The sequence below is a fragment of the Stenotrophomonas sp. SMYL8 genome (assembly GCF_036320065.1).
GTDB classification, from domain to species: domain Bacteria; phylum Pseudomonadota; class Gammaproteobacteria; order Xanthomonadales; family Xanthomonadaceae; genus Stenotrophomonas; species Stenotrophomonas maltophilia_A.
Map to the genome: position 1 here is coordinate 56,424 of NZ_JAWIRR010000002.1, position 57,671 is coordinate 114,094.

Consider the following 57,671-nt stretch of genomic DNA (forward strand, 5'->3'; position numbering starts at 1 on the left):
GCTGCCAGAGCATCCCTCGGCCGCACGATGGCTGCAGAGCTGGCGGCTGCTGCGCGCAGCCGGCTACGAGGCGATCGGTGGCGATCATTACCAGCGGGGCGACCTGCCGAACCCGCACGGGCCGGGTGACGGCCAGCGCCATTGCGACCTGGCCGGCGTGCCGCGTCGCGACCGCAGTGATTTCATCGGCCTCGGCCTGTCTGCCTGCAGCCAGATCGGCGAGGTGTTCTACCGGCTGGAGGACGAACTGGGTGAATGGCGTGCGCGTTTGCAAGCGGGTCACATGGGTGTGGCTGCCGGGCTGATTCTGTCCGAGGACGAGCGCTTGGTGGCTGAAGTGGCGCAGAGCATCGCCTGCGACCATGCCCTCGATGCCGCGGCCTTCGAATGGCGCAACGAAGAACCGTTCGAGGAATGCTTCGCCGAGCAGCTGCCCGCGCTGTCGCCGCTGCTGGCGCGCGACTGGGCACACTGGGATGCACGCGTGCTGCGGCTGGCCGAAGAAGGGCGCCTGCTGTGGCGTATGATGGCCGCATGCTTCCGGCCGGCGGCCGCCATCGCTTGAGTCCTGCCTCGATGTCTTCAACTCCGCCTACCCAGGGCCGCCTCGGCCGGGCCACGCCGAATCCCGCTGCCGCCGATGACGGCGACGCGCTGCATTTCTGCAGTACCTGTGCATTTTCCGATGCCTGCATGTCGCAGGGGTACGACAAGACCGCGCTGGGCGACCTGCACGTGCTGGTCGACCACGTCGGTCCGTTCCATGCGGGTGACTACATCTTCCGCGCCGGCGAATCGTTCGATTCGATTGCTGCGGTGCGCGCCGGCATGGTCAAGACCTTCGTCGATGACAGCCAGGGCAACGAGCAGGTGCTGGGCTTCAGCCTGCCGGGCGAAGTGATCGGCCTCAACGCAATTCACGGTTCGCGCTTCCCCTGCAATGCGGTGGCGCTGGACACCGTGCACCTGTGCCGCATCTCGTTCCCCAAGTTGAGCCTGCTGGCCACGCGCATGCCGGGGCTGCAGGCCAAGCTGTTCAGCCTGCTCAGTGCGGAGATCGGCAAGGTCGCCACGCTGGCCGCCAACCACCGTACCGAAGAGCGCATGGCTGCGTTCCTGCTGGACATGTCCGAGCGTTACGCGCGGCGCGGTTTTTCCGCCACGCGTTTCAACCTGACGATGGCACGTACCGAGATCGCCAATTATCTGCGGATGGCGCCGGAAACCGCCAGCCGCGTGCTGCGCCGCCTGAGCGATGATGGGATCATCGCGGTGAAGCAGCGTGAGATCCTGCTGCTGCAGCCCGAGCGCCTGGCGGCGCTGGCGGTGGCCGACGAATCTGATCCGAATTGAACCTGGCCGGGAGCCGATGATGAAGCGCGCTGGACTGTTGTTGCTGGGACTGCTGGCCACGCTGCCGGCCTGGGCGGCCGAGCTGACGGTGTCGGCGGCCTCGAGCCTGACCGAGAGCTTCCGCGAGCTGGGCGCTGCCTATGAGAAGGCGCACCCGGGTACCAAGGTCGATTTCAACTTCGCCGCCTCTGGCGTGCTGCTGCAGCAGATCAGCCGTGGCGCGCCGGTGGACGTGTTCGCGTCGGCCGATGAAACCACGATGGACCAGGCCCAACAGCAGGATCTGCTGGCGGTTGGCACCCGCGAGGTGTTCGCGGTGAACGCGCTGTGGGTGGTGGCGCCGCCGCAGGCCAAGGCCGCGCCGCGTAGCTTGAAGGACCTGGCCGATGCCGGCGTGCAGCGCATCGCACTGGGCAACCCGGACAGCGTGCCGGTCGGCCGCTATGCCAAGGGCGCGCTGCAGGCAGCCGGCCTGTGGCCGTCGGTGCAGGGCAGGATCATCACCACGCAGAACGTGCGCCAATCACTTGATTACGTGGCGCGCGGTGAAGTGGATGCCGGCTTCGTCTACGCCACCGATGCGCAGGCGATGCCCGACCGCGTGCGCCGTGCCTTCGCGGTGCCGGTGGCAGGGCGCATCGCCTATCCCCTGGCGGTGACCAAGGCCAGTGCGCAGCCGGCCGAAGCCAAGCGTTTCACCGCCTTCGTGCGTTCGGCGCAGGGCCAGGCGATCCTGGCCAAGCACGGGTTCGGTAAGCCCTGAGGCATGGATCTCGACTGGAGCGCGCTGAGGTTGTCGCTGAAGGTGGCCGGTTGGGCCACCGCGATCAATCTGGTGCTGGGCGTGGCACTGGGCGCGCTGTTGGCGCGGCGGCGATTTCCCGGCCGTGAGCTGCTGGATTCGCTGCTGACCCTGCCGATGGTGCTGCCGCCGACGGTGCTGGGGTATTACCTGCTGGTGCTGATCGGCCGCAACGGACCGATCGGCGCGTGGCTGCAGTCGTGGTTCGGCATCAACCTGGTGTTCACCTGGCAGGCGGCGGTGATCGCTGCGGCGGTGGCTTCGCTGCCGCTGGTGTTCAAGCCGGCGCGCGCGGCGTTCGAGGAAGTGGACGGACAGCTGGAGCAGGCCGCGCGCACGCTCGGGGTATCCGAAGCGGCGGTGTTCTTCCGCATCACGCTGCCGCTGGCCTGGCGCGGCATCCTCGCCGGCCTGCTGCTGGCCTTCGCGCGCGCGATGGGCGAGTTTGGCGCCACCCTGATGGTGGCCGGCAGCATTCCGGGCCGCACGCAGACGTTGTCGATCGCCATCTACGAAGCGGTGCAGGCCGGTCAGGACGGTAAGGCCAATGCGCTGGTGATCCTGACCTCGGTGGTCTGCATCGTGATCCTGCTGCTGGCCGCACGGCTGGTGGGCGGGCGTCGCCGGGAGCTGCGTGATGTGGCTTGACCTGCAGGTACAGCGCCGACTGCAGGCGGCCGGCCAGAGTTTCGTGCTGGACGTGGCGTTGCAGTGCACGCAGCGGCAGGTGGTGCTGTTCGGACCCTCCGGCGCGGGCAAGAGCCTGACCCTGAAGGCAGTGGCCGGGCTGCTGCGGCCTGGCCAAGGTCATGTGCGGCTGCAGGGGCAGACCCTGTTCGATGCGGCCACCGGTGTGGATCTGCCGCCGCAGCGCCGCCGGCTGGGCTATGTGTTCCAGGACTATGCGTTGTTCCCGCACCTGAGCGTGCGCCAGAACGTGGCGTTTGGGCTGGAGAAGGGCTGGCTCAATCCGCGCGCCGGCCAGCGCTTCGAGGCGGTGGAGCAGTGGTTGCATGCATTCCGTATCGACACCGTGGGCGATCTGCTGCCCTCGCAGGTCTCCGGGGGGCAGCGTCAGCGTACCGCCCTGGCGCGTGCCCTGGTGACGCAGCCGCAGGCGCTGCTGCTGGATGAGCCGTTCTCCGCGCTGGACCATGATCTGCGCCAGCACCTGCGCCAGGAGCTGGAGACCGTGCTGGACACCACCGGCATCCCGCTGCTGTTGATCAGCCACGATCCGCAGGATGTGGCGATGTTCGGCCAGCAGGTGGCGCGCATGGTGGACGGCCGTATCGTCGCCGGTTGACCCGTGATGGTAGTGCCGGCCGCTGGCCGGCAACCGTGGAATCCGGGGCAGCCGGCCAGCGGCCGGCTCTACTGATCCAGCGTTCGCGCAATCCAGTGGAATGGATCAATACAGCTCGCAGTGCGTGCGGCCTTCACCCCGCAGCGCGTCCCAGTGCCCTTCGCCACTGATGGCATCGATGGCCTCGCGCACCGCGCCTTCCAGGTGGCTCTTGTTGCCGCACAGGTAAAGATGCCCGCCGCGGGCCAGCACGTCGCGCACTTCATCGCCGCGCTGCTGCAGCACATGCTGCACATAGACCTTTTCGGCGCCATCGCGCGAGAACGCGGTATGCAGGCCGGCCAGCACACCACGCGTGTGCCAGTCCTGCAGCTGGTCGCGATACAGGTAGTCGTGCTGGCTGTGCTTCTCGCCGAACACCAGGTGCACTTCGCGTTGGCAGGCGGTGGCCTGCAGCTCCTGCATCAGGCCCATCAGCGGCGCGATGCCGGTGCCGGTGCCGACCAGCAGAAGGGGAGCTTCGCCGGTATCTGGCAGATGGAAGCCGGGATTGGAGCGGCAGTACACACGGGCGTGGTCGCCGCCGTGCAGCAGGCTGCCGGTGGCAGTGCCGAAGCGCTCGCGACCGCGCAGGGTGTAGCGTACTTCGCGCACGCACAGGCTGAGCTGGTCGTTGCAGGGGTGCGAGGCGATCGAATAGGCGCGCGGCAGTCGCGGTGACAGTAGTTCGCGAAGGCGGGCCAGCGGCACGCTGTCCGGCGTGGCGTGGTCCTGCAGCACGTCCAGCACGTCCAGCCCGTGCAGGTAGGCTTCCAGCTCGCGCTTCTGGCTGACCTTCAACAGGCCCTTCAGCACCTCGCTGCCGCCGAGCTTGGCCAGTTCGCGCAGCACGCCCTTGCTCAGCAGGCGCAGCTCGCGGTCATGCAGGGCGGCCACGGCGGCGGTGTCGCCGTACCAGGTGGCCAATGCCTGCAGCAGGGCAGGGTCGTTCTCGGGTACCACGTGCAGGGTGTCGCCCGCGCGGTAGGCCATGCCACTGCCGGCAATGTCCAGCTGCAGGTGCCAGGCGGCCGGGTCGCTGCTGTTCAAGCGGCGGCGTTCGAGAATGGGGGCGGCAAACGCATTGTCTTCGCCATAGGCAGTCACCTGCAGGTGCAGGTCCTGGCCAGCGTTCACGTCGCCGTCCAGGACCTGGCCCAGCACCGGCTGCCATTGCTGGAAGAACTGCTCGTAGCCCAGATCGGCATCCACGCGGTGCAGCAGCGGCTGCGCCTGGCGCTCGCTCAGCGCGGCATCCAGCGCCTTGGTGAAGCCGCAGAAGCTGGGGTAGCCGGTGTCGCCGAGGCCGAACACCGCATAGCGAAGGCCGCTCAGCGTCGAAGTCTGGCGCAGGGTTTCAAAGAACTGTTCGCCGTTGGCCGGCGGTTCGCCATCGCCGAACGAGCTGGAGATCGCCAGCAGCACATCGCCGTGGCCGAGGCTGGCCACGTCGATGTCGTTGAACGGAAGCACCTGCGGCCCGTGCGGCTGCAGGTCCGCGCCCAGGCGCTGGGCCAGGGCGCGGGCATTGCCCGACTCGGACGCGAAACCCACCAGCAGGCGGCTGAAGGGCGTACTGGTCGGGAGGGCGTTCACGCGGCCTCGTAGAAGTCGTCGAACTTTTCCTTGCTGAACTCGACCAGGTCGTAGTTCTGCATCAGGTCGTTCACCACGCGGCGGATGCTGATGTACGAGGTGATGTTGCCGTCGGCGTCGAACAGCGGCTGCACGGTGGTGTCGACCACGTAGAGCACGCCGCCCTTGCCGAGGTTGGGCACGATGCCGGTCCAGGTCTTGCCGGCCTTGATGGTGTCCCACATGTCCTTGTAGACCGCCTTGGGCACATCCGGATGGCGCACGATGCTGTGCGGCTGGCCGATCAGTTCCTCGCGGGCGAAGCCGGTAAGCGTGCAGAACAGGTCGTTGGCGTAGGTGATGTTGCCCTGCAGGTCGGTGGTGGAGATCACCATGACGTTCTGCATGGCGTTCAGCAGCTGGGCGTTGTCGGGGGTGTAGCTCATCGCAGGGTCCTTGTGGATGCCGGTAACGCCGGCGTGTTCGGTTCCTGCATAGAAATACGCCCGCACGGCGGCGGGCGGTTTGACATTGATCAAGTAGGTGGCGCGATGGCCTGCGACCGGGTGTCGCAGGGGGCGTTCACTGCTGCTGGGGAAAGCCGATCGTCTCGTGGCAATGCTGCACGAGGTGGCGACCTCCCTCATTGATGTGCAAGATGTCTGCGCCACCGAAGAACCGCAGCAGTGCTGCCCCGGTCGTACTGCCCGCATGCGCGGAGCGCCTGGCTGCGGATGGCAGGAACGGATCAGCTCGCGGATCATGTCCGCCAGGCAGATCCGCACGTGCAAGGGCGCCTTCGATCACTAGCTGGGCACATGCGCCTGCCAGATAGGCGTCTGGTTCTCGCTGCCGGCCGCGCCGCGGCTGCCCTGACAATGCGGTGGCGATATGCTGGAACTCATGGGCGGTGGTGGCGATCACGTGCCTGCGCAGCGAGTCGGTGTCGGGGCCGGAGGGAAACCAGAAACTGACCATCTGGCCCTGCGGCTCTGGTCCTGGCAGCTGTCGCCAGATGCCGCCTCCGTCACTTACGATCGTGAGCTGATAGCGCATTGGTGTCCGTTCCTGCCCATTGGCCTGGAGCGGCAATTCAGCGGATCGTGCGGCGGCCTCGCAGAGCCGCGACGCCTGCATGGCTGAAAGCGCTCGATCTGCCCAGAGGACTCGAGTTGCGACGGATGACCTCCTGCACTCGATGGATCGATTGGGATACTCCGAGCTTTCCGGGCCGGGTAGCACCGATACTGTGCTGATCTTCAGATGCGAGAAAGGGCCTCGCAGCAGGGTGGCATACCCTCCATCGGGACTGACCAGGTTCCGGGGAGGCAGCTGGAGGGATTGGCACGCACTTGTGGCCAGAAGGATTGCCGCCAGCCCAGCATAGTGCCCGAGGGCGGGGTCTGGTTGGGTACGCCTGGACTGGCGGCGCTGCATCAGGGGGTCAGCCCGCATTGATACGGCGATGGATATTTCGTACAGACTTGAAAGTCCGAGACTGAGGCCGCCTTGGTGGCTCCGCCGTATCGAGAGGCCGCCGCGATGGTGTTTGGTCCAGGGGCTGCACCTACATCGAATGTTGCGAGGTCGTACCTCAACTCGGTCGCTGGACCGGACGCAGATGCGGCCCAGGCGTTCGCATCATCCGGATCGACAAGCCGGAGGACGGTTCCTGTTCGATGCCATTGGAACTGCTTGGCGGCGATGGTGGCTCCTTGCCGGGCATCAAACAACAGCAGGGTTACGAATCCATTGGCTGGGAAGGCTATGGATGAACCCGAGACGTCGATTTCGAACTGCGCGGCATCTGGTACTTCTGATGTCGACGCCAGCAGAACTCGCTCGAACCAAGGTAGGCCATCGCGTTCGCCTACGCCGATCTTGCCTCCAATCCTGCCTTCTATCCGGCACTTCTTGGTTTCTTCGCACGATGCGCTCAACTGCCACTCCATCGGCCCGCAGCCAGCAGAGACGAGGGTGATACCGACAGCTGCCACGACAACTCGCAGATTGCTCATTGGTAATCTCCACGTTGGACGTCGATTGACCGATCAGCTCAACCTGCTGATCCGGCAGTCGATCCGTACCGGATCAGGCTCGATCAGGCAATCGGAAGTGTTTCAAGGACCTCTGGTAGCTGGCTCCGGGCCTCATTCGACGCGCCAGACACATGCGCAGGTCGCGCCAATGGCGACACTTGCGCCTGCAGTCACACCACGTGGGGAACTCGCGGGCGCATCAGCCCATCAGATAACGCAACACACCCGCAGAAACCACGCCGATCAGCACCGTCGGCAGCATCGACAACCGCGTGGCGGCCAGCAGGGTGATCGCCAGTGCGGCCAGGTCGGCGGGCTTGTCGGCGACGAAGTCGGGCGCGATCACCGAGATCAGCACGCAGCCCGGTGCGGCCTCCATCACGGTCACCGCGCGCTTGCTCAACGTGCGGTTGCGCAGCGCGAGGAAGCCGACGATGCGGGTCAGATAGGTCGCGGCGGCCATCAACACGATGGTCAGTACCGAGGTCCAGTGGATCAGGCCGTTGAAGATCATGCCGCGTCCTCCGCCAGCAGCCAGGCCGCGGCCAGGCCCGCCAGTGCGCCGCTGGCCACGTACCACGCACCCGGCACCAGCAGGTAGGTGGCAGCGGCCACCACCAGGCTGACCAGCCACGGGCGCGCGGCCTTCATGCCCTGCCACATGCCACGCAGCAGCACCAGGAACACGGCGGGGAAGGCCATGTCGAAGCCGTAGGCGTGGATATCGCCCAGCATCGGCCCAACGATCGCACCCAGCGCGGTGCAGGCCACCCAGACCGTGTACAGGCCTGCCGACACGCCCAGGTAGTAGGCCAGGCTGAAGCCGAGCGCACGGCGGCGCGCATCGGCCACGCCCATCGCCCAGCTCTCGTCGCACATGAAGAACAGGGCCGGCAGCACCCGGCGGCGCGGCAGGTGCTGCAGCAGCGGGGCCAGGCTGGCGCCCATCAGCAGGTGGCGGCTGTTGACCAGCGCGGTGATGGCCACAATCAGTGCAATGTGCGGTGGCGAGGTCCACAGTTCGACGGCGGCGAACTCCGAGCCGCCAGCGAAGTTGAGGCCGGTCATCAGCGGCACTTCCAGTGCGCTCAGGCCTTTCTGGGCCGCCTGGGCGCCGAGCACCAGGGCGAACGGAATGAAGCCGATCATCACCGGCACGGCGGCGCGCAGGCCGCGCAGGAATTCGGCACGCGGCGCGGTATCGCAGGTGTCGGGCAGGGAGAGGGTGGTACGGGCGTCCATGGAACGGCACAACGAGGTGGGGGTGGCCCATGCTAGCGGTCCAATCGCGAAATCGGGTTGCGTTGATGCCATTCGATTCGGGAGTATTGAGATTCCATGCGGCCAAGGTCGCCAAAGGTGAAATTCAATGCAGTACCAGCTCGACAACCTCGATCGCCGCATCCTCGACGCCCTGCAGCGTGACGGACGGCTGCAGAACCTGGAGCTGGCCCGGCAGGTGGGCCTTTCGCCCTCGGCCTGTCTGCGGCGGGTGCGGTTGCTGGAGGAGGGCGGCTACATCGATCGCTATGTTGCCCTGCTGAATGAGGCCAAGGTGGGACGTGGCTTCACGGTGTTCGTGCGGGTGTGGCTGCGCGGGCAGGACGAGGACACGACCAATCACTTCATCAACAGCATCAAGTCTTTCCCGGAAGTACTTGAATGCCATCTGATGGCGGGGGACTGCGATTTCCTGCTGCGGGTGGCGGTGGCGGATCTGGACGCCTACCGGCAGTTCCAGATGCAGCACCTGAACCGGATTGCCGGGGTGCAGAACACCAAGACCGAGATCCCGATGCAGCGGATCAAGCAGACGACCCAGTTGCCGCTTTGAGGGATGGGGGTTCCGGCCGGGTTGCACCCGGCACCCGCGGTAGTGCCGGCCGCTGGCCGGCAACCTCAGGAGCAACAGCAACCGCAACGGCGATGTTCCCAGGGCGGCGGGGCGGTGTGGCCAGGCAGGACACGCCGTAGACCCATCCATGGGGGCTCGATGGCGCCATCCATGGCGCCAACGGTCCTGCCTGCCCACACCGCCCCGCGCCTGACAGTTCCCCGCGACCTGTTGGGGTCGGATCCCGTTGCTGTGCAACGGGCTCTGACCCCGGGAGCAGATGGACATGTCTGTTCGATTCATTGATTCCTGATGCGTGACTGGGTTCACGGAGCCTGGCTCAACGCCGGGCGTAGGCAGTGGTCATCGCAATGACATCTGGCCCCGGTACGGTTTGAGCCTGCTTGCTGGTCGCGCGGGCCGGGTCTCCGGTCGTGGCGCGCGTCCACTGCAGCTGCTGTCGCTGCCGAGGGTCATGTGTTCTACGTCAGGGGGCTGAATGGACACCATGCGGTCAGAACTTGGAAGGTGGCCATCGCCGCATGGCTGCTGCTGTCCTCTGCCGCTGCCGCGCAGGACGGTGTTCATGCCTACGATATCCCTGCGCAGCCGCTGGAACAGGCGGTCGAGCGCTTCAGTGTCATCAGCGGGTGGTCGGTGATGTACCCGGGCGACCTCGCCGCGGGCCGCAGCAGCCATGCGCTGCGCGCCAGCCTGATGCCGCTGCCTGCGTTGCAGATGCTGCTGCAGGACACCGGCATCGAGGCCGAGGTGATCGGCGAGCAGCGCGTGGTGCTGCGCCGGGGAACGTCCTCGGCCGCCGAACCCCGTGTTGGCGTCGATCTTCCCGAGGCCGAACGTCGCCGCCGCTATGGCGGCCTGCAGCAGCGCCTGCGCGCGGCGTTCTGTGACGACCCTGAGATCGCGCCCGGCCGCTATGCCGCAACCCTGCGCTTCCGCGTCGACGCCGAGGGCCAGGTGCAGCAGCCCGAACTGCTGTCCGGTAGTGGCAGTGCCCGCCGCGATGCGCGCCTGCTGCAGGCGCTGCAGGGCCTGGTGCTGGCGCCCGACGCCGCTGCGCTGCCGCAGCCGGTGACGCTGCAGATCCGACCTTCCGGCACCGACCACGACTGTGGCCGGCGCGCGCCCCTTCCATGACTTCAAGGATTCGAACATGAGCAACGGTACGGCTGGGGCAGTTGACCTGATGGACCACCTTCTGGGGGCCTACGACGAGCTGAAGCGCCGCCTGGTGCGCAAGCTGGGCTCGGAGGAGCTGGCCGGCGATGCGCTGCAGGACACCTGGATGCGCCTGAGTGCGCGCCGTGACCGCCTGGATGCCGTGCAGAACCCCGCGGCCTACCTGTTGCGCATGGCGATGAACACGGTGATCGACCGCCAGCGTGCCGACCACCGCCTGCTGAGCCTGGAAGAGGTGGATACGCTGATGGAGATGGCCGACCCTGCACCGGGCCCGGCGCAGGCGGCCGAACTGGATTTCGCGCTGGAGGACATGGTCGGCCTGCTGCAGCGCATGCCCGAGCGCCGACGCCGCATCCTGCTGGCGATCCGCGTCGATGGCCTGCAGCAGCGCGACGTCGCCGACCAGCTGGGCGTGTCGCTGCGGCTTGTGCAGCGCGAGCTGAAAGCGGCCCAGGACTACTTGGCCGAGCGCAGTGGACAGGGGCGTCAGGTGCGGTTCTGAGCGACGGCATCCGTCTACACTTTGACGCCGAGCAGAACCCCGCAGCGTGCGGGTCCGGCATGAGCCCCCATGGATCCTGACGATCGCCTGCAACGCCCGCTGGATGCCGTCGAGCGTCAGGCCCACGCGTGGGTGGTGCGGCTGACTTCGGGCGAGGCGACCGCCGCCGATGGGCGCAGGTTCCGCGAGTGGTGCGAGGCTGACCCGCGTCATCGCGAAGCATTCGGCCGTGCGCGCCGGCAATGGGAGCGGGTACGCCTGGCCGGCGAACAGCTGCCCGCCGCTGCGCGCCAGCCGGTCGCGCCGACGCCGGCCCAGCGCTGGAGCCGGCGCGCCTTCCTGGGCGCCGCGATTGCTGCGCCAGCCAGCCTGGTGGTGGTGGCGGCGATCCGCCCACCGCTGGGGCTGTGGCCGTCGGTGACGGCCATGGCGGCCGATTTCCACACCGGCACCGGCGAACGGCTGCGGATCGCGCCCCTGCCGCAGTTGAAGATCGAACTGGATACGCAGAGCAGCCTGCGCCGCCGTGCGGACGCGCAGGGCGAAGGCTTCGAGCTGGTGCAGGGCCAGGCCGCGATCGAAACCGAGGCTGGCCTGCGCCTGGCCTTGTTCGCGGGGCCAGGCTGCGTGATTGCCGAGGAAGGTGCGGTGCGCCTGGACGTGCGCAATACCCATGGACAGGTACGGGTGACCTGCCTGCAGGGCAGTGCCCGCATCGAGCACCCACAGGGCCGCCTGCAGCTGCAGGCGGGCCAGCAGACCCAGTACGACGAGCGCCTCAGTGGTGTGGTGGCCGAGGCCGTGGCTTCGGAGGTGGGCGCCTGGACCGAGGGCATGCTGGTATTCCGCCGCGCACCGCTGCGCGAGGTGGTGGATGAGATCAACCGATACCGCCGCGGCAAGGTACTGCTGGGCGAATCGGCGTTGGCGCGTGCCCCGGTCAGTGGCCGCTTCCGCATCGATGATCCGGACGCCGCGCTGGAGCAGCTGCGACTGACGATGTCGCTGGATCTGCGTCGCTTTCCGGGTGGCATTGCCGTCCTTGGTTAGGTGAAGACGCTGGCCGTGTGCGCCGCGCAGGGCTGTTGCAAGCAAGGAGACGCCAAGGATGCGCAACGAGACCATCGGTGTGCTGGATCTGCGCCGCAATCTGTCGGCGTTGCTGGAAACCACGCAGCGACGGCCCTTGATGGTGCATCGCTATGGATCGCCGTGGGTGTGCGTGGTATCCGATGCGCAATGGCAGCAACAGGCCGTTCTGCTGGAGTTCGATCCGCAGTCGCACCCGTTGGCGATGCTGTTGCGGCTGCAGCAGCAGGTGCTGCCCCTCGCTGAGGCCGGCACGCTACCGCCTGCGGCGATGGCGCGCGTGCTGCTGCTGATGGGCATGCACGGCATCGACGATCTCGTGCAACTGCACGAGCAGGTACAGCATCATCGTCTTTGGCACTGGTTCGTGGCCGGCACCCATGGCGTGATGGATGGCTGGCAGCTGCCGGCGCTGCGTGTTGCTATGGCGTCATGGTGCGATGACATGGATATGTCCAATGCGCTGGCAACGTTCGCCGCGCGCAGCGATGTGGCGATACTGGCGCGCCGTTGCGGGGGCGAAGCACCGCGACTGGAGCGCGAAGCCTGCAGGCAGATGACGCTGCGATGACGTTGCTGATGAAGCGCCACGCAGCGCACAGAGACGCATTCGCGTTGTCGCTTCTCCTGCCTTGCTGACGTCTTCTCCAGAGTACGACGCACCACGCGTCGCGGAGCACGGGCGGCGCCGATGGCAGACAGTCGCAGGATCAGCATGCTGGAGCTGGATCGTCACCTGAGCCAGTCGCTGGAACAGGCACGGCATACGCCCGTGAACGTGCAGCGCTATGGGCACTCGTGGGTCTGGGTACTGTCCAGTGACGCCTGGGCAGATGCGGCGCGCTGGGCGGCACTGGACAGCAGCGCGCATCCGCTGGCGGCGTTGCGGCGCGCCCTCGATCTGCAGCTGCGGCCCTGGCCCGAAGCGGCCATGAACGCGCTGCCGCTTGATGCAGGCGATGTGCGGCTGCTGCAACGTGCGGCGCTGCTGGTGGTCGTGCGTGATCTCAACAGTGCGCAGCGCGTGTACGACGATCTGCGCTACCACCAGGCCTACCGGATGTTCATCGGCCTCGACCATGGCACCGCGTGGTCGCCGATGCAGTGCGTGCGCCTGCTGCAGGCCTGCGCGCACCCGTTGCTGCGCGGCTGCATCGACGATGCGCTGGCCAGCGTGCCGCAGCACCTGTTCGAGTCTGCATGTGCCCCGGCTACACGTGTTGCGCCTGCACAGGCACGCGCGCAGCGAATAGCAGGCGGATGTTTATCGTACTGACACATGCACCGCTGACCATGGCGCAGCGGTCTCTTCCAGGATGACGAGGGCGGAACAATGGCAAGGCAGGTGGGTAGTCGCAGGGCTCGGCAGCAGGGCTTCAGCCTGATCGAGATCATGGTGGTGGTGGTGATCATCGGCATTCTCGCGGCATTGATCGTGCCGCGGTTGATGGACCGTCCCGACCAGGCGCGCGTGGTGGCGGCGCGCCAGGACATCGCGGCGCTGATGCAGGCATTGAAGTTGTTCAAGCTGGACAACGGTCGCTATCCCAGCGCCGAACAGGGCCTGCAGGCGCTGGTGAAGCCGCCGCAGGGCAGCGGTGCGATGCCGGTGACACCGTATCTGGATCGCCTGCCGAATGACCCATGGGGCCATCCGTACCAGTACCAGATTCCCGGAACCCATGGCGACATCGATGTGTTCTCGCTGGGTGCGGACAGCAAACCCGGTGGCGACGCCGGGAACGCGGACATCGGCTCCTGGCAGCTGTGAGGCGTGCAGATGACAGCCCGGACGCGTTCGGTCCCGTGCACCCGCCAGCGCGGCATGGCGGTGATCGTCGCCCTGCTGGTGGTGGCATTGGTGGCGGTGATTGCCACTGCACTGCTGACCCGGCAGTCGGCACAGCTGCGTGCGCTGCGTGGCGACCAGCTGCGTGCGCAGGTGCGCATGGCGGTCGATGCCACCCTGGAGCGCGCGGCGCAGCAGCTGCGTGACGATGTAAAGGAGCAGTTGACCACGGTGCGCAGCGGCCGTTGGGCGCGTCCACTGACGCTGCAGGCGCCGCTGCCGGTGCAGTTGCAGCTGGTCGATGCACAGTCCATGTTCAACCTGCGCAACCTGCTGGCCTATGGCAAGCCGGACCCGGAGGCACGGCGCGCGTTGATCGCGCTGTGTGCCGGGCAGGGCCTGGGGCAGGGTGCCTGTGCATCTGCTGCCGATCACATCCAGGCGAGGCTGCGTGATGGCGACCTGCAGGCGCAGGCGCCGTTGCCGCGTGAATCGCTGATCGAGCAGGCCTTGGCGGGCGCCGACCCAGTGGCGGTGCAGGCACTGGCACGGCGCACCGTGGTGCTGCCGGCCCAGACCCTGGTCAATGCCAACACCAGTGACATCAGCGTGTTGCAGGCGGTCACTCCCGGCGTGGAGCCGGGGCGCCTGCAGGCGCTGCTCGGTGAGCGCGACGGTGGCCATTGGCTGCTCAACCGCGGCGATATCGCCAATCGACTGCAACTGAGCAGCGCGCAGATGGCCGTGGTGCCGCTTGGCATTCATAGCGAGTGGTTCCTTGCCGTCGGCCAGGTACAGGCCGATGGCAATGCGGTCGACTTCCGGGCCCTGATCTGGCGCGAGTACCGCGATGACAGTGTGCGCGTGCAGCGTGTGTGGACGAGGATTGGAGCATGAGCGTGCAGCTGAGGGTGCGCCTGCCGGCGCTGGAACACCTGCGCGCCGACAGTACGGTCGAGTGGGCGCAGATGCACAAGGGTGGGGTGCTGGCCCATGGCCGCGAGGGCTTGGCCGTGCTCGGGCAACGTCATCCGCAGGCCGAGGTGCTGGCCTGTCTCGATCCGCAGGACCTGATCCTGCTGGAACTGCAGCTGCCGCCGCTGTCGGGCCGCAGGCTGCAGGCCGCATTGCAGGGCGAAGTAGAGGCGATGCTGCTGGATGACCTGCAGGAGGTGGCGCTGGCGCACGGTGCACAGGCGGCTGACGGTACCGTTCCGGTGGCCTGGCTCGGCCAGCAGGCGGTCCTGCAGGCGCAGCAGCTGCTGGCCTCGTGCGCACTGCAGCTGCAGGCGCTGTATCCGACGCCGCTGCTGCTGCCGTGGCAGGACGGACAGGCCACGCTGCAGGTCAGCGGCGAGCACCTGCTGGTGCGCAGCGGGCGCGATCGTGGGTTCGTCCAATGGTATGGCGGACGTGACGCGTGTGCCGTGATGCAAGCCCTGGCCGTGCGCCTGCAGCAGGCCGGCGTGCAGGCCGTGCAATGGATCGACAGCGTGCCGTCGGCGTGGCCGGAGAACCTGCCGGCCACCGTGGTCGCGCATGAACGGCAGGCCAGCGGACCCGTGCCAGCGTGGTCGTTGCCACTGCCTGGTCGCAGCAGGCAGGCACCACGCGTGGCGATCGGCCTCGCATTGGCGGCGGTGTTGCTGGCTGCGCTTGGGCTGCAGCTGCAGGTCTCGCGCTGGCGCAGCGAGGGCGAGGCGTTGCAGCAGGACATGGCGCGGCAGTTCAGCTCGCACTTTCCGGAGATCACCGATGTGGTGGACCCGGTGCTGCAGGCGCGGCGCGCGCTGGCCGTGCCGTTGCCGGCGCCGCCGTTGCCACCGGTGCAGCGGCAGGTCGCAACGACGCTGCAGGCGATTCCGGAGTTGGGCGGCCAGGTGCGCGGCCTGCGCTATCAACCCGGCCAGCTGGAACTGGAGCTGGACGCCGATGCGCAGGCGGTAGCCGATGACGCACAGCGGCTGGAGCAGTGGCAGCAGGCGGCGCAGGCGCAGGGCCTGCAGCTGGCGCGCGAGGCCGGTGGACGCCTGCGCGTGAGTGGGGGCGGACAGTGACCGCCAGAGCCGTGCGCCTGGGCGAGGGTGTGGCCGGTCTGCAGCGACGCTGGCAGCACCTGCCGCCGCGCGACCGCTGGATGCTGTGGGTGATGGTGCTGGCGCTGCTGGTAGCGGGGCTGTGGTCATTCTGGCTGGAGCCGCTGCTGAAACAGCGTGCGCACTGGCAGGCTGAGCTGCCGCGGCTGCAGGCGCAGGCGCGCGCACTGGCGCCGCTGCTGCGTGCACGCGAACGCCAGCAGCAGGTGCAGGGGCAGCGCCCGACGCTGGCCGCGCTGCGTAATGGAATCAAGTCCGCCGGCCTCGCCGATGGACTGCATGTCGAAGCACGCGACGGGCGTTGGCACCTGCAGGTGCAGGCCGTACCTGCTGACGCACTGTGGAACTGGCTGCTGCCCGTGCTGGCCGATCCGGCCATCGAACTGCAGCAGCTGCAACTGACACGCACAGGGGATGCGAACATGCCGGCGGCACGGATATCCGGAAACATCGTGATGGCACTCACTGCGGGTGGCCATTCATGAGGGCGATGCGCAGCCTTGCCTGCAGCACTGTACTGGCCCTGATCGTGGGTGGCGCTCAGGTTGTTGCACCGGCACAGGCGCAGGACGCCCCCGATGAACCGGTGCAGCTGAACCTGGTGGATACCGATATCCGCGGCGTGCTGCGCATGGCGGCACGGTTCACCGGCCGCCAGTTCCTGGTCGACCCGCGGGTGACCGGCAAGATGACGGTGGTTTCCGATGGCCCGGTCAGCCGTACCCAGGCCTACCAGTTGCTGCTGGGCGCGCTGCGCATGCGTGGCTTCGCGGTGGTCGAGAATGGCGGCGTCAGCCGGGTGGTGCCGCAGGTCGAGGCCAAGCTGTTGGGAGGGCGCGTCGGCACCGGTGGTGCAGGGGGCGAGGTCGCCACGCGTACCTTCGCGCTGCGCTACGAGAACGCGGCTGCGCTGGTGGCGGTGCTGCGGCCGATGATCAGCCCGGACAATCCGATCACCGCCAACCCGGGCAACAACACCCTGGTGATCACTGACTATGCCGACAACCTGGAGCGCATCGCGCGGGTGATCGCCAGCGTCGATACACCGGCCGGCATGGACACGGATGTGGTGAAGCTGCAGCAGGGCATTGCCGTTGACGTAGCGGCGATGGTCGCGCCGTTGCTGGATGCGCAGGGCGCCGAGCCCAGCCAGAAGGTGGTGGTGATGGCCGACCCCCGCAGCAACAGCGTGCTGCTGCGCTCCAGCAGCCCGGGCCGAACGCGCCTGGCGCGGCAGCTGGTGGAGAAGCTGGACCGTGCCCAGGACGAGTCCGGCAACCTGCATGTGGTCTACCTGCGCAATGCCCAGGCCAACCAGCTCGCCGGTGTGCTGCGCGGCGTGGTGGCCGGGCAGAGCGATGCACCGGCAATGGGCAGCAACGAAGGCATCACGCCACTGCCCGGCGATGCAAACCGTTCCACACCCGCGCAGCCGTCGCAGCCACAGCAGGCCAAGACCGGTGGCAATGCGCTGGAATCGCAGCGGCTGGACCCGAACCGCCGCGACCCGATCGACGCCGGAAGCACGGGCTTCAGCCAGAACGGCATTTCGGTGCAGGCCGACGTGGCCACCAACACGCTGCTGATCTCGGCGCCGGAGCCGGTCTACCGCAACCTTCGGCGGGTGATCGACCAGCTCGACCAGCGCCGTGCACAGGTGCTGGTGGAAAGCCTCATCGTGGAGGTCAACCAGACCGACGCGGCCGAACTGGGCGTGCAGTGGATGCTGGGCAATGGCCGCACCTTCGGCGGCACCCATTTCGGTGGTGTCACCGGCGGCAGCGGCCTGAACACCGCCGCGCGCACCACCCTGGACGTCCTGCCCAAGGACGGTCTGAAGATCGGTGTCATCGACGGCACCATCAACCTGCCCGGTGTCGGCCAGATCCTCAACATGAAGGCGTTGGCCAATGCGTTGCAGAGCAAGGGTGGTGCCAACATCCTGTCCACGCCGAACCTGATGACGCTGGACAACGAGGCGGCCAGCATCATGGTCGGCCAGACCGTGCCGTTCGTCAGCGGTCGCTACGTGACTGACGGTGGCGGCGGCAGCAACAACCCGTTCCAGACCATCGTGCGCGAGGATGTGGGCCTGAAGCTGCGGGTCCGCCCGCAGATTTCCGAGGGCGGCACGGTGAAGCTGGACATCTACCAGGAAGTCAGCAGCATCGACGCGCAGAGCGCGAACAGCACGGCCGGCATCATCACCAACAAGCGAGCGCTGGATACCAGCGTACTGCTGGACGATGGCCAGATCATGGTGCTGGGTGGCCTGCTGGAGGACAACGTCAGCCACGGTCGTGACGCGGTGCCGGGGCTGGGAAAGATCCCGGTGCTGGGGGCGCTGTTCCGCAGTGATACGCGCAAGCGCTCCAAGACCAACCTGATGGTGTTTCTGCGGCCGCACGTGGTGCGCGACCCCGCCGCTGGCCAGCGCCTGACCCGCGACCGCTACGACTACATGCGCAACGCGCAGGCGGGTGCGCAGCCGGCGCAGAGCTGGGCATTGCCGGCGCTGTCCGCACCGCAGCTGCCGCCGCAGGACCTGTCTGTACTCGGCCAGGGCAATGCGCGCGATGGCCAGGGCCAGCCGCTGCAGAACAGCAGCCTGGCGGCGCTTTACCCGTCCGGTGACGGCGATGCGCAGCTGGTGCAGTTCGCGCAGGGGTTGGACCCCGCGCGTGCCAGCCAGGGCGTGGCGCAGGTGCGGGCACTGGGCCTGCAGGCCTATGCCGAAGCGACGCCGGGTGAGAGCGGGCAACGCCTGCGGGTGCGATTGCCGCGCGACCCGGCGACGCTGGATCCGGCGCTGCAGCAGCTGCGCGGGCTGGGCTACACGCCGGAACTGGTGATCGGGCCGTGAGCACCGCCGCGCCACTGCCGTACGCCTGGGTGCGCAGCCACGGCGTGATGCTGTCCGAAGTTGGCGGCGAGTCGGTGCTGCTGGGTACCGCCGAAACCGCGGCGTGGGCCGTGGCCGAACTGCGCCGACGGCATGGTCCGCTGCCGTTCCAGGCACTGGATGCCGCGACCTGGCAGCAGCGGCTGGGTGAGCAGTACCGTGACGGCGGCGATGCCGCTGCCGTGGTCGGTGCCGCTGAAAGCGAAGTCGATCTGGACCGGCTGATGCAGGACATGCCGGAAGTCACCGACCTGCTGGACGCGCAGGACGATGCGCCGGTGATCCGCATGATCAACGCGCTGCTGGCACAGGCCGCACGCGATGGCGCCAGCGACCTGCACATCGAGCCATTCGAGACCCACTCGGTGGTGCGCTACCGGGTGGACGGCACCCTGCGCGACATGGTGCAGCCGCGGCGCGCACTGCACGCGGCGCTGGTGTCGCGCATCAAGATCATGGCGCACCTAGACATCGCCGAGAAGCGCCTGCCGCAGGACGGGCGCATCGCGATCCGCGTGGGTGGGCGTCCGCTGGATATCCGTGTCTCCACGGTGCCGACCGGGCATGGCGAGCGCGCCGTGCTGCGACTGCTGGAAAAGGATGCCGGCCGCCTGCAGCTGCAGCGCCTGGGCATGGCCGATGACACACTGGCCACGTTCACCGGATTGATCCGGCAGCCGCATGGCATCGTGCTGGTCACCGGGCCGACCGGCAGCGGCAAGACCACTTCGCTGTACGCCGCGCTGGGCCAGCTCGACAGCAGCACCAGCAACATCCTCACCGTGGAAGACCCGGTGGAGTACGACTTCGCCGGCATCGGCCAGATCCAGGTCAACGCGCGTATCGGCATGAGCTTCGGCACGGCGCTGCGCGCGATTCTGCGCCAGGACCCGGACACCATCATGATCGGTGAGATCCGCGACCTGGAAACCGCACAGATTGCGGTGCAGTCGTCGCTGACCGGCCATGGCGTGCTGGCGTCCCTGCACACCAACGACGCGATCTCGGCGGTGACCCGCCTGGCCGACATGGGCGTGGAACCGTTCCTGCTGGCCTCGTCGCTGCGCGGTGTGCTGGCGCAGCGGTTGGTGCGGCGGCTCTGCACGCAATGCAGGCGTGCCGAGGTGGACGGCGAGGGCCGTACCGTGTGGCGAGCGGTGGGCTGCGCGGCCTGTGCCAACAGCGGCTACCGGGGACGCACCGGCATCCATGAGCTGTTCGTGGTCGACGACCGCGTGCGTGCGTTGATCCATGAAGGGCAGGGTGAACCTGCGCTGCGCGAGGCTGCGCGGCGTGCCGGCATGCGGACCTTGCGCCAGGACGGCCAGCGTTGGGTCGACAGCGGGGTGACCACGCTGGAAGAGATCCTGCGCGTCACCGGCGACGACTGAGGCCTGCATGGCACTGTTCGACTACCAGGCTGCCAACGCGCAGGGCCGCATCGAGAAGGGTCAGCTGGACGCCGACAGCCCGCGCGGCGCACGCCAGCTGCTGCGCGGTCGCGGGCTGACACCCGTGCAGGTCAGCGCGGCGCGCGGTGCGGGCAGTGGCTGGGGCGCCCGCCGGCTGTCTGCCAGCGAGCTGGCCTGGGCCACGCGCCAGCTGGCCAGCCTGCTGGCCGCGAGCCTGCCGTTGGAAGCCGCATTGACTGCGGTGATCGAACAGGCCGAGCGCCCGCATGTGGCCCAGGCACTCACCGCCGTACGCGCCGACGTGCGTGCCGGCCAGCGCCTGACCGTTGCGCTGGCCGCGCGGCCGCGCGATTTCCCGCCGATCTATCGGGCGCTGGTGGGCGCAGGTGAAGACTCCGGTGACCTGGCGCGGGTGATGGAGCGCCTTGCCGACTACATCGAAGAACGCAACGCGCTGCAGGCCAAAGTACTGACCGCCTTCATCTACCCAGCGGCAATCAGCCTGGTGTCGGTGGCGATCGTGATCTTCCTGCTCAGCTACGTAGTGCCGCAGGTGGTGACCGCGTTCGTGCAGGCGCGGCAGACGCTGCCGATGCTGACCCAGGTGATGCTGGCGGCCAGCGCGTTCGTGCGCGGCTGGGGAGTGTGGGCGGGGCTCGGCATCGCTGCGTTGGTGGTGGCATGGCGGTTGGCTCTGCGCAAGCCCGAGCTGCGCCTGCGCTGGGACGCGATGCTGCTGCGGGTGCCGATGGTCGGTCGTTTCGTACTGGGTGTGAACAGTGCGCGCTTTGCCTCGACCCTGGCGATCCTGCTGGATGCCGGCGTGCCGCTGCTGCGTGCACTGGAAGCGGCGCGGCAGACGCTTGGCAATGCGCTGCTGGCGCGTTGCGCTGATGACGTGTCCGCGCGCGTACGCGAAGGTGCCGCGCTTGGCTCTGCGCTGAAGGTGCAGAAGGTGTATCCGCCGATCCTGGTGCACCTGGTGGCCAGCGGCGAGAAGACCGGCGCATTGGCACCACTGCTGGATCGCGCGGCACAGACGATCTCGCGCGAGATCGAGCGCCGCGCGATGGCACTGACCGCGTTGCTGGAGCCGACCATGATCCTGGTGATGGGCGGCGTGGTGCTGACCATCGTGCTGGCCGTGCTGATGCCGATCATGGAAATGAACCAGCTGGTGCAGTGATGCGCAACGGACATCACGGGTAGCGCCGCGCCATGCCCGGCGAGCGCGCAGCGCGGCACGCTTCCGATTCTCCACACAATCCTCCACACCTTTTTTCGATCTTCCACAGGTTTCTTAAGCGGCCTGTCATCGGCGCGGACCAGCATGGACACGTCGCCGCAGAGTGGGCTGGGAGGCCCTCGGCGGCAGCAGGCGTGTAGTGACCGTTCCTCCCTTGGTGTTTCCCTTCGCAGTAAACCCTTCAGGAGAAGATCATGAACAAGTACAAGACCCTGGCCGCGCTGGTTGCCACCGCGCTGCTCGCTACCGTTGGCGCCGCCTCGGCGCAGACCGTTACCGGCGGCGGCGCTTCGCTGCCGGCCGACCTCTACAAGGGTTCGTCCGACAGCATCCTGCCGGCGAACTTCACCTACGCCGTGACCGGTTCGGGCACCGGCAAGAAGGCCTTCCTGGAAAACAACTCGCTGCTGTTCTCGACCACCGGCACCGTGCACTTCGCCGGCAGTGATTCGGTGCTGAGCAGCACCGAGCTGAGCACCTACACCACCAACTTCAACCAGCCGACCAACGCCAACCGCTACGGCGCGCTGATCCAGGTGCCGTCGGTGGCCACGTCGGTCACCATCCCGTTCAACAAGGCCGGTTCGGCGGTGGACCTGAGCGTGGCGCAGATCTGCGGCGTGTTCTCGGGTGCGATCAGCGACTGGTCGACCATCGATTCCAACCGCAGCGGTCCGATCCAGGTGGTGTACCGCCCGGAAAGCAGCGGTACCAGCGAAATGTTCAGCCGCTTCCTGACCGCCGCCTGTGCCGCTGAGAACGCTGAAACCTCGAAGCTGGTGGGTGGCAAGTTCGCCATCAAGTCGACTTTCGCCGACCTGTACAAGCGCGATGACAACGGCGCCCTGCCGGCGTTCCTGGTGGCCGCCCCGGCCACCGGTGGCACCTCGCTGTACAACGCTGTCTACGCTGCTGAAGGCCGTATCGGCTACGTCGGCCCGGACGTGATCCCGAGCCTGACCGATGCGACCAAGGTCGCCAAGGTCAAGGGCTTCTCGCCGGACCAGGTGAGCGTGCAGGCTACCCTGGACACCGTCGCTCCGCCGACCGGCGCCGCTGCTGAGGACCCCGCCAACTGGGTGCCGGTGTTCGGCAACCCGTCGGCCGGCTATCCGATCGCCGGCTACACCAACCTGGTGATCGGCCAGTGCTACAAGGATTCGAGCGTCGCCACCAGCCTGCGCGGCTTCCTGGCCCGCCACTATCCGGCGACCTACACCGTCGCTTATGAGAAGTCGATCACCGACCACGGCTTCATCCCGCTGACCAAGGCCTGGCGCGATGCTATCCGCAACCGCTTCGTGCTGGCCAGCAGCGCTGCCGGCCTGAACAACCCCAGCACCTGCTCGGGCATCGGTCGTCCGCTGTAATCCGCAGCACTGGTTGAGTCCTGCTTGACCCGACGCCGGCCTTCTGGGCCGGCGTCGCCATTTCCGCGACGGTGCCGCCGCTGCAGCGTTTCGCTGTCGGCTTCGTGTCACGTGAACCGTCTATCTGTGGCAGGGCATGCGTTGCGCGTGCCTCCCCGATCGTCGCCGCAGCCGCGGCCCACCAGGTTGATGAGGTTCCGATGTCGCACCCGCTCCCGTCCGCTGTTCATCCGGCCGCGCCGATGCGCCGCAATCATCCGATGGCGTGGGCCATCGCGGTCGCCCTGGGCAGCATGGTGGCCCCGGCCAGCCAGGCGCAGCAGGCATTCAGTCCGGGCTGGTTCGCCGACCGCGGCGCGGCCCAGGGCAGCGCGGCACAGAGTGGCCGCATGCCCAACGGCGTGCCGATCCAGTTCCAGTTGCCGGCCCAGCAGCAGGATGCAGCACGGCAGAAGCTGCAGCAGTCGATCGACAATCTCGGCACCGCAGCGCAGGCGATTGCCCTGCAGCAGCGCTTGCAGGAACAGGCGCGGCAGGCGCGCCGCGAGGCTGGCTTCATCGTTGCCGATGGCCTCGGCAAGGACGGCCTGAGCGTCGACCAGAACCCGCTGACCCGTGGCTGGCTCAACGCGCGCGACGCGGTCCAGTCGCAGGGCAGCGACGGGCGGGTGCAGGTCACGGTCGAGCAGACCGCGGACAAGGCGATCCTGAACTGGGAGACCTTCAACATCGGCGGTAACACCACGCTGAACTTCCTGCAGAACCCTGACTGGGCCGTGCTGAACCGGGTCAATGACCCGGGTGCGCGGCCCAGCCAGATCCTGGGGCAGCTCAACGCCAATGGCACGGTGTTCGTGGCCAACCGCAATGGCGTGGTGTTCGGCAACAACAGCCAGGTCAATGTACGTAACCTGCTGGCAGCCGCAGCACGGATCAGCGATGCGCAGTTCCGCGACAACGGCCTGTACAGCCCCGACGCCAGCAGCAGCGCGCTCAGCGATGCATTCGGCAAGGTGATGGTGGAGCAGGGCGCCCGCATCGCGACCCATGAGCCGACCAGTGCGACGCGCGGCGGTGGTTACGTGCTGCTGGCCGGGCACAGCGTGGAGAATGCAGGACATATCGAGGCGCGCAAGGGCCAGGTGCAGCTCGCTGCCGGTGACAGTTTCGTGATCCGGCGCGGCGTGGGTACGGCGACCAATACCAGCTCCACCACCCGCGGCAATGAAATCGCGCCGCGCTTCATCGCTGGCAGCACGGCTGGCAGCGTGCGCAACACCGGCCTGCTGCGCGCCCGCGAGGGTGACGTGACCCTGGCCGGGCGCAGCGTCGAGCAGGCCGGTGTGGCCGTGGCCAGCACCACGCTTGCGCAACGCGGCACCGTGCATCTTCTGGCTTCGGCCAGTGATGCCGGCAGCAGCGTCACGCTTGCCGATGGAGCCACCACGGCGGTGCTGATCGAGGACGATGGCAAGGCCACGGTGCTGGATACGCAGCGCGACAGCCTCATCAAGGAATCGGCAGAGCAGGACGCGATCCGCGCCGGCGCGCGCTCGGCAACCTTCGACAATCTGTCCCAGCACAATGATCGCCGGGACCAGTCGCGGGTGGAGATCGTCTCGGGTGGCAACATCCATTTCAGTGCGGATTCGCTGACGGTTGCCACGGGCGGCCAGATCATTGCCGATGCGGCGGCCCGCAGCTACGTAGACGACGCGGCACGCGTGGATGTTTCCGGTGCAGTGGGCGTACAGGTGTCGATGGAGAGCAACAATGTCCAGGTCAAGGTCCAGGGCAACGAACTGCGCGATGCCCTGGACAACCGCGACAGCGGCAAGCTGACCAGCAGCGAGGTCTGGGTCGACCGCCGCCGGCTGGTCCACGTTCCGGCCGGTACCGGGGGCTACGAGGGTGAGCGCTGGTACGCGGCGGGTGGCCTGCTGGAAGTGGGCGGCTACCTCGACAACCAGGGGCACTCGATCGGCGAATGGGCCGCGCAGGGAGGCACCGTCCTGCTGGGCGGCAGGGAAGTGATCACGCATGGCGGCTCACGCATCAACCTTGCCGGTGGCAGTCTGGATGTGCAGAGCGGCGTGATCCGGCAGAGCTGGGTGCGCGGCGTCGATGGCCAGGTCTACCGCCTCGATGATGCGCCGGCGGAGATGCTGTTCGATGGGTTGTACAGCGGCCATGAAGTAAAGCAGGAGCGCTGGGGCATCACCGAGACCTTCCGTGATCCGATCGTATTCGCGGCGCAGCGTGTCGATAACGGGTACACGGTCGGCCGCGACGCAGGACGCCTGATCGTCTCCGCACCGACCGCGGTGCTGGATGGGCAGGTTGAGACTGCCACCTTCCAGGGCGCGCAGCAGAACCGCAGGCCGGATTCCGCGCTGGAGGGTTATGCGCAGGCGCAGACGGCGGCCGCACGCAACGCGCAGCTGTACCTGGGGCGCTACGACGGCCAGGGCCGCAGCGGTGTGTTCGGCTCGGAGGTGCGCCTGGATGACAAGGCTCCGACGAAGGCGGCGTGGTCGCTGCTGGCGCCGGTCAACGAGGAGCAGCGTGACACAGTGTGGCTGGATACCGCAGAGCTGAGTGCCCAGCAGTGGGGACGGATCGACCTGGCGACCGCCGATCGCATCCGCATCGATGGCAGCCTTCGCCTTCAGGCAGGCGGACAGCTCAATCTGACCGGCAGCGAGGTGGAACTGGCAGGCGACATCGGCATTGCCGGCGGCCAGCTGTCGGCGGGCAACCTGCTGGATGTCCAGGGCCGGCCGACGGCGCTGCTGCACGATGGCCGCGCCCGCACCGCCATTGCCGACGGCACGCGGATCGATCTCTCCGGTGAATGGAGCAATGCGTCACTGGCGATGCCGCTCGACGCCAGCGGTGCATGGACGGATGGCGGTCGCCTGAGCCTGAGCAACAGTCATGACGTGGTCGTGGGCGCCGAGGCATCGGTTGACGTGGAGGCCGGCGCCGCGTTGGACCTGCGCGGCAAGGGCCGCATCGGCAAAGGGGGCAGCGTCAGCCTGCAGGCGAACAGCAGCACGGTTGCGACCGACGGCAGTGGACGGGTGCAGCTGGGCGAGGGGAGCCGGTTCAGTGGCCGAGGACAGGGCAGTGGTTCCTTCTCGCTGGGAACCGGTGGCCACGTTCGGGTGGGCGATGCGGACCCGGCGGGCGCGTCGCTGCGACTGGACCCCGGCCTGTTCGGCAGTGGCTTTGCGCAGTACGACATCAATGGCCACCAGGGCCTGGAGGTGACCGATGGCGCGCAGCTGGTCGCTGCCCTGCCGGGCCTGCAGCTGACCCAGGGCGCTCGGATGGCAACTGATCGGGCGAGCGCGCTGGCGGCGTGGGATGCGCCGCTGTACAGCGCCGATCCGTCGAGCGGGCGCGTCAGCCAGCGCGCAGGCGCGAGCATCAGCCTGCGTTCGGACCGCAACAGCGTGGGCGGTGACCTGCGGGTCGGCACGGATGCACTGGTGGCGGTCGATCCAGGGCAGACGATCTCGCTGCTTGGTGCAGGCAACATCGATGTTGAAGGCACGCTGCGCGCCAAGGGCGGCCGCATCCTGATCGACGATGTGCGACCGGAAAACGCGCTGTACGCCGGGCAGCGCACCGAACGCACCTGGCGTTTCGCCGAAGGCGCGCTGCTGGATGCCGATGCCGACGCGATTTCGCTGCCCGATGCCAGCGGCCGCCTGCGCGGGCAGGTGCGCGCGGGCGGACGCATCGAGATTGGTGGGGCGCTGGACTGGGAGAGCACAGCATTCGTCGACAACCGTCCACCGGAAGCCTTCGTGGTGGTCGAACGCGGTGCGCGCCTGCAGGCGCGGGGCGCGTCGGCCGAACTGGACATCGACGGCCAGGGCCGTGTGCGCGTGGACAGCGACGGCGGGCAGATCGTGCTGCGCTCTGCCAATGCGCTGTACCTGGACGGCGGGATGGACGCGGCCGCCGGTGGTGCCGGCGCACGCGGCGGCACGCTTGGCCTGGCCTTTGGCGGCAGCATCCATGCACGTGGCGCCAGCGATGAGGTACTGCGGGCGCGTGCGATCAGCCTCAGCCAGCACAACGCACCGGCGCAGCCACTGCCGGCCGCATTGGAATATGGCCACGCCGCGTTGTCGGTCGAGCAGCTGCAGGCCGGCGGCTTCGGTAGCCTGTCCGTGTTCGGTGACATCCGCGCCGCCGGCGATGTCGACCTGCGCCTGGCCCAGAGCCTGCGCTTCCACGGCCAGGGAACTTCGAGCCTGGGCATGGCCGTGGATGCCGGACCGTCCTCGGGGCTGCGACTGAGTGCGCCCTACGTCCGCCTGGCGCAGGCGCGCTGGCGCCAGCTGCCGGGCGAGAACCTGCTGGTCACGGCCGATGTTGCCTCGGCGGCGCCGGACCAGCATGCGCTGGCGGTGCAGGCCGAGCTGATCGACATCCGCGACGTCACCTGGCTGCCCGGGTTCGAACACGTGGCGCTGGAAAGCCGCAGTGATGTGCGCCTGACCAACAGCATTGCCAGCAATGGCAACACCAGCGCGTTGATGACGGCCGGTTCGATGGATGTGACCGCTGCCCGCCTGTACCCCACCACGGGTGCGGCCGGCACGCTGGTGGCCGGCGCTTCTGCGCAGACCGTGCAGACCGCTGATTACTGGGCTGATCCAGATGCCGTGCTGCGCATCCACGGCATCGGTGCGGGTACGCAGCCGGCGCCGGAATCGGCGCGGGGCACGCTTCGCCTGGTGGCCGCCACGGTGCAGCAGGGCGGCAACGTACAGGTGCCGATGGGCACGCTGCAGCTGGGCGGCCTGATCCAGAACGGAACCGTCGGCAGCCGGGTGGAACTGCTCCCGGGCAGCGTTACCTCCACCAGCGGTGCCGGCCTGTCGCTGCCCTATGGTGGCACCGTCGATGGTGTCGACTGGCGGGTCGGCACGCGCAGCGTGAGTTCGCTGACGCCGGCCGGCATCTCCTCGATGGGGGTGACCCTGAAGGCCAACGAGGTCGAGGTGGCGCCGGGGGCACTGCTGGACATGTCCGGCGGTGGTGAGTTGACTGGTGCGGCCTTCGTGTCCGGGCGCGGCGGCTCTGTCGACGTGCTGCGCACGGCGTTGGCCGACGCCAATCCGCGCTATGAATTCAGTGCGTCGGGCAACCCGGTGTATGCAATCGTGCCGGGACGCGCCGGGACATTCGCCCCCAGCGGCGAGGAAGGATTCGCCGCACCGGGGGTGGGTCAGCAGATCACCGTGCCGGCGGGCGTGCCCGGCCTGGTGGCAGGCACCTACACGCTGATGCCGGCCAGCTATGCGCTGCAGCCCGGTGCCTTCCGGGTGGAGCTGGGCGCCACCGGGGCCTCGGGCATCGCGCAACCCATCGCGACCGGCACCGGCACCTGGCGTGTGTCCGGGCAGCAGCGCGCGGCGCTGGGCGCGGCAATCTCGCCGTTGCTCACCGACATCCTGCTGACCCCCGCCGCGGTGGTACGCCGGCACTCGGGCTACAACGAAACCTCCTACAACAGCTTCGCGCAATCGGTGGCCGACCGCCGCGGCGAGTCGCGCGGCTGGCAGACCATCGATGCGCTCGGGTTGACCCTGGCGCTGGGCGAAGGCGCAGGTCGTGCAGACACGCCTGCCATCCGCTTCGCCGGCACCGCGCGGTTCGGCGCCGCCACCGACAACGGGCGCGGCGGCACGCTGACAGCCACGTTGGCCAGCCCGGCGGTCGGTTCACTGGAGATCGTCGATGGCGGTGCGCAATCGCAGGCGCGTGATCGCGGTGCCACCTTCAGCGACGACGCGCTCAATGCCTTCCTGCCTGTGCGGATGATGATCGGCGGGCAGTTCAACCAGGTGACTTCGCAGGTGGCGGTGACCGGCCAGGCACGCAGCGTGGCGATCCGTTCCGGAGTCACCCTGAACGCACCGGAAGTGCTGGTGGCAGCGGCCTCCGGTGGCAGCGGCGTGCTGGTCGAGGCCGGTGCGACCCTCGATACACTGCCGTTCGCATCCGCCAACGCGGATGCCAGGGCGACGCTGCCTTACCAGGTCTCCGGCGGCCTGCTGGCGGTGTCCAACCAGCGCCTGAACCTGATCACCGGCACCACCGGCGTGGAGGCCGGTCCGGTGGCAATCGACATCGGGGGGTGCCAGACGGCGTGCGACGGCCAGACCCGGCTGGTTTCCGATGGCAGCATCGCGGTAGCGACCGATGGCACGCTGCAGATGCGCGACTCGGCCAGCTATGGCACCCGTCAGCTCGGCCTGAGCATGGCGGCGCTGAACCTCGGCAGTGCCGAAGCGATCGCGCAGGCCGCTGCGGCAGGGGCGCTGCCCAGTGGCATGACCATGAACCAGTCCGTGCTGCAGCAACTGCTGCGCGGCAATGATGCCACCGGCGCGCCGGCGCTGGACACGCTGAGCCTGGTCGCGCGGGATTCTGTCAACGTCTTCGGCAGCGTCGACCTGGATGCGCGCGACAGTGCCACCGGCCGCGGTGGCCTGCAGACGCTGGTACTGGGCGCGCAGGCCATCCATGGCTATGGTGCGGCGAGCGACCGTGCGCGCATCCTGGTGGACACACTGGTCTGGGACGGTTCGCTGGCGGCGACGCAGGGTCCGGGCAGCGATGCGTCGGTGCCGCCGGCCGATCCGATGGTGGACCGGCTCGGCGCCGGGCAGCTGGACATCGTCACCCGCAACCTGCAGCTGGCGCGCGCCCCGTTCAGCCGTCCCAGCTCCGAGGTGCCTGCCAACCGTCAGGTACTCGGATTCAGTGCGCTGAACCTGAGTGCTTCGGAGCAGCTGTCGTTCTCCGCGCAGGGCACGCTGGACGTGTTCCAGCAGCGCGGCGACTATCTGGCCGACAAGGGCTGGCAGTACAGCGGAGGCAGCCTGGGTATCGATACACCGCTGTTGACCGCCGATCCCGGCGCGCAGCTGCGCGTGCGCACCGGCGGCGACTTCCGCCTGCAGGGGGGCACCGGCAAGGCGGGTGGCGATGCACTGGGCAGTGAGCTGAGCATCGACGCCAACCGGATCACGCTGGACAGCACGCTCGCGCTGGCGTCAGGACGGCTGTCTGCGAACGCGCGCGAGGGCATCACGCTTGGCAGCCGGGCGGCGCTGGACCTTGCCGGGCGCAAGGTCTCGCTGTACGACGTGGACAAGTTCAGCTGGGGCGGTGATGTCCTGCTGTCCAGCGACACGGGGGACATCCGCACCGATGCGGCCTCCCGCATCGATGTTTCCGCCCGCAACAACCGCGGCGGGCGCATGACGGTCACCGCAATGGCCGGCCGAGCCGATCTGGCGGGTGATCTGCAGGGCACCGCCAGTGGCCGCTACGATGCCGGTGGCACGCTGGTGCCCTACGACGGTGGTGAACTGGTGGTGCGGGCACGCCAGTTGCAAGACTTCACCGGCCTCAACCAGCGATTGACCGCCGGCGGCGTCGTCGGTGGTCGCAGCTTCCAGATCGGTGAAGGCGATCTGCGGATCGGCGACGAAGTGAAGGCGCGCCGGGTCGACATCAGTGTCGACGCGGGCAGCATGACCGTGGCCGGCCGCATCGATGCCAGCGGCGAGCAGGTCGGCAGCATCCGCCTGTACGCCCGTGATCAGTTGCAGGTGGACGGCACGCTGGACGCGCACGGTACCGGCCTGCGCGTGGACAGCCATGGCAAGATCATCGACAGTCCGAACCGCGCCACCATCACGCTGGGCAGCGCCGAAGGCGCCGTTGGTCTGGGCAGCGCGGCACACCTGGACATGCGTGCAGGCAGCGACGTTGCCCTCGGTGACGGCCCTGGACAGAACGACGGCATGGCGCGGGGCTCGCTGAAGATCGATGTGCCGCGGCTGGGCAGCAACGACGCGGCGATTGCCGCGGCCAGCGGCCTGCGCATCGATGGCGCGGCCGACATCCAGCTCAATGGTGTCCGTCGCTACGACGATGCGCCCCTGGCCACCACCGCTGATGTGCGCGGCAACCGCGCGCAGCTGGTCACCCAGCAGTGGCTGGACCAGGTGGTCGATCCGCACAGCGTGGCCTGGATCGATGGCGCGCTGGGCAATCCGGATCTGCAGCAGCGCACCGCCGCGCTGGGCGACGTCCGCCTGCGTCCCGGCGTGCAGGTGGTGGCGCGGCGCAGCGAGGCCAATCCCGAGGGCGACCTGACCATTGCCGGCGACATCGATCTGTCCGGCTACCGCTACGGGCCCGAAGCCAACCGCGCCGATCCATCGCGGCGTGGCTTCGGTGAATCGGCTTCGCTGGTACTGCGCGCCGAAGGCAACATCAACGTCTATGGCAGCATCAACGATGGTTTCGCACCGCCGCCGTCCACGCCGGACGAGGGCGGTTGGCAGTTGTATGAGGCTCGCAATGGCAGCGCCGGGCACACCCCCTTCGGTGGCGACCTGGTGGTGCCGGTGGACGGAGTGAAGCTGCAGCCCGGCACCGAGTTCCAGGCCGGCACCCGCCTGAACTATGACGTGCCGGTCGAATCGGTAACGCTTCCGGTCGGTACCGTGCTGCCCGCGCCGATGGTGATCTCGCAGACCCTGCGCCTGCCTGCGGGCACGGTGCTGGGTGCGGCGGTGACCACCGACTCCGGGCAGACGCTGGCGGCGGGCACCGTGCTGCAGAAGCCGCTGGTGCTGGCGGCCGGTGCGCGCCTGGGGGCCGGCTTCCGCCTGCGCAGCGCCGTACAGATGGCGGCACAGGAGTGGCCCGCCGGCGCGGTGCTGCCGGTTGCGCTGCGCCTGGCACGCGAAGTCGAGCTCAAGGTGGGCGCCTACATCCCATCGTTGACCAAGGTGGAGCTGCCCGGCAACGGGCCGGTGAATCTGCGGCCGGCCGATGCCAACGGCAACCAGGGGCGCAACTGGGCGCTGGCGCCGATGCTGGCCGAGGGCACCACCTCCTGGGACCTGACCGTGGTTGCCGGTGCCGATTCCGGGGCGGCCGATCCACGCAGCCGGCGCTGGGGCGCCGAAGGCAGCGTGGTGCTGGCCGATACCCACCAGGGCTCGATCGGTACGGTCAAGACCGAAATCATCTGGGTGGGTGATCGTGTGTTGACTGAGCGGGCATCGCTGGACTGGATCGGCGACACCTCCTATGCGGGCCGTCCGATCGCGGAGCTGGCCGACATGTACGGCTTCACCGAAGATGAGTTCTGTGCGATGTCGGCTGACTACTGCGGCCCGGCCCCCCGCCAGGTGGCCGCGCAGGGCTCGCTGGATTACTGGGGCGATGAGTCCTACGTGGGCACCCCTGCGAAGGACTTCGCGGCGATGTTCGGCATGACCGAAGACGAGTTCTGCAGCACCGCACCCAGCTACTGCGCCGGCGGTGGCACGCAGACCGAAGTGACCACCTACGGCAAGCGCGCGGGCACGCCGGCCTGGAGCGTGCTGCGCACCGGCAAGGGGGACCTGGAACTGCTCGCTGCCGGTGATGTCGTGATGAAGTCCGGCTTCGGTGTGTACACGGCGGGCACTCCCACCACGCTGGGCGAGGGCCGCGACGCTGCCTTCAATTCGCCCCGTGCAGCAGCCCCCAGGAACACCGCACTGCTGGGTCCGAACCTGGTGCCGGGCAGCTATGATGCCGCGTTGGCCGCCTACCAGGCCTGGTATCCCGATCATGGCGGCAACCTGCGCGTCGAAGCCGGGCGAGATATCGTCGGTGACGTCTGGACCGGGCGCGCAGAGTCGGGCACCAGCGAGCGTGACTGGGCGCTGTACTCCAGTGCCGCGGTCGGCAATTGGCTGTGGCGGCAGGGAACCGGCAGCACCACCGGCGTGGAGCCGGTGCCGACCAGCTGGTGGGTGAACTTTGGCGCCTACACCAACGTGTCCGCTGCTGCTGGCGCCTCTCCGCGGATGGTCGGCTTCACCGGCTTCGGTACATTGGGCGGCGGCAACTTGACGCTGGAGGCCGGGCGTGACGCCGGCGTGCGCGATGCGATAGGTGACGCGCTGGACTCGACGATCGCACCGCGCTCGGGTGCGATCATCGCGGCGGTGGGATCGACCGGCCGGGTCAGCGATGGCCAGCTGCACCTGACCGGCGGCGGCGACCTGCAACTGCGTATCGGTGGCGCACTGAATCCGAATCTGCGGGCGACGTTCTCCAGCCTCAATGCCTCCAGGGCGGGACAGAATCTCGACCTCAACGGTACCTTCAGCAATCTGCGTGGCAGCCTGCAGCTGGATGCGGGACGCATCGGTGCAATGGGCGTCACCCTGGAAAGCTACGCGACGCTGGGCCAGCTGCGTGCGGCCGATCTGTTCGCCGCCGACGCCGCTCGCCCGATGGGCGGGCCGGTGCTGGTGCTGGGCGATGCGGTCGCGCAGCTGCAGGCGCGGGGTGACGTCGTGCTCGGCGGCGTCGCCGATGCCGGTCGGGTTCCACCGGCCAACTACAGCGCGGTGGTGCAGGACAACGGCAGCCGCGCTGCGGGCAGCACCTGGTTCTCCCTGTGGACCGACACGACCGCCATGGACCTGTTCAGTGCCGGTGGCGACCTGGCGCCGGGCCTGGCCGGGCCGGATAACGTGACCGGCAGCAATCTGTGGCCCGAGCAGGTTGCGCTGGCACCGGGCAGCCGGGAGGAGCTGCTGAACTACTGGCTCTATCCTTCGCGCTTCAGCGCCGTTGCTGCGCAGGGCGACGTCAAGCTGGACCGGATCAGCACCACGCCGGGGACGCAGGATGTGATCCTGCTGGCACCCTCGGCGACAGGACGGCTGGACGTCCTGGCCGGTGGCGGCATCTTCGCCCAGCGTGGCGCGACCCAGATCGCGCGCTCCGCCAGCGACGCGCGCCTGCCGGGACCCTTCGACCCTGCATTCATGGCCGAGCAGGGGGATTCCAGCGGCAATGTGACCCGCTCGCGTCACAACCTGTCGGTCGACGGCAACATTGCATCGCCGCAGGCGTCGCTTCCGCTGTTTGCGTTCGGTCCGAATACTCCGCTGTCCACCGTGTCTGCGGCCCTGGCGCCGAGCCGCTTCTACGCGGTGCAGGGCGACATCATCGGTCTGGCCACCGGCGCCCAACGCACGCTGACTCCCAACGGGGGGCAGCGCACGCAGCTGAACTGGTTCGAGGCCGCCGGCGCCGTGCAACTGCGGGCAGGCCGGGACATCCTCGGGGTGTCGATGACCGCGCTGAACACCGCGCCCACCGACTTCACGGTGGTGGCGGCGGGCCGCGACATCGTGCATCTGAACGCGACCATCGCCGGCCCCGGCAACACCGAGATCAATGCCGGCCGCCAGCTGCGCCAGGAGGATGCGGGCAGCATCGTCAGCCTCGGTGGCATCGTGCAGGGCGATAACCGTCCCGGCGCCAGCATCGCGCTGATGGCCGGCAACCAGCAGATCGATTTCGCGGCCCTGCGTGCCCGCTATCTGGATCCTGCGAATCTGGCCGATCCCGCGCAATCGCTCGCGTCGCAGCCGGGCAAGGCCGTCAAGGTCTACAACCAGGAGCTGAAGCAGTGGCTGCAGCAGCGCTTCGGCGTGGCTGCCGACGGCGACGGGGCGCTGGCTGCATTCGACGCACTGCCGCAGGAACAGCAGCGCATCTTCCTGCGTCAGGTGTACTACGCCGAACTGCGCGAAGGTGGGCGTGAGTACACCGATGCAGAAGGGCCCCGCTTCGGCTCCTACCTGCGCGGGCGCGAAGCCATCGCCACGCTGATGCCGGACAGGAATGCGGCCGGTGCGACGATCGACCGTACCGGCGATATCGTGATGTACGGCGGTTCCGGCGTGCGCACCGAGGCGGGCGGCAACATCGAACTGATGGCACCGGGCGGACAGATCGTGGTCGGCGTACAGGGCGTGGTGCCGCCTGCCAGCGCCGGCCTCGTCACCCAGGGGCAGGGCGATATCCGCCTGTTCAGCCAGGACAGCGTGCTGCTGGGCCTGTCGCGGGTGATGACCACGTTTGGCGGCGACATCCTGGCCTGGTCGGAGCAGGGTGACATCAATGCCGGTCGCGGTTCGCAGACGACGCTGCTGTACACGCCACCGCGTCGCCTCTATGACGGCTGGGGCAATGTGATCCTGTCGCCGCAGGCTCCCGCCAGTGGCGCAGGCATTGCGACCTTGAACCCCATCGCCGAAGTGCCGCCGGGCGACGTCGACCTGATCGCGCCGCTGGGCACCATCGATGCGGGCGAGGCCGGTATCCGCGTCTCGGGCAACATCAATCTGGCGGCGCTGCAGGTGCTCAACGCCGCCAATATCCAGGTACAGGGCGAGAGCAAGGGCCTGCCGGTGCTGGCCACGGTGAACGTCAATGCGCTGGCCTCGGCCAGTGCGGCGGCGAACAGTGCCAGCCAGGCCGCACAGGATGTGATGCGCAAGAGCCAGGACGATGCACGGCGCAACCAGCCATCGGTGATCAGCGTGCAGATTCTGGGCTTTGGCAGTGGTACAAGCAGTATCGCTCCGCCTGCGCGTGGCACGACCGCCGGCAGTGGCTACGACACCAACAGCGCCTTCCAGTTCCCGCAGGCCAGCCGGGACGAGGGCACCGAGCGCCGCTAGGCATCCACGCCCCGGCAGGTGCCGACCTTGGTCGGCACGCATTGCCCGGTGCAGCGCATCGGGCTGCAGCATCGGGCCAGCCGCCACGGAACGGTGGCGGCCCCAGCCAGGACGGCACGGAGGGCAGGGAGCGGCCATCAGCGGTGAGGACCACCGACACAGCGCCGTCGGGTGCAGGAGAGCACCCGGCGGCAGGAGGGCAGGGAATCCATGCCATGCCTGGAGCAGTCTCTGCAGTAGATCCTCGCCCTGCGTGGATGGCGGGGCTGGCGCAGTGCCGACCAACGGTCGGCACCCACCAGAGCAGCCTCAGCAGTAGATCCACGCCATGCGTGGATGCGGTGCCACGAACGAACCCTACAACTCCAGCACCCGCCGGTAGCTCAGCGGCCCACGCCCATCGCGAAGGCCCAGCCGCAGCTCCAGCCCCGTCGCCGGCAATACCTCGCCTTCGCCCGGCAGCACCGCCCAACCGGCACCGGGCTGCCAGGCACGCACCTCGAACCGCTGCACATCACGGGCCACCGCGATGCCCCTCGATTGCTCAGGCGCTGGCAGCGGATACCGGTCGGTCGCCTCGCCACTGGCCCGCCACAGCGTGTTGCCCTGTTGCCACCAGCGCACCCGCTGCCAGCGCAGCCCGTCGCTGCCGACGCTGCGGGTGATCTCCAGCGCGAAGCTGCCATCCGGATGCCGTTCGCTCACCAGCGAAGGTGGCAGCAGTCGCTGCGGCTGGTCCGCCGGGCGCACGGCGCCATTCATCAGCGCGTCGTCTGCGCGCATGTCGATATCACGCTGGAACTGCTGCAGCACGCGCAGCGCCGTGGTGGTCTCGGCATCGGCCTGGCGCAGGCGCTGGTCGCTGCTGGCCACGCTGTCGAGCGTACGCCAGCAGATCAGCGCCAGCACGCCCATGATGGTGATCGCGATCATCACCTCGATCAGGGTGAAGCCGCGCACGGCGCGCTTCACGGTGCGAGCGTCCACGGCAGCTGCATCCGCGCCAGCGGTCGCCGCGGTGCGTCCTCGGCCACCACGCTCAGTTCCAGCTGCGGCTGGCCGTCGCTGCCCGTGCCAAGATGCTGCAGCACCAGGAAGCTGCCGCGTCCCTGCACGCAGCGCTGGCGGCCATCCTGCGCTGCCTGTCCGGTCAGGCGCAGTTCCTGCCAGCGGTCCTGCGCGCACATCAGCGCCAGGCGGCGATCGCGCAGCCGCGATTGATCGTCGGTCGCCACCGCCACCGAACGCATCACCGCCGCCAACGCAATCGATACGATCGCCAGCGCGATCAGCACTTCGATCAGGGTGAATCCTCGCATCGCCTGCTTCACTGCACGACCTGCAATTGTCCGCTGCCATCATCACGAAGACGCAGTGTGCGGCCCTCCAGCGACAGCCCCAGCTCCCAGGCAGTGCCGATCCATTCCGGGCTCAGTTCGATGGCGCTGGCGGGCACTACCGCAATGCCAGCGGCCTGCCACTGCTGCGGCCGCAACAGGTCATCGCGTTCCACGGTCACCCAGCGGCCGCCTTCGCGGCGGCTGAAACGATAGCCCTTGGCATCGGACTGCCAGCGCAGGGGCCGGCCATCGATTCGGGCTTCGTCGCGTGCCACCTGCAGCCGCTGCGCCAACCGCTCGGCTTCCTGGCGCAGTTGCCGGGCCGGATCGAGCAGGCTGCCCAGGCCAAGGCCGATACCGGCAGTGCAGATGCCGATGATCACCAATACCACCATCAGCTCCAGCAGGGTAAAACCGCGCGGGATGCGTTGCACCGACATTGCCTCCGGTCCTTGCCGATACGCGCCAGCATAGGCCTGTACGATGAAACAAAAGCGTCAGCCGCAGCTGCTAGCGTAGGCGGACACGAACGTTGCGATGGTGCGGAACATGGATGGCAGGCGCTGGGATCGCAATCGCATGCTGACCCTGCTGGCAGCGATGCTGCTGCTGGCCGTGGTGGCCTATTGGAGTGTCACCCTGTCTGCGGTGGCGCCAGCGGTGGCGGCCGGTGAAGCGCAGGCCGAGGCGCCGGTACGGCCCCTGTTCGATGCGATGGCCAGCCTGCCGCTGGTGCGGCTGCTGTCCCCCGGCGCGGTGCAGACCGAGGTGGTCGTGCTGGGCGTGATGGCGGGTGACCATGCGCCATTGGCCCTGCTCTCGGTAGATGGACGCCCAGCGGAAGCGTATGCGCCCGGCCAACGACTCGGACCCTGCACGGTACTGGCCAGCATCAGCGCCAGCGCTGTGGAACTGAACCAGGCCGGGCAAACGCGCAGCCTGCCGGTGCCTGAGCTGCCGCCGGTGCCGACCGATGGCATCGTGCCGGGCGGGTCCCTGTAGAGCCGAGCCCGCGCTCGGCTGCGTCTGGAAGAACAGTCGAGCAAGGCTCGACTCTACAAAATCCAGTGGAGCATGGCTCGACTCTACAAAATCCTGCCGAGCGCGGGCCCGGCTCCACAGCTGCGCAGGCTCAGCGCGCCGGACGCTGCGGTTCCACCGAACGACCAAAGGCATCGCCCATGCGCTGTCGTGTGCCTTCCAGGTTGTACTGCATCAGCTGGTTGCCCGGCTGCCGCATCAGGCGTTCGGCTTCAGGCAGCGCCGGTGACTTCGCCGATTTCGGCGCCGGGGCCAGTTTGCGTTGCAGGCACTCCCAGGCGGGGATGCGCTCGCCGTTGACCTGTACTTCGATGCAGGGTGCGGCATCGTCCTGCTTCTTCGCCTCTCCGGCCCAGGCCGATGGCAACGCCAGCAACAAGGCAAGGGCGAGGGCAGGGCGAAGGCCCGCGTCCAACGACTCACTCATCTTGAATCTCCTGCGACAACCGACGTTCTGCAATGAAGACGTGTGGCGAGGTCAGTCTCCGCCCGCGAGTGTTCCGGCGCCGTCAAAAGATGACAGTGCTGTCACAAAACTATTGGCGGCTTTGACGCGACGTACACGTCCTGTTGGTAGACCCACGCGCCGCTCCCTGGCCACTCCCTTCGATACGACGCGATGCCTTCGATGACTCCTGTTCCGTGCCGAGCCGTCCGCCTTCCGCTGCACCTGCATCCGCTGGTGCTGGCCCTGGCCGCGATGCCGCTGCCGTTGTTCGCGCAGGCGGCTGCACCTGCGCCCAGCGTGAACATCAATGAATACATCGTGCGCGGCAACACCGTGCTCGATCCGCGCCAGATCGAACGCGCGGTGGAGCCGTTCCTCGGCCCGGGCAAGACCCTGGCCGATGTCGAGAAGGCGCGCGATGCAGTCAATGCGCTGTACCAGCAGGCGGGCTACCAGTCGGTCTATGTGGAACTGCCCGAGCAGCAGGTCAGTGGAGGCGTGGTACTGCTGAAGGTACAGCAGACACCGATCGGCCAGCTGCGGGTCGTGGGAACGAAGCACGAATCGCCCGAACGCATCCGCGAACGCGTGCCGGCGCTGGCCGAGGGCAAGGTGCCGGATTTCGACCAGGCGCAGAAGGAACTGACCGCGCTCAATGAAGGTGGACGTCGCCAGGTGATGCCCTTGGTGCGCGAAGGCCAGGTGCCGGGCACGATGGATGTGGACCTGCAGGTCGAGGAGAAGTCGCCGTGGCGCGCCAGCGCGGCGCTCAACAACGACCACAGTGCCGACACCGAGAAGCTGCGCCTGAGTGCGTCGCTGGCCTACGACAACCTGTGGAAGCGCGGGCACAGCGCCACCATCGGCGTGTACCTGGCGCCGGAAGATACCAAGCAGGCCAAGGTGTTTTCGGCCTCGTACATGATGCCGTTCGAGGGCACGCCGTGGAGCCTGGAAGCGTCCGGCTACACGTCCGACAGCCGCGTGCTGAACGCGGGCGGACAGGTCGGTACCGGCACCGGAACCAATGTGATCGGCAACGGTCACTCGATCGGCCTCAAGCTCAACTACCGCCTTGCCGGCAGCAGCCAGTGGTGGCGCCAGCTCAGCCTTGGTGTGGATTTCAAGGACACCGAGGAAGACACGCAGATGGGCGGGGACAGCCTGAAGACGCCGCTGAAGTATGCGCCGATCACGCTGGCCTTCGTCGGCGTGCGCCAGGGCGAGCACGATCAGCTGAGCATCAACACCCAGCTGGTGGCCGGCACCCGCCGCCTGTTCGGTTACGGCAGCGACGCCACCGCCTTCGGCCAGAAGCGCTACTGGGCCGACCCGAGCTTCGTGGCGTTCAAGGCCGATGTCGCCAACACCCATACCTTCGGCAGCGACTGGCAGTGGTACGCGCGCGGCTCGCTGCAGGTGACCGACGCGCCGCTGGTGTCGGCCGAGCAGTTCGCCGCCGGTGGCATGTATACCGTACGTGGCTATCTGTCGGCCGAGGCGATCGGCGACTACGGCGGCCTGGCCAGCCTGGAATGGCGCACCCCGGCGTGGTCGCTGTGGAGCGGCACTGATCTGCGCGTCTACAGCTTTGCCGACGCGGCCTATCTGCGCCTGCGCCAACCACTGCCCGAACAGCGTGACAAGTACAACCTGGCCTCGGTCGGCCTGGGCGCGCAGCTGCGCCTGGGCGAACACCTGCAACTGCGCCTGGACTACGCCTGGCCCTATGCCGATGGCCCGGTCACGCGCAAGGACGATCCGCGCCTGCATTTCAACATCAGCGCCAGTTACTGACCCTTCCCTTGAACATGCGTTCTCCGGAGACCCCTCGCATGGACCGTTTGCTTTCCCGAGTGTTGCTGCTGCTGGCCGCGCTGGTTGCGTTGCCTGCTGCTGCGGCCGATGCCAATTGGTGGCAGGCCGAATGGAAGTACCGCAAGCCGATCACCGTCGACGCCGGCCCGCAGGGCGCGGGCCTGGCCGGTGACCCGGGCCGCACGCCGCTGCTGCTGCGCCTGCATACCGGCAACTTCGGTTTCGACGGTACCCAGGATGCGGGCAACGACCTGCGTTTCGTGTCGGGCGATGGCCGCACCGTGCTGGCCCACCAGATCGAACAGTTCGACCCCAAGCTGGGCCTGGCCCTGGTCTGGGTGGACGTGCCGGCGGTCAGCGCAGCCGCGCCGCAGACGATCTGGATGTACTACGGCAATGAGAAGGCCCCGGCCAGCGGCAATGGCCAGCAGGTATTCGACCCGGACTACACGCTGGTCTACCACTTCGCCGAAGCCAATGCGCCGGCGCGCGACACCACGGCCTACGGCAACAATGCCGGGGCCGTCGTGCCGCCGTCCGAAGGCTCGGTGATCGGCCGTGGCGTGCAGCTGGGTGCGGGCCCGCTGCCACTGCCTGCCAGCGCGTCGCTGGCGCAGGAAGCCGGCGCGCCGCTCACCGTTTCGGCCTGGATCAAGCCGGGCAGCAACAACGCCGCACAGGCGATCTACGCCCGTCGCGACGGCGCTTCGGAACTGGTGCTGGGCATCGAGAACCGGGTGCCATTCGTGCAGCTCAATGGCCAGCGCAGCACGCCGGCGCAGCCGATTCCGGAAGGGCAGTGGGCGCATGTGGCGCTGACCGCGGAGAAGGGCGCGTTGCAGCTGTACCTCAACGGTCGCGTGGTGGCCCAGCTGAGCGGCGAGCTGCCGGCGCTGGGCAGCGCGCCGGTGGTCGGTGCCGATGCCGCGGGCGCGGCGCAGCCACTGGCCAACTTCGAGGGGGCGCTGGATGAGCTGCGCGTCTCGCGTGTGGCACGCCCGGCGGCGCTGCTGCTGGCCGACGCCACCGCGCAGGGTGCCGATTCGCGCCTGATCAGCTACGGTGCCGATGAGCAGTCGGCCGGCCAGAGCCACTTCGCCTTCATCCTCAAGGCGATGCCGTTCGATGCGTGGGTGGTGGTCGCCATCCTGGGCCTGATGATGCTGCTGTCGTGGGCGATCATGATCGCCAAGAGCCGCCACTTCGGCCGTACCAGCAAGGCCAATGCCGTATTCACCGAGAGCTTCGGCAAGCTGTCCGGCGTGCCGTTGCGCACCCTGTCGGACATGGATCGCCAGGGCAAGGCACCGACCGCCATGCACGATGGCTCGTTGTGGCGCATCTACCAGGTGGCCATCGATGAAATGCAGCAGCGCCACCAGCGCGACGGCAACAGTGGCTACCTCAGTGGCGCCACCATCGCCGCGATCCGTGCCTCGATGGATGCGGTGATGGTGCGCGAGCAGGAAGCGATGGCGCGGCGCATGAACTGGCTGTCGACCACCATCGAAGGTGCGCCGTACGTGGGCCTGTTCGGCACCGTGATCGGCATCATGCTGGTGTTCGTGGTGGCGGCGATGGCCGGCGCGGTGGACATCAACTCGGTGGCGCCGGGCATGGCCGCGGCGCTGCTGTGTACCGCAGCCGGCCTCGGCGTCGCGATCCCGGCACTGTTCGGTTACAACTACCTGGGCGCGCGTGCCGAAGCGATCGGCGCGGACATGGCGGTGTTCATCGACGAGTTCGCCGCGCGCCTGGCCGAAGAGCAGGACGGGCGCGGCCCGGCCGCGGTCCAGGGCTGAGGGGCGCGCCATGGGCCAGAAGGCGAAGTTCGGCATCAAGAAGCGCGAGAAGGGCATCAACGTGACGCCCTTCGTCGATGTGCTGCTGGTGGTGCTGGTGATCTTCATCCTGACCAGCAACGCCTCCATCCCCGGCATCGAGGTCAACCTGCCGAAGGCCAGCAACAGCGTCGCATTGGAGAAGCCGAAGACCAAGGCAATCACCATCGACCCCAGCGGCCAGGTGTTCCTGGATGCCTACCCGGTGACCATGGCCGAGCTGGAGGATCGCCTGCGCACCGAGCGCGCGACCACGCCGGACTTCCCGGTGATCGTGCGCGGGGATGCGCAGGTGCAGTACGCCCGCGTGGTCGAGGTACTGGACCTGCTGCGGCGGCTGGAGCTGGCCCAGGTCGGCCTGGTCACCGGCAAGGCGCAGGGCTGAGGCATGACGGCCCATCAACCCCCTCGGCCGGAGCCCGGCATGCGCGGTCGCCAGTTGCTGGTGACCGTCGCGCTGGTGCTGGCCGCGTTGCTGGTGCTCGGCATCGCGGTGTGGTGGCTGCTGTTCAAGGACACCGCCAGCACCCGTCGGCCGGTGGTGCAACCGCCGATGCTGGCGCTGCCACCGCCGCCTCCGCCGCCACCCCCGCCGCCGGAAAAGCCGCCAGAGCCGGAAACGCCGCCGGAAGAGACGATGCCCGAGCCGGAGCCGCTGGATCAGCCGACGCCCGCTGAAGAGCCGACGCCGACCCCGGACAACGCTGACCCGGTGACGATGAATGCCGACGCGCAGGCCGGTGGTGACAACTTCGGTATCCAGTCCGGCAGTGGTGGCGGTTCGTCCGGCGTTGGCCGTGGTGGCGCCGGCAACGCTACCTACGGCCGCTACCTGGGCTACCTGATGCAGCAGGCGATCTCGCGCGACGACAAGGTCAAGCGCCTGGCGTTCCAGCTGCAGGTGAATGTGTGGCTGGCCAACGACGGCCGCTTGGAAAAGGTCGAACTGGTACGCGGCAGTGGCAACGAGGAGGCCGACGCGGCCGTGCTCGATGCCCTGCGTCGCATCGGCAAGGTTGACCAGGCACCGCCGCCGTCACTCAATTTCCCCGCCCGCGTCCTGATCCAGGGCCGCCGGCCCGGGGCCTGATTCCCGACCTCCGTGATTTCCCTTCTTTCGATGAGAACCGTGATGAACGACCACGTCCGCGCACGAACCGACTCCCGCCGCCCGCGGCCGGCCCGACGGGCGCTGCTGTGCTGCGCCGTGCTGCTCAGCCTGGCCGCCCCGGCCGGTGCGATGGCCGCCGAAACCACCATGGTCAAGCTGATCAAGGGCCTGATCGCCAGCGGTGCGCTGAAGCCCGAAGATGGCCAGGCATTGCTGGTGCAGGCCGAGGCCGAAGCAGCGGCCGCACAGCGCACTGCAGCCACGGACAGCACCGCGGCGAGTGGTGGCGTGGCCCTGGAGGCCGGTGACGTGCGCGTGCCGTACGTACCGCAGAGCGTGCGCGACGGTATCCGTGACGAAGTGCGCCAGGACGTGATGGCGCAGGCGAAGTCGGAAGGCTGGGCGGCACCCAACGAAGTGGCCGAGTGGACCAAGCGCATCAAGGTCACCGGTGACATGCGTGTGCGCAGCGAGTCGCGCTTCTACTCCGAGCGCAACAGCGACATCGTGAGCAACTGGTCGTCGATCAACGCCGGCAACGGCTTCGACACCAACACCAATACCAACCTGCAGCTGCCGCCGCTGCTCAACACCCGCCAGGACCGCCGCAACCTGTGGCGCATCCGTGCCCGCCTGGGCATCGAGGCAACCATTGGCCAGCACACCACGGCCGGCGTGCGCTTGGCCAGCGGCAGCAGCAATGGCCCGGTGTCGACCACCGAGCAGCTGGGTGGCGGCCTGAGCAAGAAGGACGTGTGGCTGGACCAGGCCTGGCTGGCCTACAGCCCGGCGGACTGGGTGACGGTGCGTGGCGGCCGCTTCGGCAATCCGTTCTGGACCAGCGACACGCTGTTCTCCAACGATCTCAATTTCGATGGTCTGGCCGCGAACCTGAAGTATGACTTCGATGGTGGCGACCTCGACCTGTTCGGCAACCTCGCGGTGGTACCGCTGGAGTACACCTCCGACAGCTCGCCGAGCCAGAGCAAGGTCAAGACTCCGAACGAGAACAAGTGGCTGTCCGGTGCCCAGGTGGGCGTGAACTGGCGCTTCAACGATGACAACGCGCTGCGTGCTGCGCTGGGCTACTACGACTTCAAGAACATCAGCGGTCGCCTGTCCTCAACGTGCTCGCTGTATTCGGGTGCGGTGGGCTGCGACACCGACTGGTCGCGCCCGGCGTTCATGCAGAAGGGCAACACCCTGATGCTGATCCGCAACATCGCGCGCAATCCGGTGGATCCGGCCGGTACGCCGACCCCGCAGTATGTCGGCCTGGCCTCGGCCTTCCGCCTGGCCACGCTGAACCTGCGCTGGGATACACAGCTGGCGCAGGGCATCGGTCTGCGCCTGGATGGCGATTACATCCGCAACCTGGCCTACGACAAGCAGGCCATGTTCAGTCGTGCCCAGAACGGCATCGTCAACAACTACGGCGCCGGCGATACTGTCGGCATCGATACCTTCCGCAGCGGCGACACCGCCTGGATGCTGCAGGCCACCTTCGGTGCCACCGAGCTGAAGGAGAAGGGCCAGTGGCAGGCACTGCTGGGCTACAAGCACATTGAGGCCGACGCGTTGCCCGACGCCTACAACGATCCGAACTTCCACCTGGGCGGCACCAACGCCCGCGGTTACTACGTGGGCGGTGCCTACGCGCTGGACGCGCGCAGCTGGATCAGCGGCAAGTGGATGGCGGCCAAGGAAGTGTCCGGTGCGCCGCTGTCGATCGACGTGTTCCAGCTGGAGTTCAACACCGGCTTCTGAGTGGCGGGCGTGATGCGGATCACGTAGTGCGTGGCGGGGGCGCAGCGATGCGCCCGTCTAAGGAAAGGAGACCACGCGTTGTTCAAAAGGAGGAGTGGATGAGCCGTCGCAAGCTGTTCGAGAGTCCCGAACCGTCCAGCCAGATGCTGGGTGTTGGACCGGCCTATGTTTCAGTGGAGGGCCTGCGCCAGCACCTGGCCGAGTTCCTGCTGTATGCGGGCCGGCCGGTGGTGATCATGCGCGGGCGCAGCGAAGTGGGCTATTTCCTGCCGGCGCGCTGCTGGCGTCAGCGTGACGATGATCCGCTGGCCGCCGCCGCCGCCGACCAGCTGCTGGATGCGGCCGGTTTTCAGGCAGAAGACATCCAGCAGGTGGAGCAGGAATTCAACGCGATGCGCCAGCGCACCGTGCTGCATTCGCGGCGCTGAGCCTTCCGTAGAGCCGGGCCCATGCTCGGCTTTTCGGGCGGTTGCACGCGACGTTGGCAACAGCCCCTGTCGTTGTCTTCGCCTCTACAGTAGATCCACGCCATGCGTGGATGGCACACGCCCGGCCGCAGCTACAACGCCAGCACCTGTCCCGGTTCCAGCGCCTGCAGAAATGCGTCGTCATGCGACACCACCACCAAAGTGCCCGGGAACACCCGCAGCACCTGCAGCAAGTGCATCCGCAGCGTCATGTCCAGGTTGTTGGTGGGTTCGTCCAGAACCAGCAGCGTCGGGGGTTTGGCCGCCATCAATGCCAATGAAAGCCGCGCCCGTTCGCCACCGGACAATGCGGACACGGGCGTCTGCGCCGTGGCATCGCCGCGGAACAGGAAGTCGGCCAGGTGCAGCCGGCACTGGGTCTGGCTCCAGTCCGGCATCTGGGCAGACAGCGCCTGGAGAGGCGTGGCCTGCATCGGCAGGTCCCGATAGTGCTGGTCGAGCAGGGCGATCTGATCAGCTGGCGGCAGCAACCAGTCACCATCACGGCAGATGCTTGGGTCGCCGCACAGCGCGCGTGCCAGCGTGGACTTGCCGCTGCCGTTGTCACCGGTGATCGCCAGGCGATCGCCGACATCCAGGCGCAGATGCAGTCCACCCAGCACCGTTTCCGTGGCATGCGCCACGCTGGCGTCGGTCAGCTGCACCACCACTCCCTCACGTCGCCAGCCGGCCGGCAACGCGAAAGTGGGCTCGATGATGGTCTCGCGCTGCAGGTCATTGCGACGAGCCTCGATGTCTTCCTGCTGCTCACGGATCTGCAGTTGCTTGCTGCCGGCGGTGGTATTGCCACGGCCGAGCTTGGTGGCTGAACGGACGCCGCCCCACTTGCGCTGTTCGACCTTGCGCACGCCGCGTTCCCGCGAGCTCGCGGCGCGCTGCTGTTCGCGCATCAACGCCTCATGGGCCTGGCCGCGCTCCTGATCCAGCTGGCGCAGCTGCCGGTCGCTGGCCTCGCGTCGCTGCTGCAGGTCCGCCTGATAGTCGCGGTAGCGACCGCCGAAGTGGCTCACGCGCCCGCCACGTATGTGCCAGAGCTCATTACAGAGCGCATCGATCAGGGCTTCATCGTGGGTGGACACCAACAGCGCGCCATGGAACTGGCGCAGGCGCGCGATCAGCGAGCGGCGTGCACTGCGGTCCAAGTGATTGCTGGGTTCATCCAGTAGCAGTACGTCGGGGTCGGCATCAAGCGCGCGGGCGAGCGTATGGCGCATCTGCTCGCCGCCGCTGCGAGAGGAGTCATCGAGCACGTGCTGCGGCACGTAGGCGATGCGTGCGCCATCGCGCCGGATGATGGTCCCACCACTGGGCACCAGAGTACCGGCCAACATCTGCAACAGGCAGCTCTTGCCGCTGCCGTTGTCGCCGATCAGGGCGATGCGGGCACCTGAGGGCAGGTGCAGGTTGACGTCGGCCAGCAGGGCGCGGCCGTTGAAATCCAGATCCAAAGCATGGGCACGTAACATCGCGTGCGGTCCTCCTGTTGCTGCGCGCTCACTGCATCCGAACGCGGACGCGCAGCTTGGAACAGGGGCGAGGCCGGCACAAGCGAGGAACCGGCCAAGATCCGCCGCAGGTGGGCCAGACCTCCTTCAGCCGCGCTCACTGGTGATGCGCGCACCTTCGCGCATCACCAGCGTCACCGGGGTCTTTTCCACCACCTCCAGCAACCGCTGCCACTGCGCATCGCTCAGCTCGGCGCTGGCATGCAGCACGCGGTGCACGTGGAAGCGTCCATCTTCGTCGCGTTCCGAGCGCAGCTCGGCATGGAACTCGCCCAGTTCCCAGCCCTTGCGCTGTGCATACATGCGCAGGGTAATGGCGGTGCAGGCGGCCAGCGAGGCCAGGTACAGATCGAACGGGGCGAAGCCCTTGCCCTGGCCGCCCAGCGAGGCAGGCTCGTCCGCATCCACATCAAAGCTGCCATTGCTGATGTGGTGCAGGTAGTTGTCGCCGGTTGAAACAATGCGTGCGTAGGCCATCAGGGTCTCCTGCCATCTGTAGAGTCGAGCCGTGCTCGACTGCTTCAAAAGACGGCGCGGGCCACCTGCCTGCGCCGCCACGAATTCACTCGGTACGATCGTACGAGAACTGGATGCCGGCGGTACCACCGGTTTCGATGAAGAGGTTCATGAACGCGGGAACCGTTTCCGAACGCGCCCAGTCGCGCTGCAGCTCGCAGAACAGCTGCGGCACGCTGATCAACTGGCCGCCGGCCTGTTCGATGCGGCGTAGTGCTGCGTCATGCGCCGCCAGCGAGGTACCGCCGACGGCGTCGACCACCACATACACCTCATAGCCTTCTTTCAGCGCATCCAGGGCCGGGAAAGTCAGGCAGGCCTCGGTCCACAGTGCGGTCATGATCAGCTTGCGGCGGCCGGTCGCCTCCACCGCCTTGCGGAACTCGACGTCCTCCCAGGAATTGATGGTGGTGCGGTCGTAGGTGGGGTAGTCGCCCAGCACCTTGCGCAGCTGCGGAATCGGCGGCTTGTTCAGGCCGGTCTTGACGTTCACCGTCGAATGCACGATCGGCAGACCGTAAGCCACAGCGGCCTTGGCGGTGCCGACGATGTTGTTGACCAGCAGCTGGCGGTCCATCGAGGCGATGGAGTTCACCTGCACCGGCTGGTAGTCGATGATGATGAAGGCGGAATTCTGCGGGGTCAGCAGGTGGTCGCTGGCCGGATCGCGGATCGGTTCACTGGACATGATGGGTCTCCGGTTGGGGGGAGTGCCGACAGCGGGCCGGCACCCCGGGGGGCAGCTCAGCTGCGCTGCGAATCCAGCTGCTCCTGGTTCTTCTGCACGTCCTGCGCCTTCAGGTAGCTTTCGATCAGCAGCTGGTAGTTCGGGAAGATCTTCGTGTAGACCTCGGCCCACTGCTGGGCATCGTCGCGGTTCCAGGTGCGCTGGATCTCCGAGGCCACCGCGGCGGTGTCCATCGGTACCACACCGGCCTGCACCACGCGGGCCAGGGTGATCTCTTCGGCCATCTTCGAATAGGTGCCCGAGGCATCGATCACCGCGAACACCTGGTAGCCATCGGCCACGGCGGCGATCGACGGGAAGGCCATGCACACGCTGGTGATGGTGCCGGCAATGATCAGCTGCTTGCGGCCGGTGGCCTTCACCGCAGCAACGAACTCCGGGTTGTCCCAGGCATTGATCTCACCCTTACGCGCTACATACTGCGCATGCGGGGCGGCCTCAGGGATCTCCGGAATCAGCGGACCGTTCGGGCCCTGCGGGACCGAGGCGGTGGTGATCACCGGCATCTTTGCCAGCGTGGCCATCTTCGCCAGCGCAGTGGCGTGGGCGCGCACGCTGGTGAATGGCATGTCACCGATGGTCTGGAACAGGCCGCTCTGGTGGTCGATCAGCAGCATCGCGGCGTTGTCCGGATCGATCACCGGGCGGGCACCGTTGAAGTTGGCGGGGGTACTCATGGTCGGTCTCCTGGGGAAGGTGGGCGATGGCCCGTTGGCGCGGCGGGTCATCACCCGCCGCGCGGAAGCGCTCAGTGCGCGATCTGGCCGAAACGGCCGCTGTTGAAGTCGTTGACCGCCTGTGCGATCTCGGCCTGGCTGTTCATCACGAACGGGCCATAGCCCACCACCGGCTCGTCGATCGGCTCGCCGCTGAGCAGCAGCACAGTGGCGTCGCTGTCGGCGTCGACGAACACGTCCTCGCCGCTGCGGTCGAAGGTGACCAGCTGTGCTTCGCCGACCGGTTGGCCGCCGTTGATCCGGACCGTGCCCTTCAGCACCACCACCGCCAGCGTGCGGCCATCGGCCACCGGCAGTTCGGCGTGGTGGCCCTGCTGCAGGCGGATGTCCCAGACATCCATCGGCGTGTGGGTACGTGCCGGACCGGCGTGGCCGTCGAAGCGGCCCGCGATGACACGCACGCGGCCGGCGCCCTCAGGCAGATCCACCGAGGGAATCTCTGCGTCAAGCAGGGTCTGGTAGCCCGGTGCGCCCATCTTGTCCCGCGCCGGCAGGTTGACCCACAGCTGCACCATGTCCAGCGTGCCGCCGCGCTTGCTGAATTCCGGCGTGTGGAATTCCTCGTGGAGGATGCCGGAGGCAGCCGTCATCCACTGCACGTCACCCGGGCCGATGGTGCCGCCGGCCCCGGTCGAATCGCGGTGCGCGACCTCGCCCTCATAGACGATGGTGACCGTCTCGAAACCGCGGTGCGGATGCTGGCCGACCCCACGCGGGGTATCGCTGGGGGCGAAGCTGTACGGGCCGGCATAGTCCAGCAGCAGGAACGGGCTCAGGTGCTGGCCGTGGGTGTTGTAGGAAAACATCGAGCGGGCGGGGAATCCATCGCCCACCCAGTGCGGGCGGGGGGCGCTGTAGGTACCGGTGACACGCTTCATGGCGATCTCCTGGCCGGGGCTGCCGGCCGCTGTTCTTCGTTGCAGGAGACGATATCGCCGCGACAATTGGGCCGGTAGACGCCAACATTTGCCGTCATAGTCCTATCTGGTGAACAATGGCGGCAGGCCGTGGGCCGCAGGAGATCGCCCCGTGTTCATCGCAGATATCCGCCGTTGTGACCTCAACGACCTGTTCTATTTCGCCATGGTGGTCGAGCACGGCGGCTTCTCGCAGGCCGGGCGGGCGCTGGCCATGCCGAAGTCGAAACTGAGCCGGCGCATCGCGCTGCTGGAAGAACGGTTGGGCGTGCGCCTGATCCAGCGCTCGACCCGGCGTTTCTCGGTCACCGAGGTCGGCCAGGACTACTACCGCCACTGCAAGGCGATGCTGGTCGAGGCCGAGGCCGCAGAAGAAGCCATCGCGATGTCGCGCGCCGAGCCGCGCGGCACCATCCGCCTGGCGTGCCCGATCGCGATCCTGCACGCGCGCATCGGCCCGATGCTGGCCGACTTCCTGGCCCTGCACCCGCAGGTGACGGTGCAGCTGGACGCTACCAACCGCCGCGTGGACGTGGTGGGCGAGGGTGTGGACGTGGCGATCCGGGTACGGCCGCCGCCATTGGAAGACAGCGACCTGGTGGTGCGCGTGCTGGCACGCCGGGTCTGGTGCACCAGTGCCAGCCCGGCGCTGCTGCAACGGTTGGGCACGCCGCAGGTGCCGGCCGACCTGGCGATGATGCCGACCGTCGATCTGGCCTCGCCCAGTCAGCAGCATGTGTGGGAATACAGTGGGCCCGGCGAGATCCAGGCCAGCGTGCATCACCGCCCGCGCCTGGTCAGCGATGACATGATCGCGTTGCGCGCCGCCGCGGTGGCCGGGGTCGGGCTGTTGATGCTGCCGCGGATGATGATCACCGATGAGCTGGAGAGCGGGGCGCTGCTGCCGGTGCTCCCCGAGTGGGTGCCGAAACACGGCATCGTGCATGCGGTGTTCCCTTCGCGGCGTGGGCTGCTGCCGGCGGTACGCGCGTTGATCGATTACCTCGCCGAGCGTTTCGAGGCGTTGGACGAACCGTAGGCTCCGCATCCACGCATGGCGTGGATCTACTGGATCCGGCGCCGCCTGGGAGATCCACGCCATGCGTGGATGATCCTGGTGCCGCGCGACGGGCTTTCGCTTGCCGCCTGCGGCCGCGCAGCCCACAATCCATGTCCGGACCGTCGCCATCACGCCCATCATTCCCCGGTCCGGCCTTGGCACCTATGTCTCCCAATGCCCTGGCGCTGGTCGAGCTGCTGATCCGCGAGCGCCGTGCGTTGTCTCGCTTCATCGCGCGCTATCTCGACCCGGCCAGTACCGAGGACACCCTGCAGAACCTGTACCTGAAGGCCAGCAGCGTGCCCGGTGATCCACCGATCCTGGAGCCGCGCGGCTATCTGTACCGGATGGCCTATCACCATGCGCTCAACCGCAGCCAGGCCGACGCCCGCGAGCGGCGCGCGATGGCCGAGTACGCCACCGACATGGCCGAGGCGGGCCACGACGGCGAGGCGCAGGCACTGGACCAGGCACAGCTGCGCGAGATCACCCAGACCATCCTCGCGCTGCCAGCGCAGGTCCGCGAGTGCTTCGTGCTCAACCGCTACCTGGGCCTGAGCGAGCGCGAGATCGCCACACGGCTGGGTATTTCCAAGAGCCTGGTCGGCAAGCACGTGCTACGCGCGGCACTGTTGATCCAGCAGCACCAGCAGGGAATGCATTGATGAGCGGCGATTGCCGTGGGCAGATCGCGCCCGCCATTGTCACAACAGGAAAGCGCACCCGTTCGCGGTGCGGCAGGCCACAACCATGACCACGTCCGAACCCTCGCCGCGTCAGGCCAGGCAGGCGTTGCGCTGGGTGATCCGGTGCAGTGCAGGCCCGCTGCCGGAACGCCAGCAACGAACCCTGCAGCGCTGGCTGCAGGCCGATCCACGCCATGCGCTGGCCTGGCGCCAGCAGACGGCGTTCTGGCGGGGGCTGGATGCCGCCGGGCCCGAGGTGCTGGCGGCGCTGCCCGAGCTCACCACCGATCGCGAGGGCCTGCGCCCGATCGCGCCGCGCCGTCGCCTGCCATGGCTGCTGGCCAGTGCCGCCGCCGTCGCACTGATGGTGACGGCGGCACCGCACGCGCTGCTGCTGGCACGCAGTGACCTGCGCAGCAGCGATGCACCACGCGTGGTGCAGCTGGAAGACGGCAGCACCGCCGTACTCGATGCGGGCACCGCATTGGCGGTCGAGTTCGACGGCCAGCAGCGTCGCCTGCGCCTGCTGCGCGGGCAGGCCTGGTTCGAGGTGGCGCACGAAGCTCGCCCGTTCCAGGTCGAGGCCGCGGGCGGCCGGGTCCGTGATATCGGCACCGCCTTCAGTGTGTCGATGCAGGACGCCACGGTCACCACCCAGGTCAGTGAGGGTGTGGTCGAAGTGCGGCCGGGCGATGGCAGTGTGCAGCGCCTGCATGCGGGGCAGTCACGGGCGTTCCGTGACGGTCGCTGGCTGGAGACTGTGCGGCTGGAAGATCCCGAGGCCGTGGCGCCATGGCGGCGGGGCGAGGTAGTGATCGATGATCAGCCGGCCACGCAGGCCATCGCCGATCTGGCGCGCTACCATCGCGCCCCGGTCTGGGTACTGGGTGGGCAGGGTGCAGGCGTACGGGTCAGTGGCTTGTTCCACCTGCAGCAGCCGGAGACGGCCATCGATGCGGTGGCCGCGCAGGCAGGACTGCGCGTGCAGCGCTTGCCCGGCGGCGCGCTGGTGGTGTGGTGAGGCCCGCGCAGCACCTGGATGAACGGGCCGCATGAAAAAAACATGAAAAAACCGTGGGCACCTGCAGTGTCCCGCTGTCTATAGAGGTATAGCCAGAGCGAAACACCGTTTTTCCTCAAGCCAGACACACCACCGGCACCGGATGTGCCCGTGGTCCAGCCACGCTTGAGGAGTTCCTGTCCATGCCGTCCACGGCATCTGCCTGTCATCGTCGCGCCACCGTTCTGGCCCTGGCCGTTTCCACCGCATTGCTGCCGCTGGCCTGGGTGCCGGCCGTGCAGGCACAACCGGCGATCGTCGCGCCGGTGCGCCAGTACGCCATCCCGGAGCAGCCACTGGCTGATGCCGTACGTGCCTTTGGCCGCCAGGCCGATGTGCAGGTGGTGTTCCGCAGCGACCTGGTCGAAGGCCGCCGCTCCAGCGCAGTGAAAGGCGAGTACAGCCAGATGCAGGCGCTGCAGCAGCTGTTGCGCGGCAGCGGCGTGCGCGCACAGCGCGGCATGGACGGCACCTGGAGCCTGCGGGCCGCAGCGGAGGCGGGTGAAGGGGAAGGGGTGCGGGTGACCGAGACACTGGACGTGGCCGGTCGCCTTCAGTCGGAAGGGGGTGAGGCCCGCGATCGGCGCGGCTACGATGATGTGTTCGCGCTGGACCTGACCACGGCGTATTCGGGGCGCGACCGGGTGGAGCGCTACCGCGGCTCCAACCCGGCCGACGTGGTCAAGGATCTGGTCGGCGTGTTCAGCGGCGATGCGCGCAACAGCGGCGCGCTGGACATCAACATCCGCGGCATCCAGGGGCCCGGGCGGGTGCCGGTCAGCATCGACGGTGGCGAACAGGCGCTCACGGTCTGGCGTGGCTACAACGGCGTCAGCAACCGCAACTACATCGATCCCAACCTGATTGGTGGCATCCAGGTCATCAAGGGGCCAGGGCTGGTGCGCGATGTGCACAGCGGGATCGGTGGTGCGCTGGTGATCAAGACCATCGACGTTGACGACATTGTTGCTGCCGGCGAGCGCTTCGGCGGGGAGCTGAAGATCGAAGGCAGCAGCAATGCGGTGGCCCCACGCCTGCCTCGCCTGCACACCGGCGAGGACTACCGAAACGTACCGGGCTTCCCGCAGGGCTCGCCGAACTCGCCCTATGACGACCGCACCCTGGTGGTGCCGGTGAAGTCGCGCAGTGGCAACAACCCCTTCGATGGCGAAGACCAGGCCTGGCGGTTGGCACTGGGCGTACGCGGCGACAACGTCGACCTGATGGCTGCCTACGCCTGGCGCAAGCGCGGCAACTACTTCTCCGGCAGCAAGGGGAGCGCGTACTACGACCAGGACCGGCGCGAGCAGTACGAGTACCAGGGCATCGACTACATCACCACGCTGGCGCGTTACTTCAAACCGGGCGATGAAGTGCCCAATACATCCAGCGAACAGGAGTCGTGGCTGGTCAAGGGCAGCTGGCAGATCAACGATGACCAGCAGTTGAAGGCGACCTGGCGGCGCACGCTGTCGCACTACGGCGAGATCATGCCGTCGCGCATCCTGTCGGCGCCCGACTACGGACGCATCCAGTGGCCGCTCAGCCGGGTTGCGTCCGATGCCTGGAACCTGGAATACCGCTTCCAGCCGGCCGGCAGCCGCTGGCTGGACCTCTACGCCAACCTGTGGCGCACCGAGACAGACAGCGATACCTATACCGCCGGTGGGTTTCCCAATTTCGCACCGGGCAATCCGGCGTGGAATCCCGGGGTCAGCCCGATCCTGCGCAACACCGCACTGGCAAATGCGCGCAATGACCGCACCGGCCTGACCCTGAGCAACCGCTTTGCGCTGCATTCCACCCTGGACCTGACCGTGGGCGGCAACTGGCAGTACGAGAAGCTGGGTTCGCGCGACCCGTACTTCGGCACGACCGATGGATGGCGCATGTTTCCACGTGCTGGCCGGCGCCAGGAGGGCGAAGGCTATCTCAACCTTGAATGGCGTCCGGTCGACTTCCTGACCCTCAACGCCGGCGTTCGCTACAGCCGCTACTGGGCCTTCGATGATTTCCTGCAGGCGCATCCGGAGCTGCTGACCAAGGGATTGGGCAGCAAGGAGGCGACCTACCGGACGAATGAGCTGCCCGAGCGGCCGGCCAGCCTGCAAGCGGAGATCGATGCACTGGAGGCCGAACGCGAGTTCTGGGAGAGCATCGGCATGGGTTCGGTGATTGACGATGCACTGCATGGTCTGCTGGCGTACTACGAGACGCCGCAGGCGGTGGAACATCGGCTTCCGTGGTTGCCCGATGCCAACGGCAACTATGCCCGTGCGACCAACCCCTGTCTCAACGGCAGGGTGGCGGCGATACCCGGCGTGCTGCCGATCTACCCCGGCAGCGACCTGGTCTGCAATATCGGCAACACCATGCAGTCGCGGCCGGTGGACGGGCGCAATGACCGCCGCCGCGATCACGCGTGGTTGCCCACTTTCTCGGCCACGGTGAACCTGTCCAGGGCTGCGCGCGTCTACCTGCGCTACAGCGAAGCAGTGCGCTTCCCCAGCATGTTCGAAAGCACCATCGCTTTCTCCAGCAGCCTCAATCCGCTGTACACGCTCAAGCCCGAGCATGCCTACAACTACGAGCTGGGCTACGTGCACAACCTGTCGGGCCTGTTCGGCAACACGGCCGATGCCGACGTCAAGCTGGCCTATTACGTGCACAAGACCCGCAACGTGATCGAGCGCGACGCCTACTTCCTGTTCGACAACATCGACAAGCAGACCATCCGCGGCATCGAGCTGCAGGCACGCTTCGACAACCGGCGGTTCTTCACCGACCTGGGTATTTCGCGCACGCTGGAGAACGAGGTGTGCGACGAAAGCACGGCAGTGCTGCTGGACGCCAACCGTGGCCTGGTGCCGAACTGCGTGCAGGACGGTTTCGTCAGTGGCTACCTGCTGACCCAGGCGATTCCGAAGTTGTCGGTGAACCTGTCGCTCGGTACGCGCCTGTTCGATGAACGGTTGGAACTGGGCAGCCGCATCGTGCACTACCAGCGCCACGAAAACCCCGACCTGCAGGCCTACCGCGACCGGTTGATGGCCGGTGGCAGCAGCCTGCTGTGGCAGAACGTGCCGTTCACCTGGGGCAACATCACCACCGTCGATGCATACGCGCGCTGGCGCTTCAACGAGCACGCCAGCGTCGAGCTGGTGGGCAGCAACCTCGGCAACCGCTACTACGTCGACCCGGCCACGCGCTCCACGCTGCCGGCGCCGGGCCGCACCCTCAAGCTCGGCATCACCGCGCGCTTCTGACCTCCCGCTTTCAAGCGTTGTACCCGTAGTTCCCACAACCCAAGGAGCAATACCATGAAGATGATCTCCCGCTCGGTGCTCGCCGTTGCTGCCACCTTTGCCCTGGCCGGCGCCGCGCATGCCGCTGACATCGTCGGTGCGGCCAGCCCGGTGACCGACGCCGAGCTGTACGTCGCCGTCGGCGAATCGCAGGTCAACGGTGGCCCGCACCAGGCAGGCAAGGCCGGTATCGGCGTCGGCACCGTGTCCAACGCAAAGCCGGTCGATTTCCAGGGCCTAAGCCTGTACTCGGGCACCACCACCGTCAATGGCACCGCCGTGCGTACCCTGGCCATGCCGATCACCGGCGCACCAGGTAGCCATGCCGGCATGGGCCACTTCAACTTCGTCAAGGTCGGCAGCGGCGATGTGTGGTTCGGCGAATGGTCCAAGGATGGCGCCGCCGGTGGCTTCAACAACCGCCAGGTGTACTTCGTCGGTGACCGTGCCGGCACCACGCTGCCCGCCGGTGTGGCCACCTACAGCGTCGCGGGCCTGAACAAGTTCAACGGCAGCAACCTGCTGTCCGGCACCTTCCGTGCGGACTTCGGCAGCGGCAAGCTGCTCGGCGGCCTGACCGGTGGCGGCCTGGCGATCAACGTCAACGCCAACATCAACGCCGCCAACGCCTCGTTCGCGGGTACCGCCACCGCCAACGGCACCGTTGCCGGTGCCACCCAGGGCCAGTTCTTCGGCGCCAACGCCGCCACCCTGGCCGGTATCGCCACGTTCGCCGGCAACAGCCAGTACGACACCGCCTTCGGCGGCAGCAAGAACTGATCGCCACGCCCCTGACGGGGCAGGGCAGGGACAAGCCGCGATCCGCCAGTCCCTGCTTCGGCCCGCTGCATGCACCACCACGGATCGACCATGCGCCACTCCATCTTCCTTGTCGTACTGCTGTTGGCTGCCACCGATGTGCGCGCCCAGCAGGACGATCTTCGACGCGTGCTTGAACAGGGCACCGACCTTCGCCACCAGCAGCAGGACCAGCAGCGCCTGCAGCAGGCCGAGTCGGCGCGGCCGACCATCACCATCGATGGCCAGACGCTGCGCGTGGAGCGCACCGTCGACGATCTGGGCCAGGCGCTGTACCTGTCGCTGCAGCATCAGCAATGGGGCGCCGCGCAACGCTTCCTGGATGAATACATCGAACTGCCTGGCCACGACCCGTTGCTGCGCCACTATGCGCAGGGCGGCCTGGCGCGGGTGGCCGGCAATCACCATCGCGCGGCCAACGAGTACGAAGCGCTGCTGGAGGCACAGCCGGATTTCCTGCCGGCCCGCCTTGAATTGGCGCGCGTCTACGCTGAGGACCAGCGCGATCGCGATGCGGTGGCGTTGTTCACGGCGATCGCGGATGGCATCAATGCCGATGACCCTGCCACCGCAGGTGTACGCGGACGGGTGGACGCCTATCTGGCTGCGCTGCAGGCGCGCCAGCGCTGGAAAGGCGCGCTGTCCGCCGGCCCGGCATGGAGTGACAACATCAACCGTAGTTCGGCCAGCCGCACCTGCCTGTTCGGGGTAGGCGACACCTGCATCATCCAGCGCAATCTTCCCGATGCCCAGCGCGCCATGGGCCTGGACTACGACGGTAACCTCGAACGTCGCTGGGCCCTGAGGGGCCACCATGGCGTGTACGTGCGTGGCCTTGCATTCGGCCAGGCATGGCGCGGGCAGAGCGCCTACAACGAGCTAAATGCCAACGTGCAGGCGGGTTACAGCTGGCGTAGCGCACGGCATACCCTTCAGATCGCCCCCAGCTATGACTATCAGAGCCTCGGCAACCGGGCCCTGCAGGGCGGCAGCGGGCTGCATGGCGAATGGCAATATGCCCTGGATGCGCGCAGCCTGCTCAAGCTGGAGGCCGACTGGAAGCGCCAGCGGTATCGCCAGCAGGGGCTGGCCAGCAACTACGACGGCGAGCTGGCATCGTTGTATGCCACCTGGTTCCGCGCGTTCAATCCGCGCTGGACGGTGTTCGCCGGGCTGGATGTCACCGGCAGCAGCGCAGCCGACCCGGCCAACGGCTACCGCCAGCGCGGCCTGCGGCTGGGCGCGGCACGGCAGTGGAGTGGCACCACGGCCACGGTGTTCGTGTCGCTGCGCCATCGCGATTACGATGCCTGGAGTCCGCTG

General features: G+C 67.8%; 48 protein-coding genes (2 of these 48 cut by a window edge). 33 read left to right on the forward strand and 15 right to left on the reverse strand.

Translation table 11 applies throughout. The features are described from left to right. The 5 genes in view from V3B25_RS02335 to V3B25_RS02355 are tightly spaced (at most 19 nt apart) and all read left to right on the forward strand, a layout consistent with a single transcriptional unit that may run on beyond the window. A protein-coding gene (locus V3B25_RS02335) for a coproporphyrinogen III oxidase (protein ID WP_329809957.1) crosses the window boundary here: on the forward strand, window positions 1-565 show its 3' end. The gene continues 650 nt to the left of window position 1, outside the view; only the last 565 of its 1,215 coding nucleotides appear in the window; the start codon falls outside the window, past its left edge; the stop codon is at window positions 563-565. 11 nt (window positions 566-576) lie between these two features. Beyond that, the gene (locus V3B25_RS02340; RefSeq protein ID WP_100472820.1) at window positions 577-1,353 is read left to right on the forward strand and encodes a helix-turn-helix domain-containing protein; all 777 of its coding nucleotides are present in this window, start codon (window positions 577-579) and stop codon (window positions 1,351-1,353) included. Between the two features lie 19 nt (window positions 1,354-1,372). Then, a complete protein-coding gene (modA, locus tag V3B25_RS02345; protein WP_329809958.1) occupies window positions 1,373-2,116 on the forward strand; it encodes a molybdate ABC transporter substrate-binding protein in 744 nt (247 codons plus the stop codon). 3 nt (window positions 2,117-2,119) lie between these two features. After that, the gene (gene modB / locus V3B25_RS02350; RefSeq protein ID WP_329809959.1) at window positions 2,120-2,803 is read left to right on the forward strand and encodes a molybdate ABC transporter permease subunit; all 684 of its coding nucleotides are present in this window, start codon (window positions 2,120-2,122) and stop codon (window positions 2,801-2,803) included. After that, window positions 2,793-3,461, forward strand: a complete 669-nt coding sequence (locus V3B25_RS02355) for an ATP-binding cassette domain-containing protein (RefSeq protein WP_329809960.1) — start codon at window positions 2,793-2,795, stop codon at window positions 3,459-3,461. Before modB ends, V3B25_RS02355 begins: the two co-directional genes overlap by 11 nt. A gap of 105 nt (window positions 3,462-3,566) precedes the next feature. Here V3B25_RS02355 and V3B25_RS02360 read toward each other — a convergent pair whose 3' ends face one another. The 6 genes from V3B25_RS02360 to V3B25_RS02385 form a co-directional block, all read right to left on the reverse strand. Continuing rightward, a complete protein-coding gene (locus V3B25_RS02360; protein ID WP_329809961.1) occupies window positions 3,567-5,096 on the reverse strand; it encodes a sulfite reductase flavoprotein subunit alpha in 1,530 nt (509 codons plus the stop codon). Next, complete coding sequence (locus tag V3B25_RS02365) at window positions 5,093-5,521, reverse strand: PAS sensor domain-containing protein (protein ID WP_005409905.1); 429 nt, start codon at window positions 5,519-5,521, stop codon at window positions 5,093-5,095. The genes V3B25_RS02360 and V3B25_RS02365 overlap by 4 nt, the downstream gene beginning before the upstream one ends. Window positions 5,522-5,657: 136 nt before the next feature. Continuing rightward, window positions 5,658-6,131 carry a hypothetical protein gene (locus V3B25_RS02370; RefSeq protein WP_049423001.1) on the reverse strand — a complete coding sequence of 158 codons (474 nt, stop codon included), beginning with the start codon at window positions 6,129-6,131 and terminating at the stop codon, window positions 5,658-5,660. 380 nt (window positions 6,132-6,511) lie between these two features. Next, a complete protein-coding gene (locus tag V3B25_RS02375) occupies window positions 6,512-7,093 on the reverse strand; it encodes a hypothetical protein (protein ID WP_152905246.1) in 582 nt (193 codons plus the stop codon). Between the two features lie 220 nt (window positions 7,094-7,313). Next, window positions 7,314-7,628: an AzlD family protein gene (locus V3B25_RS02380; RefSeq protein ID WP_005409898.1), complete on the reverse strand. Its 315-nt coding sequence runs from the start codon at window positions 7,626-7,628 to the stop codon at window positions 7,314-7,316. Continuing rightward, window positions 7,625-8,356 carry an AzlC family ABC transporter permease gene (locus V3B25_RS02385; RefSeq protein WP_329809962.1) on the reverse strand — a complete coding sequence of 244 codons (732 nt, stop codon included), beginning with the start codon at window positions 8,354-8,356 and terminating at the stop codon, window positions 7,625-7,627. The genes V3B25_RS02380 and V3B25_RS02385 overlap by 4 nt, the downstream gene beginning before the upstream one ends. Before the next feature lie 127 nt (window positions 8,357-8,483). Here V3B25_RS02385 and V3B25_RS02390 point away from each other — a divergent pair, with 127 nt between their 5' ends. The 15 genes from V3B25_RS02390 (at window position 8,484) to V3B25_RS02460 (ending at window position 35,141) form a co-directional block, all read left to right on the forward strand. Continuing rightward, on the forward strand, window positions 8,484-8,948 hold the full coding sequence (locus tag V3B25_RS02390) for an Lrp/AsnC family transcriptional regulator (protein ID WP_005409896.1): 465 nt from the start codon (window positions 8,484-8,486) through the stop codon (window positions 8,946-8,948). 477 nt (window positions 8,949-9,425) lie between these two features. Then, window positions 9,426-10,106, forward strand: a complete 681-nt coding sequence (locus V3B25_RS02395; RefSeq protein ID WP_049422999.1) for a TonB C-terminal domain-containing protein — start codon at window positions 9,426-9,428, stop codon at window positions 10,104-10,106. A 16-nt stretch (window positions 10,107-10,122) separates the two neighbouring features. Further along, a complete protein-coding gene (locus V3B25_RS02400; RefSeq protein ID WP_032128154.1) occupies window positions 10,123-10,653 on the forward strand; it encodes a sigma-70 family RNA polymerase sigma factor in 531 nt (176 codons plus the stop codon). Between the two features lie 69 nt (window positions 10,654-10,722). Then, on the forward strand, window positions 10,723-11,703 hold the full coding sequence (locus V3B25_RS02405) for a DUF4880 domain-containing protein (RefSeq protein WP_329809963.1): 981 nt from the start codon (window positions 10,723-10,725) through the stop codon (window positions 11,701-11,703). 58 nt (window positions 11,704-11,761) lie between these two features. Next, complete coding sequence (locus V3B25_RS02410) at window positions 11,762-12,313, forward strand: hypothetical protein (protein ID WP_049422997.1); 552 nt, start codon at window positions 11,762-11,764, stop codon at window positions 12,311-12,313. Window positions 12,314-12,433: 120 nt separating this feature from the next. Continuing rightward, window positions 12,434-13,018 carry a hypothetical protein gene (locus V3B25_RS02415; RefSeq protein ID WP_049422996.1) on the forward strand — a complete coding sequence of 195 codons (585 nt, stop codon included), beginning with the start codon at window positions 12,434-12,436 and terminating at the stop codon, window positions 13,016-13,018. Between the two features lie 57 nt (window positions 13,019-13,075). After that, window positions 13,076-13,513, forward strand: coding sequence for a type II secretion system major pseudopilin GspG (gene gspG, locus V3B25_RS02420; protein ID WP_032128123.1), 438 nt, complete (start codon window positions 13,076-13,078; stop codon window positions 13,511-13,513). Window positions 13,514-13,522: 9 nt separating this feature from the next. Continuing rightward, window positions 13,523-14,428 (forward strand): type II secretion system minor pseudopilin GspK, encoded by a 906-nt coding sequence (gspK, locus tag V3B25_RS02425; RefSeq protein WP_329809964.1) that lies wholly within the window; start codon window positions 13,523-13,525, stop codon window positions 14,426-14,428. After that, window positions 14,425-15,588, forward strand: coding sequence for a type II secretion system protein GspL (gspL, locus tag V3B25_RS02430; protein WP_049422994.1), 1,164 nt, complete (start codon window positions 14,425-14,427; stop codon window positions 15,586-15,588). Before gspK ends, gspL begins: the two co-directional genes overlap by 4 nt. Next, the gene (gspM, locus tag V3B25_RS02435; protein WP_329809965.1) at window positions 15,585-16,112 is read left to right on the forward strand and encodes a type II secretion system protein GspM; all 528 of its coding nucleotides are present in this window, start codon (window positions 15,585-15,587) and stop codon (window positions 16,110-16,112) included. Before gspL ends, gspM begins: the two co-directional genes overlap by 4 nt. Beyond that, window positions 16,109-18,490, forward strand: coding sequence for a type II secretion system secretin GspD (gspD, locus tag V3B25_RS02440; RefSeq protein ID WP_329809966.1), 2,382 nt, complete (start codon window positions 16,109-16,111; stop codon window positions 18,488-18,490). Before gspM ends, gspD begins: the two co-directional genes overlap by 4 nt. Continuing rightward, on the forward strand, window positions 18,487-19,920 hold the full coding sequence (gene gspE, locus V3B25_RS02445; RefSeq protein ID WP_049422991.1) for a type II secretion system ATPase GspE: 1,434 nt from the start codon (window positions 18,487-18,489) through the stop codon (window positions 19,918-19,920). Before gspD ends, gspE begins: the two co-directional genes overlap by 4 nt. Before the next feature lie 7 nt (window positions 19,921-19,927). Continuing rightward, the gene (gspF, locus tag V3B25_RS02450) at window positions 19,928-21,127 is read left to right on the forward strand and encodes a type II secretion system inner membrane protein GspF (RefSeq protein WP_329809967.1); all 1,200 of its coding nucleotides are present in this window, start codon (window positions 19,928-19,930) and stop codon (window positions 21,125-21,127) included. A gap of 254 nt (window positions 21,128-21,381) precedes the next feature. Next, complete coding sequence (locus V3B25_RS02455; RefSeq protein ID WP_049422989.1) at window positions 21,382-22,557, forward strand: substrate-binding domain-containing protein; 1,176 nt, start codon at window positions 21,382-21,384, stop codon at window positions 22,555-22,557. A gap of 200 nt (window positions 22,558-22,757) precedes the next feature. After that, a complete protein-coding gene (locus V3B25_RS02460) occupies window positions 22,758-35,141 on the forward strand; it encodes a filamentous haemagglutinin family protein (protein WP_329809969.1) in 12,384 nt (4,127 codons plus the stop codon). Between the two features lie 357 nt (window positions 35,142-35,498). On the opposite strand, the gene V3B25_RS02465 is transcribed toward V3B25_RS02460, so the two are convergent. From V3B25_RS02465 to gspH, 3 genes are read right to left on the reverse strand one after another with little or no spacing between them, the layout of a single operon-like run. After that, a complete protein-coding gene (locus V3B25_RS02465; RefSeq protein WP_049423096.1) occupies window positions 35,499-36,113 on the reverse strand; it encodes a prepilin-type N-terminal cleavage/methylation domain-containing protein in 615 nt (204 codons plus the stop codon). Then, a complete protein-coding gene (gene gspI / locus V3B25_RS02470; protein ID WP_193391262.1) occupies window positions 36,110-36,460 on the reverse strand; it encodes a type II secretion system minor pseudopilin GspI in 351 nt (116 codons plus the stop codon). The genes V3B25_RS02465 and gspI overlap by 4 nt, the downstream gene beginning before the upstream one ends. Window positions 36,461-36,468: 8 nt before the next feature. After that, window positions 36,469-36,915 (reverse strand): type II secretion system minor pseudopilin GspH, encoded by a 447-nt coding sequence (gene gspH / locus V3B25_RS02475; protein WP_049423094.1) that lies wholly within the window; start codon window positions 36,913-36,915, stop codon window positions 36,469-36,471. Window positions 36,916-37,030: 115 nt separating this feature from the next. Here gspH and V3B25_RS02480 point away from each other — a divergent pair, with 115 nt between their 5' ends. After that, window positions 37,031-37,483, forward strand: a complete 453-nt coding sequence (locus tag V3B25_RS02480; protein WP_236494346.1) for a general secretion pathway protein — start codon at window positions 37,031-37,033, stop codon at window positions 37,481-37,483. Window positions 37,484-37,613: 130 nt separating this feature from the next. Here V3B25_RS02480 and V3B25_RS02485 read toward each other — a convergent pair whose 3' ends face one another. After that, complete coding sequence (locus V3B25_RS02485; RefSeq protein WP_329809971.1) at window positions 37,614-37,949, reverse strand: hypothetical protein; 336 nt, start codon at window positions 37,947-37,949, stop codon at window positions 37,614-37,616. A 201-nt stretch (window positions 37,950-38,150) separates the two neighbouring features. Between V3B25_RS02485 and V3B25_RS02490 the strand changes: the two genes are divergently transcribed. From V3B25_RS02490 to V3B25_RS02515, 6 genes are all read left to right on the forward strand, one after another. Then, window positions 38,151-39,767 carry a ShlB/FhaC/HecB family hemolysin secretion/activation protein gene (locus V3B25_RS02490; RefSeq protein WP_329809972.1) on the forward strand — a complete coding sequence of 539 codons (1,617 nt, stop codon included), beginning with the start codon at window positions 38,151-38,153 and terminating at the stop codon, window positions 39,765-39,767. Window positions 39,768-39,805: 38 nt separating this feature from the next. Next, complete coding sequence (locus V3B25_RS02495; protein ID WP_049422984.1) at window positions 39,806-41,590, forward strand: MotA/TolQ/ExbB proton channel family protein; 1,785 nt, start codon at window positions 39,806-39,808, stop codon at window positions 41,588-41,590. Window positions 41,591-41,600: 10 nt separating this feature from the next. After that, window positions 41,601-42,014: a biopolymer transporter ExbD gene (locus V3B25_RS02500; RefSeq protein WP_005409874.1), complete on the forward strand. Its 414-nt coding sequence runs from the start codon at window positions 41,601-41,603 to the stop codon at window positions 42,012-42,014. A gap of 39 nt (window positions 42,015-42,053) precedes the next feature. After that, the gene (locus V3B25_RS02505; RefSeq protein WP_329809973.1) at window positions 42,054-42,719 is read left to right on the forward strand and encodes a cell envelope integrity protein TolA; all 666 of its coding nucleotides are present in this window, start codon (window positions 42,054-42,056) and stop codon (window positions 42,717-42,719) included. A gap of 42 nt (window positions 42,720-42,761) precedes the next feature. Continuing rightward, window positions 42,762-44,507, forward strand: a complete 1,746-nt coding sequence (locus V3B25_RS02510; RefSeq protein ID WP_121503435.1) for a putative porin — start codon at window positions 42,762-42,764, stop codon at window positions 44,505-44,507. A 98-nt stretch (window positions 44,508-44,605) separates the two neighbouring features. Beyond that, a complete protein-coding gene (locus V3B25_RS02515) occupies window positions 44,606-44,935 on the forward strand; it encodes a hypothetical protein (protein WP_005409871.1) in 330 nt (109 codons plus the stop codon). Between the two features lie 131 nt (window positions 44,936-45,066). Here V3B25_RS02515 and V3B25_RS02520 read toward each other — a convergent pair whose 3' ends face one another. The 5 genes from V3B25_RS02520 to V3B25_RS02540 form a co-directional block, all read right to left on the reverse strand. Beyond that, the gene (locus V3B25_RS02520) at window positions 45,067-46,461 is read right to left on the reverse strand and encodes an ATP-binding cassette domain-containing protein (protein WP_329809974.1); all 1,395 of its coding nucleotides are present in this window, start codon (window positions 46,459-46,461) and stop codon (window positions 45,067-45,069) included. Window positions 46,462-46,587: 126 nt separating this feature from the next. After that, on the reverse strand, window positions 46,588-46,977 hold the full coding sequence (locus tag V3B25_RS02525; protein WP_032129425.1) for an OsmC family protein: 390 nt from the start codon (window positions 46,975-46,977) through the stop codon (window positions 46,588-46,590). Between the two features lie 85 nt (window positions 46,978-47,062). Further along, window positions 47,063-47,704 carry a hydrolase gene (locus V3B25_RS02530; protein ID WP_005409869.1) on the reverse strand — a complete coding sequence of 214 codons (642 nt, stop codon included), beginning with the start codon at window positions 47,702-47,704 and terminating at the stop codon, window positions 47,063-47,065. Between the two features lie 56 nt (window positions 47,705-47,760). After that, complete coding sequence (locus V3B25_RS02535) at window positions 47,761-48,441, reverse strand: hydrolase (RefSeq protein ID WP_329809975.1); 681 nt, start codon at window positions 48,439-48,441, stop codon at window positions 47,761-47,763. A gap of 71 nt (window positions 48,442-48,512) precedes the next feature. Further along, complete coding sequence (locus V3B25_RS02540; protein ID WP_329809976.1) at window positions 48,513-49,379, reverse strand: pirin family protein; 867 nt, start codon at window positions 49,377-49,379, stop codon at window positions 48,513-48,515. A 151-nt stretch (window positions 49,380-49,530) separates the two neighbouring features. On the opposite strand from V3B25_RS02540, the gene V3B25_RS02545 reads away from it, so the two are divergent. The 6 genes from V3B25_RS02545 to V3B25_RS02570 all read left to right on the forward strand — a co-directional run. Further along, complete coding sequence (locus tag V3B25_RS02545) at window positions 49,531-50,457, forward strand: LysR family transcriptional regulator (RefSeq protein WP_071227968.1); 927 nt, start codon at window positions 49,531-49,533, stop codon at window positions 50,455-50,457. Between the two features lie 185 nt (window positions 50,458-50,642). Beyond that, entirely contained in the window at window positions 50,643-51,143 is a 501-nt protein-coding gene (locus tag V3B25_RS02550; RefSeq protein WP_329809977.1) for an RNA polymerase sigma factor, read from the forward strand. A gap of 85 nt (window positions 51,144-51,228) precedes the next feature. Continuing rightward, window positions 51,229-52,185 carry a FecR domain-containing protein gene (locus V3B25_RS02555; protein WP_329809978.1) on the forward strand — a complete coding sequence of 319 codons (957 nt, stop codon included), beginning with the start codon at window positions 51,229-51,231 and terminating at the stop codon, window positions 52,183-52,185. A gap of 182 nt (window positions 52,186-52,367) precedes the next feature. Further along, window positions 52,368-55,490 (forward strand): TonB-dependent receptor, encoded by a 3,123-nt coding sequence (locus tag V3B25_RS02560; protein ID WP_329809980.1) that lies wholly within the window; start codon window positions 52,368-52,370, stop codon window positions 55,488-55,490. 54 nt (window positions 55,491-55,544) lie between these two features. Further along, the gene (locus V3B25_RS02565; RefSeq protein ID WP_049422975.1) at window positions 55,545-56,309 is read left to right on the forward strand and encodes a Slam-dependent surface lipoprotein; all 765 of its coding nucleotides are present in this window, start codon (window positions 55,545-55,547) and stop codon (window positions 56,307-56,309) included. Window positions 56,310-56,399: 90 nt separating this feature from the next. After that, window positions 56,400-57,671 carry the 5' portion of a porin family protein gene (locus V3B25_RS02570; RefSeq protein WP_049422974.1) on the forward strand. 183 nt of this gene lie beyond the right edge of the window, so the window shows 1,272 of its 1,455 coding nt (coding positions 1-1,272); it begins with the start codon at window positions 56,400-56,402; its stop codon lies beyond the right edge, outside the window.

Coding starts and splice junctions, on each gene's coding strand:
- V3B25_RS02340 (WP_100472820.1), top strand. CDS start 577: ATGTCTTCAACTCCGCCTACCCAGGGCCGCCTCGGCCGGGCCACGCCG.
- modA (WP_329809958.1), top strand. CDS start 1,373: ATGAAGCGCGCTGGACTGTTGTTGCTGGGACTGCTGGCCACGCTGCCG.
- modB (WP_329809959.1), top strand. CDS start 2,120: ATGGATCTCGACTGGAGCGCGCTGAGGTTGTCGCTGAAGGTGGCCGGT.
- V3B25_RS02355 (WP_329809960.1), top strand. CDS start 2,793: ATGTGGCTTGACCTGCAGGTACAGCGCCGACTGCAGGCGGCCGGCCAG.
- V3B25_RS02365 (WP_005409905.1), bottom strand. CDS start 5,521: ATGAGCTACACCCCCGACAACGCCCAGCTGCTGAACGCCATGCAGAAC.
- V3B25_RS02370 (WP_049423001.1), bottom strand. CDS start 6,131: ATGCGCTATCAGCTCACGATCGTAAGTGACGGAGGCGGCATCTGGCGA.
- V3B25_RS02375 (WP_152905246.1), bottom strand. CDS start 7,093: ATGAGCAATCTGCGAGTTGTCGTGGCAGCTGTCGGTATCACCCTCGTC.
- V3B25_RS02380 (WP_005409898.1), bottom strand. CDS start 7,628: ATGATCTTCAACGGCCTGATCCACTGGACCTCGGTACTGACCATCGTG.
- V3B25_RS02385 (WP_329809962.1), bottom strand. CDS start 8,356: ATGGACGCCCGTACCACCCTCTCCCTGCCCGACACCTGCGATACCGCG.
- V3B25_RS02390 (WP_005409896.1), top strand. CDS start 8,484: ATGCAGTACCAGCTCGACAACCTCGATCGCCGCATCCTCGACGCCCTG.
- V3B25_RS02400 (WP_032128154.1), top strand. CDS start 10,123: ATGAGCAACGGTACGGCTGGGGCAGTTGACCTGATGGACCACCTTCTG.
- V3B25_RS02405 (WP_329809963.1), top strand. CDS start 10,723: ATGGATCCTGACGATCGCCTGCAACGCCCGCTGGATGCCGTCGAGCGT.
- V3B25_RS02410 (WP_049422997.1), top strand. CDS start 11,762: ATGCGCAACGAGACCATCGGTGTGCTGGATCTGCGCCGCAATCTGTCG.
- V3B25_RS02415 (WP_049422996.1), top strand. CDS start 12,434: ATGGCAGACAGTCGCAGGATCAGCATGCTGGAGCTGGATCGTCACCTG.
- gspG (WP_032128123.1), top strand. CDS start 13,076: ATGGCAAGGCAGGTGGGTAGTCGCAGGGCTCGGCAGCAGGGCTTCAGC.
- gspK (WP_329809964.1), top strand. CDS start 13,523: ATGACAGCCCGGACGCGTTCGGTCCCGTGCACCCGCCAGCGCGGCATG.
- gspL (WP_049422994.1), top strand. CDS start 14,425: ATGAGCGTGCAGCTGAGGGTGCGCCTGCCGGCGCTGGAACACCTGCGC.
- gspD (WP_329809966.1), top strand. CDS start 16,109: ATGAGGGCGATGCGCAGCCTTGCCTGCAGCACTGTACTGGCCCTGATC.
- gspF (WP_329809967.1), top strand. CDS start 19,928: ATGGCACTGTTCGACTACCAGGCTGCCAACGCGCAGGGCCGCATCGAG.
- V3B25_RS02455 (WP_049422989.1), top strand. CDS start 21,382: ATGAACAAGTACAAGACCCTGGCCGCGCTGGTTGCCACCGCGCTGCTC.
- V3B25_RS02460 (WP_329809969.1), top strand. CDS start 22,758: ATGTCGCACCCGCTCCCGTCCGCTGTTCATCCGGCCGCGCCGATGCGC.
- gspI (WP_193391262.1), bottom strand. CDS start 36,460: ATGCGAGGATTCACCCTGATCGAAGTGCTGATCGCGCTGGCGATCGTA.
- V3B25_RS02480 (WP_236494346.1), top strand. CDS start 37,031: ATGGATGGCAGGCGCTGGGATCGCAATCGCATGCTGACCCTGCTGGCA.
- V3B25_RS02485 (WP_329809971.1), bottom strand. CDS start 37,949: ATGAGTGAGTCGTTGGACGCGGGCCTTCGCCCTGCCCTCGCCCTTGCC.
- V3B25_RS02490 (WP_329809972.1), top strand. CDS start 38,151: ATGACTCCTGTTCCGTGCCGAGCCGTCCGCCTTCCGCTGCACCTGCAT.
- V3B25_RS02495 (WP_049422984.1), top strand. CDS start 39,806: ATGGACCGTTTGCTTTCCCGAGTGTTGCTGCTGCTGGCCGCGCTGGTT.
- V3B25_RS02500 (WP_005409874.1), top strand. CDS start 41,601: ATGGGCCAGAAGGCGAAGTTCGGCATCAAGAAGCGCGAGAAGGGCATC.
- V3B25_RS02505 (WP_329809973.1), top strand. CDS start 42,054: ATGCGCGGTCGCCAGTTGCTGGTGACCGTCGCGCTGGTGCTGGCCGCG.
- V3B25_RS02510 (WP_121503435.1), top strand. CDS start 42,762: ATGAACGACCACGTCCGCGCACGAACCGACTCCCGCCGCCCGCGGCCG.
- V3B25_RS02515 (WP_005409871.1), top strand. CDS start 44,606: ATGAGCCGTCGCAAGCTGTTCGAGAGTCCCGAACCGTCCAGCCAGATG.
- V3B25_RS02520 (WP_329809974.1), bottom strand. CDS start 46,461: ATGTTACGTGCCCATGCTTTGGATCTGGATTTCAACGGCCGCGCCCTG.
- V3B25_RS02525 (WP_032129425.1), bottom strand. CDS start 46,977: ATGGCCTACGCACGCATTGTTTCAACCGGCGACAACTACCTGCACCAC.
- V3B25_RS02530 (WP_005409869.1), bottom strand. CDS start 47,704: ATGTCCAGTGAACCGATCCGCGATCCGGCCAGCGACCACCTGCTGACC.
- V3B25_RS02535 (WP_329809975.1), bottom strand. CDS start 48,441: ATGAGTACCCCCGCCAACTTCAACGGTGCCCGCCCGGTGATCGATCCG.
- V3B25_RS02540 (WP_329809976.1), bottom strand. CDS start 49,379: ATGAAGCGTGTCACCGGTACCTACAGCGCCCCCCGCCCGCACTGGGTG.
- V3B25_RS02550 (WP_329809977.1), top strand. CDS start 50,643: ATGTCTCCCAATGCCCTGGCGCTGGTCGAGCTGCTGATCCGCGAGCGC.
- V3B25_RS02555 (WP_329809978.1), top strand. CDS start 51,229: ATGACCACGTCCGAACCCTCGCCGCGTCAGGCCAGGCAGGCGTTGCGC.
- V3B25_RS02560 (WP_329809980.1), top strand. CDS start 52,368: ATGCCGTCCACGGCATCTGCCTGTCATCGTCGCGCCACCGTTCTGGCC.
- V3B25_RS02565 (WP_049422975.1), top strand. CDS start 55,545: ATGAAGATGATCTCCCGCTCGGTGCTCGCCGTTGCTGCCACCTTTGCC.